The organism is Streptomyces sp. NPDC001219 (genome assembly GCF_053597915.1).
On sequence record NZ_JBSFJF010000045.1, the window covers coordinates 1 to 57,671 of the forward strand.

The 57,671-nt window shown below is 71.1% G+C and carries 36 protein-coding genes (1 of these 36 running past the window's edge); 19 read left to right on the forward strand and 17 right to left on the reverse strand.

The features are described 5' to 3' along the window. On the reverse strand, positions 1-8,390 hold an 8,390-nt coding region (locus tag ACWC9R_RS25515; protein ID WP_450734840.1), incomplete at its 3' end, for an SDR family NAD(P)-dependent oxidoreductase. A gap of 281 nt (positions 8,391-8,671) precedes the next feature. Here ACWC9R_RS25515 and ACWC9R_RS25520 point away from each other — a divergent pair. After that, on the forward strand, positions 8,672-9,082 hold the full coding sequence (locus tag ACWC9R_RS25520) for a YybH family protein (RefSeq protein ID WP_450734842.1): 411 nt from the start codon (positions 8,672-8,674) through the stop codon (positions 9,080-9,082). 91 nt (positions 9,083-9,173) lie between these two features. Here the strand turns inward: ACWC9R_RS25520 and ACWC9R_RS25525 are convergent, their stop codons facing one another. Both ACWC9R_RS25525 and ACWC9R_RS25530 read right to left on the reverse strand, forming a co-directional pair. Then, positions 9,174-9,587, reverse strand: a complete 414-nt coding sequence (locus ACWC9R_RS25525) for a YybH family protein (RefSeq protein WP_450734844.1) — start codon at positions 9,585-9,587, stop codon at positions 9,174-9,176. A gap of 74 nt (positions 9,588-9,661) precedes the next feature. After that, on the reverse strand, positions 9,662-10,210 hold the full coding sequence (locus ACWC9R_RS25530) for a flavin reductase family protein (protein WP_450734846.1): 549 nt from the start codon (positions 10,208-10,210) through the stop codon (positions 9,662-9,664). 181 nt (positions 10,211-10,391) lie between these two features. Here ACWC9R_RS25530 and ACWC9R_RS25535 point away from each other — a divergent pair, with 181 nt between their 5' ends. Further along, on the forward strand, positions 10,392-11,996 hold the full coding sequence (locus ACWC9R_RS25535) for an aspartate aminotransferase family protein (RefSeq protein ID WP_450734848.1): 1,605 nt from the start codon (positions 10,392-10,394) through the stop codon (positions 11,994-11,996). Between the two features lie 215 nt (positions 11,997-12,211). Here ACWC9R_RS25535 and ACWC9R_RS25540 read toward each other — a convergent pair whose 3' ends face one another. After that, entirely contained in the window at positions 12,212-13,093 is an 882-nt protein-coding gene (locus tag ACWC9R_RS25540; RefSeq protein WP_450734849.1) for an NAD(P)-dependent oxidoreductase, read from the reverse strand. 53 nt (positions 13,094-13,146) lie between these two features. Next, positions 13,147-14,325 carry an acyl-CoA dehydrogenase family protein gene (locus ACWC9R_RS25545; RefSeq protein ID WP_450734850.1) on the reverse strand — a complete coding sequence of 393 codons (1,179 nt, stop codon included), beginning with the start codon at positions 14,323-14,325 and terminating at the stop codon, positions 13,147-13,149. A gap of 365 nt (positions 14,326-14,690) precedes the next feature. Between ACWC9R_RS25545 and ACWC9R_RS25550 the strand changes: the two genes are divergently transcribed. Together ACWC9R_RS25550 and ACWC9R_RS25555 are read left to right on the forward strand one after the other, a co-directional pair. Continuing rightward, entirely contained in the window at positions 14,691-16,142 is a 1,452-nt protein-coding gene (locus ACWC9R_RS25550) for a flavin monoamine oxidase family protein (RefSeq protein ID WP_450734851.1), read from the forward strand. A 493-nt stretch (positions 16,143-16,635) separates the two neighbouring features. After that, positions 16,636-18,954, forward strand: coding sequence for a BTAD domain-containing putative transcriptional regulator (locus tag ACWC9R_RS25555; RefSeq protein ID WP_450734852.1), 2,319 nt, complete (start codon positions 16,636-16,638; stop codon positions 18,952-18,954). A gap of 508 nt (positions 18,955-19,462) precedes the next feature. On the opposite strand, the gene ACWC9R_RS25560 is transcribed toward ACWC9R_RS25555, so the two are convergent. Then, positions 19,463-20,992 carry a helix-turn-helix domain-containing protein gene (locus tag ACWC9R_RS25560; protein ID WP_018088849.1) on the reverse strand — a complete coding sequence of 510 codons (1,530 nt, stop codon included), beginning with the start codon at positions 20,990-20,992 and terminating at the stop codon, positions 19,463-19,465. A 100-nt stretch (positions 20,993-21,092) separates the two neighbouring features. Between ACWC9R_RS25560 and ACWC9R_RS25565 the strand changes: the two genes are divergently transcribed. After that, the gene (locus ACWC9R_RS25565; protein WP_450734854.1) at positions 21,093-22,073 is read left to right on the forward strand and encodes a DUF1648 domain-containing protein; all 981 of its coding nucleotides are present in this window, start codon (positions 21,093-21,095) and stop codon (positions 22,071-22,073) included. Position 22,074: 1 nt separating this feature from the next. Continuing rightward, positions 22,075-22,434, forward strand: coding sequence for a GntR family transcriptional regulator (locus tag ACWC9R_RS25570; protein ID WP_450734856.1), 360 nt, complete (start codon positions 22,075-22,077; stop codon positions 22,432-22,434). A gap of 201 nt (positions 22,435-22,635) precedes the next feature. Here the strand turns inward: ACWC9R_RS25570 and ACWC9R_RS25575 are convergent, their stop codons facing one another. Together ACWC9R_RS25575 and ACWC9R_RS25580 are read right to left on the reverse strand one after the other, a co-directional pair. Beyond that, positions 22,636-23,955, reverse strand: a complete 1,320-nt coding sequence (locus ACWC9R_RS25575; protein WP_450734858.1) for an MFS transporter — start codon at positions 23,953-23,955, stop codon at positions 22,636-22,638. Positions 23,956-24,246: 291 nt separating this feature from the next. Next, positions 24,247-24,720, reverse strand: a complete 474-nt coding sequence (locus tag ACWC9R_RS25580) for a carboxymuconolactone decarboxylase family protein (protein ID WP_450734859.1) — start codon at positions 24,718-24,720, stop codon at positions 24,247-24,249. 423 nt (positions 24,721-25,143) lie between these two features. Here ACWC9R_RS25580 and acnA point away from each other — a divergent pair, with 423 nt between their 5' ends. After that, the gene (gene acnA / locus ACWC9R_RS25585; RefSeq protein WP_450734861.1) at positions 25,144-27,888 is read left to right on the forward strand and encodes an aconitate hydratase AcnA; all 2,745 of its coding nucleotides are present in this window, start codon (positions 25,144-25,146) and stop codon (positions 27,886-27,888) included. Between the two features lie 90 nt (positions 27,889-27,978). On the opposite strand, the gene ACWC9R_RS25590 is transcribed toward acnA, so the two are convergent. Then, on the reverse strand, positions 27,979-31,380 hold the full coding sequence (locus tag ACWC9R_RS25590) for a GH92 family glycosyl hydrolase (RefSeq protein ID WP_450734863.1): 3,402 nt from the start codon (positions 31,378-31,380) through the stop codon (positions 27,979-27,981). A gap of 434 nt (positions 31,381-31,814) precedes the next feature. Between ACWC9R_RS25590 and ngcE the strand changes: the two genes are divergently transcribed. From ngcE to ACWC9R_RS25635, 9 genes are all read left to right on the forward strand, one after another. Continuing rightward, on the forward strand, positions 31,815-33,257 hold the full coding sequence (gene ngcE, locus ACWC9R_RS25595; RefSeq protein WP_450734865.1) for an N-acetylglucosamine/diacetylchitobiose ABC transporter substrate-binding protein: 1,443 nt from the start codon (positions 31,815-31,817) through the stop codon (positions 33,255-33,257). A gap of 61 nt (positions 33,258-33,318) precedes the next feature. Next, complete coding sequence (locus tag ACWC9R_RS25600; RefSeq protein ID WP_450734867.1) at positions 33,319-34,242, forward strand: carbohydrate ABC transporter permease; 924 nt, start codon at positions 33,319-33,321, stop codon at positions 34,240-34,242. Beyond that, positions 34,242-35,201, forward strand: coding sequence for a carbohydrate ABC transporter permease (locus ACWC9R_RS25605; RefSeq protein WP_450734869.1), 960 nt, complete (start codon positions 34,242-34,244; stop codon positions 35,199-35,201). Before ACWC9R_RS25600 ends, ACWC9R_RS25605 begins: the two co-directional genes overlap by 1 nt. A 344-nt stretch (positions 35,202-35,545) precedes the next feature. Beyond that, the gene (locus ACWC9R_RS25610; RefSeq protein WP_450734871.1) at positions 35,546-36,745 is read left to right on the forward strand and encodes an ROK family transcriptional regulator; all 1,200 of its coding nucleotides are present in this window, start codon (positions 35,546-35,548) and stop codon (positions 36,743-36,745) included. A 140-nt stretch (positions 36,746-36,885) separates the two neighbouring features. Continuing rightward, a complete protein-coding gene (locus tag ACWC9R_RS25615) occupies positions 36,886-37,980 on the forward strand; it encodes a substrate-binding domain-containing protein (RefSeq protein WP_450734873.1) in 1,095 nt (364 codons plus the stop codon). Between the two features lie 225 nt (positions 37,981-38,205). Further along, a complete protein-coding gene (locus tag ACWC9R_RS25620) occupies positions 38,206-39,006 on the forward strand; it encodes an ATP-binding cassette domain-containing protein (RefSeq protein ID WP_362607225.1) in 801 nt (266 codons plus the stop codon). After that, positions 39,003-40,310 (forward strand): sugar ABC transporter permease, encoded by a 1,308-nt coding sequence (locus tag ACWC9R_RS25625; protein ID WP_450734876.1) that lies wholly within the window; start codon positions 39,003-39,005, stop codon positions 40,308-40,310. The genes ACWC9R_RS25620 and ACWC9R_RS25625 overlap by 4 nt, the downstream gene beginning before the upstream one ends. A gap of 215 nt (positions 40,311-40,525) precedes the next feature. Continuing rightward, complete coding sequence (gene dxs, locus ACWC9R_RS25630) at positions 40,526-42,571, forward strand: 1-deoxy-D-xylulose-5-phosphate synthase (protein ID WP_450734878.1); 2,046 nt, start codon at positions 40,526-40,528, stop codon at positions 42,569-42,571. Between the two features lie 196 nt (positions 42,572-42,767). Continuing rightward, on the forward strand, positions 42,768-44,291 hold the full coding sequence (locus tag ACWC9R_RS25635; protein WP_450734879.1) for an amino acid permease: 1,524 nt from the start codon (positions 42,768-42,770) through the stop codon (positions 44,289-44,291). 75 nt (positions 44,292-44,366) lie between these two features. On the opposite strand, the gene ACWC9R_RS25640 is transcribed toward ACWC9R_RS25635, so the two are convergent. The 3 genes from ACWC9R_RS25640 to ACWC9R_RS25650 form a co-directional block, all read right to left on the reverse strand. Further along, positions 44,367-44,765, reverse strand: a complete 399-nt coding sequence (locus ACWC9R_RS25640; protein WP_450734881.1) for an NTP pyrophosphohydrolase — start codon at positions 44,763-44,765, stop codon at positions 44,367-44,369. Positions 44,766-44,866: 101 nt separating this feature from the next. Next, positions 44,867-47,002 (reverse strand): 3-hydroxyacyl-CoA dehydrogenase NAD-binding domain-containing protein, encoded by a 2,136-nt coding sequence (locus ACWC9R_RS25645; protein ID WP_450734883.1) that lies wholly within the window; start codon positions 47,000-47,002, stop codon positions 44,867-44,869. Beyond that, on the reverse strand, positions 46,999-48,225 hold the full coding sequence (locus tag ACWC9R_RS25650; protein ID WP_450734884.1) for a thiolase family protein: 1,227 nt from the start codon (positions 48,223-48,225) through the stop codon (positions 46,999-47,001). The genes ACWC9R_RS25645 and ACWC9R_RS25650 overlap by 4 nt, the downstream gene beginning before the upstream one ends. 250 nt (positions 48,226-48,475) lie before the next feature. Here ACWC9R_RS25650 and ACWC9R_RS25655 point away from each other — a divergent pair, with 250 nt between their 5' ends. Beyond that, positions 48,476-49,165, forward strand: a complete 690-nt coding sequence (locus ACWC9R_RS25655) for a PepSY domain-containing protein (RefSeq protein ID WP_450734885.1) — start codon at positions 48,476-48,478, stop codon at positions 49,163-49,165. Between the two features lie 96 nt (positions 49,166-49,261). Here ACWC9R_RS25655 and ACWC9R_RS25660 read toward each other — a convergent pair whose 3' ends face one another. The 3 genes from ACWC9R_RS25660 to ACWC9R_RS25670 form a co-directional block, all read right to left on the reverse strand. After that, the gene (locus ACWC9R_RS25660; protein ID WP_450734887.1) at positions 49,262-50,536 is read right to left on the reverse strand and encodes an HRDC domain-containing protein; all 1,275 of its coding nucleotides are present in this window, start codon (positions 50,534-50,536) and stop codon (positions 49,262-49,264) included. Positions 50,537-50,613: 77 nt separating this feature from the next. Beyond that, positions 50,614-51,276, reverse strand: a complete 663-nt coding sequence (locus ACWC9R_RS25665; RefSeq protein ID WP_018536954.1) for a response regulator transcription factor — start codon at positions 51,274-51,276, stop codon at positions 50,614-50,616. Positions 51,277-51,618: 342 nt separating this feature from the next. After that, positions 51,619-52,275, reverse strand: a complete 657-nt coding sequence (locus ACWC9R_RS25670) for a DUF3000 domain-containing protein (protein ID WP_450734889.1) — start codon at positions 52,273-52,275, stop codon at positions 51,619-51,621. 147 nt (positions 52,276-52,422) lie between these two features. Here ACWC9R_RS25670 and hemE point away from each other — a divergent pair, with 147 nt between their 5' ends. After that, a complete protein-coding gene (gene hemE / locus ACWC9R_RS25675; RefSeq protein ID WP_450734890.1) occupies positions 52,423-53,490 on the forward strand; it encodes a uroporphyrinogen decarboxylase in 1,068 nt (355 codons plus the stop codon). Between the two features lie 52 nt (positions 53,491-53,542). Here the strand turns inward: hemE and ACWC9R_RS25680 are convergent, their stop codons facing one another. Further along, the gene (locus ACWC9R_RS25680) at positions 53,543-54,925 is read right to left on the reverse strand and encodes an FAD-dependent oxidoreductase (protein WP_450734892.1); all 1,383 of its coding nucleotides are present in this window, start codon (positions 54,923-54,925) and stop codon (positions 53,543-53,545) included. A 149-nt stretch (positions 54,926-55,074) separates the two neighbouring features. Continuing rightward, entirely contained in the window at positions 55,075-56,271 is a 1,197-nt protein-coding gene (locus ACWC9R_RS25685; RefSeq protein WP_450734894.1) for a thiolase family protein, read from the reverse strand. Between the two features lie 298 nt (positions 56,272-56,569). Here ACWC9R_RS25685 and hemG point away from each other — a divergent pair, with 298 nt between their 5' ends. Then, positions 56,570-57,671, forward strand: partial view of a protoporphyrinogen oxidase gene (hemG, locus tag ACWC9R_RS25690; RefSeq protein WP_450734896.1) — the 5' portion only. Its footprint extends 359 nt past the window's final position; the window shows 1,102 of its 1,461 coding nt (coding positions 1-1,102); its start codon is at positions 56,570-56,572; the stop codon falls past the right edge of the window.

Below are 57,671 nucleotides of genomic sequence, written 5' to 3' on the forward strand. Positions count from 1 at the left end.
GGGTCGTACAGCTTCTCGATGTCCCAGCCGCGGTTGGACGGGAACTCGCTGACGGCATCGACACCGTTGGCGACCAGGTCCCACAGGTCCTCGGGGGAGGACACCCCGCCCGGGTAACGGCACGCCATACCCACGATCGCGATCGGCTCATCGGTGCGGACCCCGGCGCGCTCGCCCCGGTCCGGGTGCTGGTCCCGGGGGGCTTGGGAGGACACCGCCTCGGTCAGCAGGTAGGTGGCGAGCGCGTTCGGTGTCGGGTGGTCGAAGATGGCCGTGGTGGGCAGCCGCAGGCCGGTGGCGGCGGCGAGCCGGTTGCGCAGGTCGACGCCGGCCATCGAGTCGAAACCGAGGTCGTTGAACGCATGGGCCGGCTCCACTGCCGAGGCGCCCGGGTGGCCGAGCACCGAGGCCACGACGGTCCGTACCAAGGTCAGCACGGCCTCACTCCGCTTGGTCTCCGGCAGGCCGGCGATCTGCCGTACCCAGTCGGCGCCTGTGCCGTCGGCCGAGCCGGCCCGCGCGGCGCGACGCGGACGCCCGCGCACCAGGCCGCGGTACAGCGCCGGGACCGGTGCCGCCTCGTCGAGCGGGAGTCCGCCGGGGTCCAGGGCCACCGGTGCCAGCAGCGGCTCGGTGCCGGCCAGCGCCAGATCGAAGAGCGCGCGGCCCTGTTGCGGGGTGAGCGGGGTCATGCCGGCGCGCGCCCAGCGGGCGAGGTCGGCGTCGGTGAGGGACGCCCCCATGCCGTGCGTGGCGTCCCACAAGCCCCAGGCCAGCGAGGTGGCGGGCAGGCCGTGGGCGGCGCGGTGCTGGGCGAGCGCGTCCAGGTAGGTGTTCGCCGCCGCGTAGTTGGCCTGACCCGCGGTGCCGGTGAGGCCGGACACCGACGAGAACAGCACGAAGGCCGTCAGGTCCAGGTCCCGGGTCAGCTCGTGGAGGTGGCGGGCGGCGTCCGCCTTCGGCCGCAGGACGGCGTCCAGCTGTGCCTCGGTCAGCGACTCCAGGGTCGCGTCGTCCAGGACCCCAGCTGTGTGCACGACGGCGGTCAGCGGGTGCGCGGCCGGGATCGAGGCGATCAGGGCCGCGACGGCGTCCCGGTCGCCGACGTCGGCGGCGGTCACGGTCACCTCGGCGCCGTGCGCGGTCAGTTCCTCGGCCAGCTCGGTGGCGCCGGGGGCATCGGGGCCCCGGCGGCTGCTCAGCAGCAGGTGCCGTACGCCGTGCTCGGTCACCAGATGGCGGGCGAACAGAGCGCCGAGTCCGCCGGTTCCGCCGGTGACGAGGACCGTGCCGTCCGTGTCGAAGCGCGGGGTGGGCGCCCCGGTCGCCCGGAGGGTGCGGGCGAGCCGGGGCGCGTGCAGTCGGCCGTCGCGCACGGCCAGCTGCGGCTCCTCGGCGGCGAGCGCGGCAGGCAGCAGGGAGTCCGCCGCCGGGTCGTCGTCGAGGTCGATCAGCACTATTCGGTCGGGATGCTCGGACTGCGCCGAGCGGATCAGGCCCCAGACGGCCGCGCCCGCGAGGTCCACGTCGTCGGTGGGGCGTGTGGCGACGGCGCGTGTCGTCACCAGGGCGAGCCGGGAGTCGGGGAACCGCTCGTCGGCCAGCCACTCCTGGACGAGGCGCAGCACTCGATGGGTCGTGGGTCGCGGGTCGCCCACGCCGTCCGGAGCCCCGGCGGGCACCCGAAGGACGACAATGTCGGCCGGCTCGACGGAGTCGCCGGCCTCGGACCAGGTCAGGGAGGTGTCCGGCGCGGGCGACGGCAGTTCGTTCCACTCCACGGTGAACAGGGAGTCGGCACCGGTGTGCGACGCCGCCGTGAGACGGTCCTTGGGGACGGCACGCAGGGCGACGCCCAGGTCGGCAACGGGGGCGCCGGTGCTGTCGGCGACGGTGATGGTGGCCCGCCCGGGGCCGGCGGGCGAGATCCGAGCGCGCAGTTCGGAGGCGCCCGTCGCGTGCAGGGCGACGTCGTTCCAGGCGAACGGCAGCTGGATGTCCGCCGGAGCCGTGTCGGCGCTCGCGTCGAGTACCAGCGGATGCAGTACGGCGTCGAGCAGCGCGGGGTGCAGTCCGTAGGCGGTCGCGCTGTCGGCCTGTGTGCCGGGCAGGCTCACCTCGGCGAAGACGTCGGTGCCGCGCCGCCAGACGGCACGCAACGCCTGGAAGGCGGGGCCGTAGGCGTAGCCGAGAGCGGTCAGTCGGGCGTAGACGTCGTCGAGGCTCTCGGCGTCCGCGCCGGCCGGGGGCCAGGAGCCAAGGTCCGCGTCCGCGGCGGGCGCCGCGGCGGTCTGGGCGAGCAGGCCGGCGGCGTGCCGGGTCCACGGCAGGGCGCGGTCGGCGGATTCCGGGCGCGCGTGGACGGTGAACGGGCGCTGCCCGTCCCGGTCCGGCGCGCCGACCGCCACCTGGAGGCGGAGGGCTCCGCGCTCGGGCAGCGGCAGCGGCGCCTCCAGCGTCAGCTCCGCCAGGTGCGGGGCGCCGACGTGCCCGCCCGCGGCGACGGCGAGTTCGAGGAAGGCGGTGCCCGGTGCGATGACGGTGCCGGCGATCGCGTGGTCGCCCAGCCAGGGCTGGGCGGCGCGCGAGAGACGGCTGGTGAACAGCGCGTCCTCCCGCTCGGCGAACTCCACGGCGGTGGTCAGCAGCGGGTGCTCGGCCGGGTCGAGGCCGAGACTGCGGGCGTCGGTGCGCGGAGTGGCGTTCAGCCAGAAGCGGGTGCGCCGGAAGGGGTAGACCGGCAGGTCGGTGCGGACCGCGCCGGGGAAGAAGGAGGCGACGTCGAGCGGGGCGCCCTGGGCGTACGCCGTGGCTGTCGCGGTGGCGAAGGTCTCCGCCTCGGGGCGGCCGGCGCGCAGCACCGGCACGGCGGTGACCGCGGCGGCCGGGGTGCCTTCCAGAGTGCGCCGGGCCAGTGCCGTCAGCACGGCGTCCGGGCCGACCTCGACGAGGACGTTGGCACCCTCGGCCGCGAGGCGCTGGGTGGCGGCGGCGAAGCGGACGGTCTCGCGGATCTGCCGCGCCCAGTAGTCGGGCGAGGCGAGCTGCTCGGCGGTGGCGATCTCGCCGGTCACCGTCGAGACGATCGGGATGCGCGGACGGTGGAAGGTGAGCCCGGCCGCGACGGCTCGGAACTCCTCCAGGATGCCGTCCATGTGCGGGGAGTGGAAAGCGTGCGAGACCGTCAGCCGGTGGGCGCGGCGGCCGGCCGACTGCCAGCCGCGGGCCATCTCCGCCACGAGGTCCGCGTCGCCCGAGATGACCACGGAGGACGGGGAGTTGACGGCGGCGACGGACACGCCGGACTCCCGTCCGGCGAGCCCGGCGGCGATCTCTTCCTCGGTGCCCTCGACGGCGATCATCACGCCGCCGTCCGGTGCCGACTGCATCAGCCGCCCGCGCGCGGCGACCAGGATCGCGGCGTCCTCCAGGGAGAGGACTCCGGCGGCGTGGGCGGCGGCGAGTTCGCCGATCGAGTGTCCGGCGAGCAGGTCGGGGGTCAGTCCGTGGTGGGTCAGCAGCCGGAAGAGGGCCACCTCGATGGCGAACAGCGACGGCTGGGTGTACGCGGTGCGGTTGATCAGCCCCTCGCCCGCGTCCTCGCCGAACAGGACGTCGCGCAGGGGCACGTCCAGGAGGCCGTCGAAGGCGGCGCACGCCTCGTCGAGGGCGGCGGCGAACACCGGCTGGGCGGCGTACAGTTCACGGCCCGATCCGGCGCGCTGCGCGCCCTGGCCGGTGAACAGGAACGCGGTGCGGCCCGGGGTGTCCGCGGTGCCGGTGACGGTGTTCGGGGCGCCGCTGCCCGCGGCGAGCCCGGTCAGCCCGGCGAGCAGGTCCTTGGTGCCGGAGGCGAGGACGACGGCGCGGTGCTCGAAGGCGGTGCGGGTCGTGGCGAGCGAGAAGCCGAGGTCGGCGAGACCGGCGCCGGAGTCGCTGACATGCGCGGCCAGGCGGGCGGCCTGCTCGCGCAGCGCATCCGGGGCACGGGCGGTCAGAACGAACGGCGCGGGCTCACCGGCGGGGACGGCGGTGCCGGTCCCGGCCGGGGCGGCGGCCGGCGGCGCCTCCTCGACGATGAGGTGTGCGTTCGTGCCGCTGATGCCGAAGGAGGAGACAGCGGCGCGCCGGGCACGGCCGGTCTCCGGCCACGGGCGATCCTCGGTGAGCAGGGAGATGGTGCCGTCGGACCAGTCGACACGGCTGCTCGGCCGGTCCACGTGAAGCGTTCTCGGAAGCACGCCGTGCTGTATCGCCTGGACCATCTTGATGATGCCGCCGACGCCGGCGGCGGCTTGGGTGTGCCCGATGTTGGACTTCAACGAGCCGAGGTGGAGGGGGCGGTCGCTGTCGTGTCCGAGGCCGTAGACGGCCTTGAGGGCCTCCGCCTCGATGGGGTCGCCGAGGCGGGTTCCGGTGCCGTGGGCCTCGACGGCGTCCACGTCCGCGGCGGCCAGGCCGCAGTCGGCCAGCGCCTGCTGGATGACGCGTTGCTGGGACGGGCCGTTGGGAGCCGTCAGACCGTTGCTGGCCCCGTCCTGGTTGACGGCGGAGCCCCGGAGTACGGCGAGGACGGGGTGGCCGTGCCGCCGCGCGTCGGACAGCCGTTCGAGCAGGAGCAGGCCGACGCCCTCGGACCAGCCCGTGCCGTCGGCGCTGTCGGCGAAGGCCTTGCAGCGGCCGTCGGAGGCCAGTCCGCGCTGGCGGGAGAACTCCACGAACATGCCCGGCGAGGACATGACGGTGGCGCCGCCCGCCAGGGCGAGGTTGGTCTCGCCCTGGCGCAGGGAGCGGATGGCCAGGTGCAGGGCGACCAGGGAGGAGGAGCAGGCCGTGTCGACCGTGAGCGCCGGGCCGGTCAGGCCGAGCTGGTAGGCGATGCGGCCGGACATGACACTGGCGGTGGTGCCGGTCAGCACGCCGCCCTGGACGGACTCGGGGGCGTCGTCCATGCGGGGGCCGTACTCCAGGCCGGTGGCGCCGACGAAGACTCCGGTGCGGGTGCCGCGCAGCCGCGCGGGGTCGATCCCGGCGCGCTCGACGCTCTCCCACGCGGTCTCCAGCAAGAGCCGCTGCTGCGGGTCCATGGCCAGGGCCTCGCGCGGGGAGATCCCGAAGAAGGCGGCGTCGAAGTCGCCCGCGTCGTGGAGGAATCCGCCGTGGCGCACGGAGCTGTGGCCGGGCCGGTCCGGGTCCGGGTCGTGCAGGTCTTCGGGCCAGCCGCGGTCGGCGGGGAACTCGGTGATGGCGTCCCCGCCCTGGGCGACGAGGCGCCACAGGTCCTCGGGCGACGCCACGCCGCCCGGGTAGCGGCAGGCCATGGCGACGACGGCGACTGCCTCGCCGTCGTCGCTCGCCGCCGTCTCGTCCGCGACGGTGGTCTTGCCGGCGAGCTCGGCTCCGAGGAACTCGGCGAGGGCACCCGGCGTCGGGTGGTCGAAGAGCAGGCCGCTGGGCAGCTTCAGGCCGGTGGCCCGGGCGAGCGTGCCGCGCAGTTCGGTGGCCATCAAGGAGCTGAAGCCGAGGTCCCGGAAGGGTGTGTGGCCGGGCGCGCGGTGGCCCGGTTCGGATTCGAGCACCGCGGCGATGTGGGTGTGCAGCAGATCCTCGACGGTGCGCCTGCGTTCCGTCTCGCCGAGCGAGGCCAGGCGGCGGCCCAGTTCACCGTGGGGGGCGGCGGCCTCGGAGGCCGGGGCGGGGTGCGGCGGGCGGGCGGTTCCGCGGACGCCGTCCAGCCAGTAGGGGCGGCGCTGGAAGGCGTACGTCGGAAGCTCGACGTGGCGCGCGGACCGGTCGCCGTACAGGGCGGTCCAGTCGGGCTCGGCGCCCCGGGTGAACGCGGTGGCCAGTGCGGTCTGCGCGGTCAGCGGCTCGGAGCGGCCGGCGCGCAGCAGGGGTACGGCGGCGATGGCGTCGGCGTCCGCGGCGCAGTCCTCGGCGAGGGAGGAGAGGACGCCCTCCGGCCCGAGTTCCAGGCAAGTGCGCACGCCGGCGCTTTCCAGGGCGCGGATGGCGTCGAGGAAGCGCACGGGACGGCGGACCTGTTCGACCCAGTAGTCGGGCGAGGTGAACTGTCCGGCGGTCACAGGCTTCCCGGTGACCGTGGAGACGATCGGAATTACCGGCTCCGAGTAGTCGAGCGAGACCGCGACCGCGCGGAACTCCGCCAGCATCGGGTCCATGTGCGGGGAATGGAAGGCGTGGGAGACGGTCAGGCGTTTCGTGCGGCGGCCTCGGTCGTGCAGCGCGGCGGCGACCTCCACGGCCGCGTCGGCATCACCCGACAGAACGAGGGAGCGGGGGCCGTTGACGGCGGCGACAGCGAGCGTGGTCTCGCGGCCCGCGAGGAGCGGCAGCACCTCGGCCTCGGTGGCCTCCACGGCGATCATCGTGCCGCCCGTGGGCAGCGCCTGCATCAGCCGCGCGCGGGCGGCGACCAGGCGCGCGGCGTCGGCGAGTGAGAGCACGCCCGAGACGTGGGCGGCGGCCAGCTCGCCGATGGAGTGGCCGGCCAGTTGGTCGGGCCGCAGCCCCCAGCTCTCGACGAGGCGGAAGAGGGCGACCTCGACGGCGAACAGGGCGGGCTGGGTGGCGCCGGTCTCGTGCAGCGCCGTGTCGTCGGCGACCAGCTCGGCGAGCGGGCGCGGCAGGAGCGGGTCCAGGTGTGCGGCGACCTCGTCGAAGGCGGTGGCGTACGCCGGGAACGTCGCGTACAGCTCCTGGCCCATGCCGGTGCGCTGGGCGCCCTGGCCGGTGAAGAGAAACGCCAGCCGGTCGCCCTGTACGGCCCCGGAGACGACCGGGGCGGCGGGAGTGGCGGTGGCGAGCGCCTCCAGGCCGGTGAGCAGCGCGTCGCGGCCGTCGGCGACGACGACGGCGCGGTGCCCCAGGAAGGCGCGGGTGGTGGCCAGCGCCCGTCCGATGTCCTCGGCCGACTGCCCGGGGTGTTCGGTGGCGAAGGCGCGCAGCCGCGCGGCCTGGGCGCGCAGCGCGTCCGCGTCATGGCCGGTGATGATCCAGGGCAGCGGGGTGGCGGCCACCGGGGCGTCGGGGTCGGCGGCGGGTTGAGCGGGCGCCTCGGAGACGACGACGTGGGCGTTGGCGCCGCCCATGCCGAAGGAACTGACGCCGGCGATCAGCGTACGGTCCTCGTCCGGCCAGGCCGTGAGCTCGCGTTGTACAGCGATGCCGAGTTCGTCCGGTGCGATCCGCGGGTTGGGGTTCTCGTAGTTCAGGCTGGCCGGCAGCCGTCGGTGGCGGAGGCTCAGCAGTGTCTTGATCAGCCCGGCGATGCCCGCGGCGCCTTCGAGGTGTCCGATGTTGGTCTTCACGGAGCCGACGCGCAGTGCGGTGCGGGCGGTGCGGCCGCGTCCGAGCGCGGCGCCGAGCGCGGCGGCTTCCAGCGGGTCGCCGACGGTGGTGCCGGTGCCGTGCAGTTCGACGTACTGCACCTCGTCGGGGGCGATCCCGGCGCGCTCGTACGCCTCGCGCAGCACCGCCTCCTGGGCGTCCGAGCTCGGCACGGTGAGCCCGTCGGTGGCGCCGTCGTTGTTGACGGCACTGGAGCGGATGACGCCGTAGATCCGGTCCTGGTCGGCCTGCGCCCGGCTCAGCGGCTTGAGGAGGACGACGCCGCCGCCCTCGCCGGGCACGAAGCCGTTGGCGCGGGCATCGAAGGTGTAGGTGGTCCCGTCGGGCGACAGCGCTCCGAAGCGGGACTCGGTGACGACGTTCTCAGCGAGCAGGTTCAGGTTCACACCCGCCACGAGCGCGCTGTCGGCCTCGCCGGTGCGCAGACTCTCACAGGCCAGGTGAACGGCCACCAGGGAGGACGACTGGGCGGAGTCCACGGTCATGCTCGGACCGTGCAGGTCCAGGTGGTACGAGACGCGGTTGGCGATGACACCGCGGTTGACGCCGGTCATGGTGTGCTGGGTGACGGCATCGGCGCCGTGCAGGTACAGCAGGCTGGTGTAGTCGTCGCGCAGGGAGCCGACGAAGACAGCCGTTCTGCTGCCGCGGAGGGCGGCGGGGACGATTCCGGCGTCCTCCAGCGCTTCCCAGGCGAGCTCCAGCACCAGCCGCTGTTGCGGGTCCATGGCCGCCGCCTCACGCGGGGAGATGCCGAAGAACGGCGCGTCGAACGCGTCGACGGCGTCGAGGAAGCCGCCGCGTCCGGCACCGAGGGAGTGCCCCTCCAGGCTCCAACGCCCCTCCGGAGCAGCGGTGATGGCGTCGGTGCTGCCGGTGAGCAGCTCCCAGAACGCCTTGGGGGAGTCGGCTCCCGGAAGCCGGCAGGACATGCCGATGACCGCAATGGGCTCCGCCAGGACCCCGGCCGCGCCGCCCTCCGTGGGTTCTGCGTGGGTGTCGTGCTCGCTGGTCGTCACTGTCGGGTGCCCTTTCCGTACTGCGTGCTGCAACGGTCCAAGACGTCCGCCTGCGCATTCGGAGCCCGGACGGCTCGGCGCGGCCTGCCATCGACGTTAAGTACTGAGGTCTTCCGAAGATCCAACGTGCGATCACAGCTCGGTAATCGGAGCCGGAGCACCGCGTCGCGGCGGGCGGCGTTACTCCTTGGTGAGCCCCGGGTTTCCGGCCTGCGGATAGCTTTTCGGCGTAGTTGTCACCCTCATCGCCCTTTCCATCCTCACTTCTGGAGGACAGAAGAATGCCGAACACCGCCACTGTTATTGCGCTTCCCAAGGAGCTTGAGAGGCACCTTGAGAGCTATCTCGCCGCCTTCAACTCGGGCGACGCGGAGAGCGTCAATGCCCACTACACCGAAGCCGGCATCATCGTGTGGGAGAAGGGCAATCCGGTGAGCGGCACGGACCGCCGGGCCGCCATCACGGAATTCCTCGCCACCATGCGGCCGCACATCGAGACCGATGTGCGGGAGGCGTACGTCACCGGCGACACGGCCCTGCTGGTCGTGGACTGGACCATGGAGGTCAACACGGCGAGCGGCGAAGGCCGCGAACGCCTGCGCGGCGTAGGTCTGGACGTCCTGCGCAAGCAGGCGGACGGCTCGTGGCTGTACGCCGTCGACGACCCGTTCGGCGAGGAGCCGCGCGACTGACCCGACGGACCGCCACCGAGCGGGCACACCGAGAAGAGGCCGGGCTCCTGGGGGAGCCCGGCCTCTTCCGTCGTGCCGGATGCGGTGCGGATCAGACGGTGATGTCGGCGACCGGACGGTCCACGGCCATCAACCACTTGCCGTCTTCGACACGGCGGATGACATCGGTGCAGCTGCCCTTGACCTGGATCAGCTCGCCGTCCTCGCCGGGCAGCCCCAGCTCGAAGTCGACCACGATGAGCGTGACGTCGTCGGCGGTGTAGGAGCGCTTGACGACGGAGTTCAGCGTCGGGCCCTTGGCCAGAAGTTCGATGATGCCCTTGGTGCGGTCCGCACCGCTCAGCGGGCTGCCCGTCAGATTGGAGATGGCGTCGTCGCGGTAGAGGTTGTCGAAGGCGGCTCCGTCCCCGGAGTTGAAGATCTTCAGGAAGACGTCGTTCTGGACCTCCGGGTCATCGGTGAGTTCGAGGCTGTACAGGTCGACGTCGGGGGTCGAGGCGGTCATGGGCGTCTCCTTCGTGTATGTCGCCGTGTCCGGCTGGTGTGTGCAACCGCGCGCCGTCATGGCGTGCGGAGTCGTCAGGCGGCCCGCGGGGCGTGGCCGAACTTCCCGTCGAAGAACGTCAACGCGGCGTCGTCGCGGCCCCGTCGGCAGTCCAGCACCCTGCCGACGAAGAGCGTGTGGTCGCCCGAGGCGTGTGCGTCGACCACGTCGCACTCCAGCCAGGCCAGCGCGCCGGCCAGGAGCGGGGCGCCCGTGTGCTCGCCCGGTGTCCATTCGACGCCGTCGAACTGTGCGAGCCCGAGGGGGCGCTTCTTGTCCGCGAAGTGCCGGGCGAGCGACTGCTGTCCGGCTGCCAGGATGTTCACGCCGAAGTGGCCGGCCGCGGTCAGCTCCTCGAACATGACGGCGCTGTGATCGATGGAGACCAGCACGGTCGGCTGGGCGAGCGACACCGAACTGAAGGCGTTGGCCGTCATGGCGTGGATGTGGTCGCCGCCCACCGACAGCACGGTGACGCCGGTGGCGAACTGGGACATCACATCCCGCAGCGAAGCGGCCTCGACAGACGGGCGCAGCCCCGTGCGCGAGGCTGCGGGTTCGAGCTCTGCGGATGCAGGAGTCATTTCCCCTCTTCGGATTCGGGTTGAGGGTCCCCTACGCAACAAAGGGGTGGGTGGAAAACGTATCCGCTCGGCACTTTAGTGCGTTCAATCGCCAAGTAATCGAAGGCCTTTAACCATGTCGACGAGCCTTGATGACCGAGCTGTTACCGCACACTGGTGCGCATTCGGACATGTTGGCCACATGACCGATCCTTCGAATGCCTCCACCGAACAACCGCAGCTTGCCGAACCCCATCTGGGTGCCGTGCTGGCCTCCGCCGGCCTGGACGCCGAATACGTCCGGGCCGAGGGGAACTTTCTCTACCAGCGGGGCGAGGACGGCCGCGAGGTCACCGTCGTGGACTACGCGGGCGGATACGGCTCGCTCCTGCTGGGCCACAACAATCCCACGATCACCGCGTACGCGGTGGAGGTGTTGCAGAGCGGCATTCCGGTGCACTCGCAGTTCTCCGTGCACCCGGAGGCCGCCGAACTGGCGCTCGCTCTGAACCGGATCGTATGCCGCGAGACCGGCGACGACGAGCCGTTCTTCGCTGTCCTCGCCAACACCGGCGCCGAGGCCAACGAGGCCGCGCTCAAACACGCCGAGATGGACCGGGGTATCCGCCTCGGTGCGCTGCTGGACCTCGTCGGCAGCGGCCTCGACGCGGCGCGCGAAGCCGTGCGGAACGGCTCGGCGACGGTGCCCGCCGAGGTCTTCGCCCGATTCGGCCTGGACGGGGACGTGCCGGGTCCCGCCGCGCTGGACGAGCTGATCGACCGCCTCGCCGCCCACAACGAGGCCCAGGCCGGGCGCCCTCCGGTCTTCCTCACCCCGGAGGGCTCCTTCCACGGAAAGCTGGCCGGCACGGTCCAGCTCACCCACAACGAGGGCTACCGGGCTCCGTTCAGGGCGCTGGCCGCGCAGGCACGGTTCGTCCCGCTCGACCGGCCGGGCGCCCTGCGCAAGATCGTCGACGAGGAGCGCGCCACCCTGTTCGGCCTGGTCCTGGAGAACGGCCAGGTCCGGCTTTCGGAGCACGAGGCGCCCGTCATCTGCGCGTTCGTCCTGGAGCCGATCCAGGGCGAGGGCGGTATCCGCGAGCTGTCGGCGGAGTTCGTCCAGGAGATCCAGGAAGTCTGCGCGGAACTCGGCGCACCGGTCATCGTGGACGAGATACAGAGCGGCATGGGCCGCACGGGTGACTTCCTGGCCAGTACCCGTCTGGGGCTGCGCGGCGACTACTACACCCTCGCCAAGAGCTTGGGCGGCGGCCTCGCCAAGATCTCGGTGCTGCTGGTACGCGCCTCGCGCTACCACGGCGAGTTCGAGCTGATCCACAGCTCGACCTTCGCCAAGGACGGCTTCTCCAGCCGCATCGCCCTGAAGGTCCTGGAGCTCCTGGAGGCCGACGGCGGCGCCGCGTACCGCAAGGCCGCCGAGCTGGGCGACCGGCTGCTGGCCATGCTGGGTTCCATACGGGAGGACTTCCCCGAGGTCGTCAAGGACGTCCGCGGCCGCGGCCTGATCCTCGGTCTGGAGTTCCACGACCAGTCCGAGGCGCAGATCCCCGCGATCTCCGAGGCGGCTCGGGCCGGCCTGTTCGGCTATCTGGTCGCGGGTCACCTGCTGCGCGGCCACCGCCTCCGTACGTTCCCGACCGCGAGCGCCCCCAACACCCTGCGTTTCGAGCCGTCCGTCTTCCTGTCGGAAGACGAGATCGCCTGGCTGGAGTCGGCGCTGCGCGACACCTGCGACATCATCCGGGGCGGCTATCAGCGGCCGCTGGCGCTGCCCGCCGAGTAACGGACGAGACGACCTACGAGCGCCGGTGGCCGGGACACGGATCGTGTCCCGGCCACCGGCGCTCGTCTCTTTCCGGTTCCGCACCGCCTGAGGCAAGCCGGCGGGAGCCGCCCGTACCCGGCACACCGCTGGGCGGGACACGGCACGAAGCTGTGTCCCGCCCAGCGGGTTCCTGCCTCCCGGTCCACGCAGTCTCCCGGCCGGGAGACCGGGGGTCAGCCCTGTTTGAACGCCTCGACCAGGCTGGCCAGGCTGTGGGTGGCGTGGCCCTGCGCGACGCGACGCTCGATGAGCGCCTGGATGGTGGCCGAGAAGTCGCTGTTGATGCCCAGCTGCTTGCTCGTGGCGACCAGGTGCTCGATCGCGGCCTTGTTGACGCCGAGGCTGGAGACCTCGGTCTCGAAGCTCGCCGTGTCGATCTCCTGGGCGCTCTGCGGAATCGCCGGGCTGATGACGTGCTCGATCCAGGTCATGGCGAAAGGCGTGAAGGCCTCCGCCGAGACACCGGCCGAGTTGACGAGGGCTACGGCGTGGAAGTATCCGGCAAGGCTCGACCACAGCAGCGACAGCAGACCGAGGTCGTAGATCATCGGGACACCGGTGTCCGCGCCCAGGTACACGTTCGTGCCGGCGAGCAGCTTCAGCAGCTCCTCGTGCTCGGCGAAGACCTCCTGCGCGCCCGCGTAGAAGATCAGGGCCTGGGGAAGGCCGATCATCTGCGGGACGGCCATGACGGCACCGTCGAGGTAACGCACCCCGTTCTGCTCGGCCCAGACGGCGAGGGCGCGGGCGTCCTCGGGAGTACCCGAGGTGAGGTTGATGACCACCTTGCCCTTGAGTTCGGCGGCGGCACTGGTGAGCAGGTCGTTCAGCACCTCGTACGTGGAGACGCACGCCACGACGACCGGGCTGGCGTCGATCGCCTTCCGGATGTCGGCGGCGAGGACCGCGCCCTGCTCGACGAGCGCGTCCGCCTTGCCGGCGGAACGGTTCCACACGGTGGTCGGATTGCCGTTCTTCACAAAGGCGGTGGCCAGGGCGCTGCCCATCATGCCCAGACCGAGGACGGTCACCGGGCCCTGGTTCGTGTTCGACATGAACTCGTTCCTCAATTCTCTCTTCGGAATCAATACGCCGTGGAAGGCGGGTATTACAGGAAAAGGCTGTCGGGGTCGAGGCCGAGCAGCGTGCGGCCGTACACCTCGAGCCCCATGTTCGGAGCCATCAGACCGTGCCGGGACAGGCCCTGAAGGTCCCGGTAGAAGCGCTGGAAGGGCGCCTTCCGGGAAAGCGAGCCGGCGCCGCTGATGGAGTGGAGTGCCTCAAGAGCCTCCTGGGTGAGCAGGATCGCGGCGCCGGCCTTGCCGCGCACCTCCGCCTTCTCCTCCCAGGTCGGCTGCTCGCCGGCGTCGGCGCGCTCCTGGAGGACGCCGAGGTAGGTCTCGGCGAGCGCCTCGGCGGCCTCGATCTTGCTGTGTGCCAACGCGATCTGGATCTGGGTCAACGGGTGCTGCGCCTGGTCGGTGACATTGCTGTACGCGAGCGGCTTGCCCTTGACCGTGGCGACGAGTTCCTCGTGCGCGGCACGTGCCATGCCGATGTAGACGGCGACGGACTCGGCGACGACAAAGCTGATCAGGCTGTAGTCGCGCCCCTGGGAGCCGGTGACGGCACTGCCGCCGCTGGTGCCGAGGACGGCATCCTCCAGGGTGACGACCCGGTGGTGGGGGACGAAGAGGTCCGTGGCGCTGGACGTCGAGCTGCCGGTGGCGATGGCGGCCGAGACATGCCAGTCGTCGGCGATCGTCAACTCGTCCACCGGGACCATGGCGTAGACCTCTTCGACGTTGCCGTCGGCGTGTTCCAGTTCGGCCGCGAGCAGGTCCCAGTGGGCGCCGCGGACACCGGAGTTGAAGCGCCAGGCGCCGTTGAGGAGGTAACCGCCCTCGGCCGGGACCATCTTCGCGGTCGGGGTGAAGCCGCCGGAGATGCGTACGGAGCCGCCCTGGAAGATCTCCTCCTGTGCCTCCAGCGGGTACAGCGTGGCCATCCAGGCACTGGAGATCCAGGCGACGGCCACCCAGCCGGTGGAGCCACAGCCCCGGGAGATCTCGGTGATGATCTCGACCTGTTCCTTCAGTGAGAGGTCCAGGCCGCCGAAGCGCTTCGGCACGGCGATGCGGAAGACGCCGGCCTTCTCCAGAAGGTCGATGTTCTCCTGGACAATCCAGCGCTGGTCCTCGGACGCCACGCCATTCGCCCGCAGCGTCGGCACGATTTCCCGGACCGCCTTGAGAATGTTTTCCGCTTCAGTGGACCTGACGGCCATCCCGGCTCCTTGGTGGGTTCGGCGGGGGTGAAAGGCATGGGCGCAGGTCAGGCAGCGCCATCGCCAATTCGGGGGCCCGAACAAATTAAGCGAGACCGGACCACCCCCCGGCCACCGGTGAGTAATCGCCCCGTCCCTCTCAAGCTAACCAGAGAGCCTGTCGAGTGCGGCCACCGAGCGCTCATCGGACGGTAACTCGCTGATCTGTGGCTATTTTTAAACCCGCGGAGAAGGGTGATTATCGGTCAATGGGGATTACTGGATCACTTTCAGTCAATCGCAACTAGGGTGGTCGACCGTTCAGGCTTTCACAGCAGCGCTCGATTCCTGGACAACGGACCACGTTGTGTACCGAGGGGGCTGGAATGAAGTTCGAGAAAAAGACATTCTTCGGGGGAGTGCGTACCTCGCGCCGCGCGATACTCAAGGCCGGCGCCGCCGCGGGGGCGCTCGGCACCCTCGGTGTCGCCGCCTCCCACCCCGCCTTCGCGGCCGGCGCGGCCACGCCAGGCCGCAGCTACGACGCGATCGTCATCGGCGGCGGCTTCGCCGGAGTGTCGGCCGCACGGGAACTCAAGGCCAAGGGCAAGCGCACGCTGATACTCGAGGCCCGCGACCGCGTTGGCGGCCGGGCCTGGACGAGCAAGTTCGCGGGACTTCCCATCGAGTTCGGCGCGACCTGGATACACCCCAGCCAGACCCTGATCTGGAACGAGGTCCAGCGCCTGGGCATCGCCAGGGTGGACGACCCGAACCCCGACTTCTCGGTGTTCGCCACGGAGGCCGGCGGGTACGCCAAGCAGGACCTGACCTTCCTCGACCGGCAGGACGCCCTGCTGCGGAAGTTCGTCGAGGGCGCCGAGACGTATCTGCCGCGCGCCTACGACCCCTTCTCCCGCGAGGACCTGCTGGTCGACCTCGACAAGCTGACCCTCGGCGACCGGGCGCGCCAACTGCGTCTGTCGCCGCTGGAGATGAACTGGGTGAGCGCCACCACCGGCGCGTACGGCGGCGGCTTCGAGCGCGGCTCGCTCACGCAACTCGCCCACTGGTGGGCACTGTGCGGCTACAACACGGAGACGTTCCACGGCATCAACGTCACCCGCCCCGTCGGCGGGATGGGTGCCGTCATCTCCAAGATGCTTGCCGAGTCCGGTGCGTCGGTCGTCTGCAACGCGCCCGTCACCAAGGTCGCCGACAGCGGTTCCCGGGTCCAGGTGACGGCGGGCGGCCAGGTGTACGACGCCGCGGCCGTGGTGGTGGCCGTACCGGTGAACACCTGGAACTCCATCAACTTCGCCTCCGGTCTGCCGGCCGAGTTCTCGCGGTTGAGCACCCAGACCGTCGGCGTGCCGACTGCCAAGAAGGTCTTCATCCAGGTCCAGGGCGACATCGGCCGCCCGTTCGTGAGCGGCAAGAGCGGCGCGCTGCTCGACCTGGTCGTCGCACACGCTGACAAGTCCGCCCAGGGCACGGTGCTCATCGCCTTCAGCGTCAACCCGAAACTGGACGTCACCAGCGTGTCGCAGGTGCAGAGCGCCATGAGCGAGGTGCTCCCGGGAGCCAAGGTGCTGTCCGTCAACGGCCACGACTGGGGTAAGGACCCGTTCGCCAAGGGCGGTTGGACTTTCCGGCGCCCCGGTCAGCTGCTCGGTTCTCTGCGCACCGTCCGGCAGCCGCACGGGCGTCTGGTCTTTGCGGGCAGCGACATCGCGACCGGCTGGGGCGGCTATGTGGACGGCGCCATCGAGACCGGCATCCGGGCCGGCGGCCTCGCGGCCGGTCTGGCCACCCCCAAGGCCTCCGCGACGAGCTGAGCCCTGACGGACCCGACCAGCCGCCTCCCGGAGGTACGGGGGCGGTGAGGGGCAACCAGCCGGGCACCGGGATCAGTTGAGGGGAATCCCGGTCGCTCGGCCGGCGCCCTCGGGGGCGGCGGACGGACAGCTCACCAGGACTCCGCTCGGCCGACGGCCAACGCGCGGCACGGCATACCGATCGACGCTCTCGCTGCCATGGGAACCGTCAGTACATGTGGCAGTCATAAATTGTCGTGGTATTGGTCGCATTTTAGTACCCTTGGTCGCGTTCCCGGCGTATCAGGGTGAGCCCTGCGCCGCCCGCCAACCATGCTGAGGGACCATGTGGTTCAGGATGTTAGGCCCGTTAGAAGTCATATCCGGTGGGCAGCCCATCTCTCTGGGGGGCAGCAAGCAGAGGGCGACGCTCGGATACCTCCTCCTCCACCCCAACCAGACGGTCCCCATCAGCGGACTGCTGAAGGCGCTGTGGAGTGTCGAAGAAGCTCCGATGACCGCCCGCAAGATCCTGCAGAACTCGATCTGGAGCCTGCGGCGCAAACTCGTCATCGATGCGGCCGCGGACGTGCCCGTGGCGCTGCGCACCCAGCCCCCCGGCTACTCCCTGGACGTCGCCCTCGACCGCGTGGATCTGCACCTCTTCCATCAGTGGGTGCGCGAGGGGCGTTCCCGGCTGGAGGCGGGGGAACCCGACGGGGCGGCGACGCTGCTCAGCGACGCCCTGGAGCTGTGGCGCGGTCCGGCTCTCGCGGATCTGACCGAAGTGGGTCTGCTGTGGCCTGAGCTGACCATGCTCCAGAGCATGCGGCTGGACGTCCTGGAGGACCTCTTCGAGGCCCAGCTCGTCTGCGGGCGCCACTACGCGGTGCTCGGTGAGCTGGAGTCGCTGGTGGAGAACGAGCCGCTGCGCGAGCGCGCCTGTGGTCAGCTCATGCGCGCCCTCTACCGCTGCGGGCGTCAGTCGGACGCGCTGGGGGTGTTCAGCCGGCTGCGGGCCCGGCTGGTCGAGGAGCTCGGTCTCGAACCCAGCCGTGAACTCCAGCAGCTCCAGCAGGCGATCCTCACCCACGACACCGCCCTACAGCTGGCGCCGGCTCCCGGCGGACCGTACTCCGTGCGGGGCACGGCGGCCCTGTTGCTCGGTGCGGCGGAGACGGCGTCCCAGCCGCACGGCCCGCGGCCCGTCCCCGACAGCCCGGCCCCCGCCTCGCCCCGGCCTCCCCTCCAGAGCCCGGCCTCTCCTCCGCAACACGCCGCCCCGGCGAGTGTCCTGTCCGCTCCTGTTCCGACCCTGACGTTCGCGAAGTCCCCGCTCCAGAGGAACGGCGCCGCACCCAGACCCGACGGCAAGCCTCCCGCTTCGACCCTGCCGCCCGTCCAGGGTTCGGGGCCCGGTCCTCAGCGGCCGGCCCTGAGGGCCGTTCTCCCCGCCCCCGTCACGACGCCGGCTCCCAAGACGCCGTCTCCCGTTGTCGGTTCGGTGCTGCGGAACGACACGGCGACGGTCCATGTCCCCGTTCCGGGTCTGCCGACGGCGGGCGGCGGCGCGCCCACCGCCGCCTCCGCGGTACGCCGTGAGGCCAGCCTCCTGCTGGTGCGGGCCGAACCCGACCCGGCCTCGACCGACGCCGGTGAACTCGACGCCGTGATGGACGGGGTGGGCACTCTGGTCCATCAAGAGATCGAGCGCTGCGGCGGTACGGTCATCTTCTCGCTGCACGCGCTCACCCTCGCCTTGTTCTCGGCGGACCCGGACGACACCGTGTACCCGCTGCGCGCGGCCCGCGCCGCCACCGCGCTGCGCACTGCCCTGACCGCGTCCACCTCACGAACCGCGGGCGCCCCCCTGTCCGCCCGCACGGAGCTGCGCACGGCCATTGCGACGGGGGCACTGCTGGTGAGCCAGTCGCTCGGAGGCGGCCGACCGCCCAGGGTCTACGGCGCCACGGTGAAGGAGTGTGAGGCGCTGCTGGCCCTGGCGACCTCGGACGGCACCCAAGTCTGCGACCGCACGCGAGAGGAGACCAAGGAGCACTTCGCATACGAGGAGATCCCGGGCACGCCCGTCCGCTGGAAGCTGCTGGGGACCGTCGACCCCGAGCCCGCCGCGGACGGCGACGACCACCAACGCGAACTCGACCTGCTCCAGGGTGTGATGACCCACAGCAGTCGCTGGTCGCAGCCACACCTGATCAGCGTCCTGAGCAGCGAGGAAGGCCTCCGTCGTCGGATGCTCGGCAAGTTGGAGCACTTCGCCGCCTCGGGCCTGGACGGGGCCCAGGTGCTGACCTGGAACTGCCAGGACGCCGCCGAGTCGGGCCCCTTCGGCCTCCACCGGAGGATCATCTCCAGGTTCGCGGGACTGTCGAGGTCCGATCCGCCCTGGGCGGTCCGTCGAAAGGTCAGCGCCGCCGTCCAGCGCCTGGACGCCGGCAAGAGCTGCATCAACTGGCTCGTGGCCCGCTGCACTTCGGTTCTCGAAACGTCGAACCGCTCTCCCGAGCGGTTCGACGCCGACGAGTGGCGGGACGTCTGGCGGTACTTCCTGGAAGCCGTCGCCCATGACGGCCCGATCGTCCTGATCATCGACAATCTGCACCTTGAGGACTCGGCGACCAGAGAGCTCGTCGGCCTCCTCGCCCGGCTCCCCGGCCGTATCCCCCTCACCGTCGTAGCGGGCGCCGAGCCGGACATCCTGCGCCACGCCGACTGGTCCTCCGACAGGCGCTTCGCCACCACGGTGCTGCTCGACAAGCCGTCCGACGACGAACTCGACTGCTCGGACGAATCCTGTCTGCCCATCCAGTGAGGCATCCCACCACACTCGGGGCCACTGTCGACACCCTTGACAAGCGCCGTCGGGCACATCCGGGCCCGACGGCGCTGCTGATGGAGCGCGTCGTCATGGGCTGCCTGCCGCCGACCTCGGGTCTGAGGGGCGGGACCAGGGACCGTGATCTTCCGTGGGATGGGCAAGGCCTGGGGAGCAGCGGCGATCGTCCACGTCCGCGGTGGGCGCTGGAGGAGGGCAACGCCACCGGCGCTCGTGTGTGGGAGCCGTCTCGGGAGCACGGCTGCACGCCCTGCACCACTTCTACGCCTCCGAGGAACCTGGAGGTCGGCGCATCGATCGTCTCCCTGGCCCGCCGGCTCGGGCACTCCGACCCCGGGTTCACGCTGCGGAAGTACTCCCACTTCCTGCCCCGGGCGGGCGCACGGGCAGGGCCGCCGTCGATGCGACCTTCGCCACGGATGCCGCCGCACCCTGCCTGACCCGCTTCACCGCAGGTCAGGCCGGGCGCGGCGGCATTCAGCGGTCAGATATCCCGGAAGATCTCGATCTGCGCCCCGATCGAGTTGAGGCGTTCCGCCAGGTCCTCGTAGCCGCGGTTGATGACGTAGACGTTGCGCAGTACGGAGGTGCCTTCGGCGGCCATCATGGCCAGGAGGACGACTACGGCGGGGCGGAGGGCCGGGGGGCACATCATTTCCGCTGAGCGCCAGCGGGTGGTGCCGTCGACCAGGACGCGGTGCGGGTCGAGGAGTTTGACCTGGGCGCCGAGGCGGTTGAGGTCGGTCAGGTAGATCGCGCGGTTGTCGTAGACCCAGTCGTGGATGAGGGTCTGTCCCTGGGCGCTGGCCGCGATGGCGGCGAAGAAGGGGACGTTGTCGATGTTGAGGCCCGGGAAGGGCATCGGGTGGATCTTGTCCAGTGGAGCCTGGAGCTTGGAGGGGCGAACTGTCAGGTCGATGAGGCGGGTGCGGCCGTTGTCGGCGGCGTACTCGGTGCTGCGCTCGTGGTCCAGGCCCATCTCCTCCAGGACGGCGAGTTCGATCTCCAGGAACTCGACCGGGACCCGGCGGATCGTCAGCTCCGACTCGGTGACAACGGCCGCTGCCAGCAGGCTCATTGCCTCGACCGGGTCCTCGGACGGTGCGAAGTCCACATCGCGTTCGATGTGTGCGGCGCCGTGGACGGTGAGCGTGGTGGTGCCGATGCCGTCGACCCGGACGCCCAGCTCCTCCAGGAAGAAGCAGAGGTCCTGGACCATGTAGTTGGAGGAGGCGTTGCGGATGACCGTGACGCCGTCGTGCCGGGCGGCGGCGAGCAGGGCGTTCTCGGTGACGGTGTCGCCGCGTTCGGTCAGCACGATGGCGCGCTTGGGGGCGACACTGCGGTCCACCTCGGCGATGTAGGTGCCGTCGGTCGCGGTGATCTCCAGGCCGAAGTGGCGCAGCGCCGTCATGTGCGGGGTGACGGTGCGGGTGCCGAGGTCGCAGCCGCCCGCGTACGGCAGCTTGAAGTGGTCCATCCGGTGCAGCAGCGGGCCGAGGAACATGATGACGCTGCGGGTGCGGCGTGCCGCCTCGGTGTCCATCGAGTCGAGGTCGAGTTCCGCGGGCGGGACGATCTCCAGGTCGTTGCCGTCGTTGATCCACCGGGTCCGTACGCCGATGCTGCCCAGCACTTCGAGGATGCGGTAGACCTCCTCAATGCGGGCCACCCGGCGCAGAGTTGTGCGGCCGGCGTTCAGCAGCGTGGCGCACAGCAGCGCGACACAGGCGTTCTTGCTCGTCTTCACGTCGATACTGCCGGAGAGCCGGCGTCCGCCGACCACCCGCAGATGCATCGGCCCGGCGTAACCGAGCGAGACGATTTCGCTGTCGAGGGCCTCGCCGATGCGGGCGATCATCTCAAGACTGATGTTCTGATTCCCGCGTTCGATGCGGTTGACGGCACTCTGGCTGGTGCCCAGAGCCTCCGCAAGCTGCGTCTGTGTCCAGCCACGGTGCTGCCGGGCGTCACGGATGAGCCTGCCGATGCGTACGAGGTAGTCGTCTGCCATGGGGTGACCGTATCTCAGATATGAGATGGATTCCCCATAGCGGCACGCCGAGTAGTTCTACTACTATGCGAACAATTGGGGGGTGGTCATGAAGAGTGTCATGCGTTCCGCCGCGACCTGGGGCGGCTCGGTGCGGGTCTGGATGGGGGTTGCTCCCTTCCTTGTCGTGGTCATGGTGTTCGCGGGGATCTACGGGGGAGTGGCCGACCGGCTGCCCGATCCGCTGGCCACCCACTTCCGCGACGGAGAAGCCGACGGCTTCTCCTCGGCCCAGGGCTTTCTGGCCGTCGGCCTCGCCGTGCCACTCGTCCTCGGCTGCGTCCTCGGCGCGCTCGTGCAGCTGCGGGTGTCCGCCCCCGACGTGCCGTGGCTGATCGCCGGTTGCTACGCCTCCGCCGCCGCGCTCGGCTACGCCCTCTGCGGGACGCTGCTCGCCAACGCCGGTGTCAGCGACGCCTCGGGCGCCCGGCTGACGGAGGGGCAGGCGGGCGTGGGCACCGTTGTGGCGCTGCTCGCCGGCGGCGCGCTCGGGCGGCTGCTGGCCGGGGCGGTGCCTCCGCAGCCGCGGCGGACGCCCGGCGCGACGCCCCGGCTCGACCTCCCCGCCGGTACGGCGGCCGGCTGGTCACGCACCATCAGCTCAACCCCGCTGATCGCGCTGGGTGTCCTGCTGCTCGGTGCCGGGCTCGTCGTGGGCGCCCTCGCCGACTGGCTCGCCGCCGCCGGACTGCTGGTCGGCGGTGCCCTGGTACTGCCGCCGGCCTCCGTACGGGTGACCGTGGACCGCCGCGGGCTGGTCCTCTCGCCGACGCTGCTGCCCGGTCGCCTCCGGCTGCGCCGCATCCCTCTGGACCGCGTCGCCGAGGCCGGGAGCCGCCGGATCGCCTGCTTCGCCGAGTTCGGCGGTTGGGGCTATCGCGTCCGGGCCGGCGCCAGCGGCCTCGTCCTGCGCTCGGGTGAGGGCCTCGTGGTGCGGCTCACCAGCGGCCGGGAGTTCGCGGTGACGGTCGATGACGCGGCGACGGCCGCCGCCCTGCTCAACACGTATGCGGACCGCGCGCGGGCGCGGCAGGGAGGCTGAGGTGCTCTTCCGGGTCGACCCCGGGTCGTCCGTCCCGCTCGGCGACCAGATCGCGGCCTCGGTCCGCGGCGCCATCGCCGACGGCACGGTGGACACCGGGGAGCGGCTGCCGGCCGCCCGTGAACTCGCCGCGTCCCTCGGCGTGAACGTCCACACCGTGCTGCGCGGCTATCAGCGCCTCAAGGAGGAGGGGCTGATCGAACTCCGCCGCGGCCGCGGCGCGGTGGTCATCGGGGCCGCCGCCCCCGCCCGCGCCCGCCTCGGGGAGACCGCCGAGCGGCTGATCGCCGAGGCCCGCCATCTGGGGCTCTCCGACGAGGAGATCGTGACGGTGGTGCGGTTGGGGCTCGCGGGGCGGTAGGAGAGGCGGGGGCCTGGCTTTCCACGGTCGAGGTTCGGGCGTGCCATGTCGTCCCATGGCCGCACTGTTGCACCACCCTCGCGCCGCTCCGGGTACGCGCCGAACATGCCAAGAGACCCAGTAGCCCTGCTGCCGCTGCGGCGGCATGCTCGATCGCGCCGTCCCCCAGGCCCCTTCGGGGCAACCGTTCCGCACCCGGCGTCAGCGTGGCAGCCCGGATTCGTGTGCCGTCCCGGTCTCGTCCGTCGGTGACGGGCCCGGTGCGTGGAGGCGGCGTACCTGGGGGGAGAGCAGGGCGGCGGTCGAGGCGAGGGTGATCAGGGCGGCGCAGCCGGCCAGGGCGGCGGCGACGCCGGTTCGTGCCGCGACCGGCCCGGCGATGAGCAGGCCGAGCGGCGCGAAGGCCAGTGAGCCGAACCAGTCGTACGAGCTGACCCGGGACAGCGCCGCCTCCGGTACCTCCCGCTGGAGGGTGGTCGCCCACAGGACACCGAAGATGTCGGCGGCGATGCCCGAGCCGAACATGGCGAGCGCGATCCACGGCACCGGCGCCCGCACGGCGAGCAGCGCGATCGGGAGTGCCAGCGGGAAGGTGGCCAGTACGGCGGTCAGCACCGGCCGGCGCACCCGGATGCGGGCGGCCAGCCCGGCACCCGTAATGGTGCCCAGCGCCTGGGCGGCGACGATCAGCGACCAGGACCGTGCTCCGCCCAGCCCGTCCTCGGCCGCCAGCGGCCCCAGCACACCGGCATGGGCGTTCAGCGCGGCGACGACGACCGAGTACTGCGCGACGACCACCCACAGCCACTGCCGCCCGGCGAACTCCCGCCAGCCGTCCCGCAGATGGGCCCACCCCGACGCTCCCGTGCGGGCCCGCGCGGGAAGCCGGAGCCCCCGGATCAGCAGCGCACTCACCACGAACGACGCGGCGTTGAGCGCCAGCGCCCAGCCCGCGCCGACGACGGCGACGGCCACACCGGACAGCGCGAGCCCCAGCAGCATCGAGCTGTTCATGCCGACCCGCAGCAGCCCGTTCGCCCGCTGCAGCCGCTCGGCGGGCACCAGCAGCGGAATGACACCGTCCATCGCGGGGGCGAACAGCGCGGTGGCCGTACCCGCCAGCGCGGCCAGCGCGCAGAGCGTCATCAGGGGGGCGTGTCCCGTCAGGACCATGGCGGCGAGACCGGCGTACGCGGCGGCGCCGACGAGATCGGTGACGATCATCAGCCGGGAGCGCGACATCCGGTCCGCGAGCACCCCGCCGGCGAGGACGAACACCAGCTGGGGCACCGCCTGACAGGCCAGCACCAGCGACAGCTGCCCGGGTCCCGCGCCGGGCAGCGCCAGCACCGCGAAGGACAGCGCCACCCGGGCGAAGCCGTTGCCGAGGACCGAGATGGTGCGGGCGGAGGCCAGCAGAACGAACCGCTGGTCGCGCCACAGGGGCGGGCCGGCAGGCGGCGGTGCGGTGGCGGTCGGCGGGGGCGGACTGGGACGCGTGGGTTCCGGAGTGGCCGTCACGGCGTCAGCGTAGGAGCCGGACAGGCCTGCGTGTGCGGGTTTGCCGGAGGTTCGGATCGTTGCCCAACGGGGCGTCCGCGCATGGCTGTTGGGGATACGCGATGACTGGGGGAGGAGGTATTCGTGGGTGGCCGGTGGCCGGTGGCCGGTGGCCGGTGGCCGGTGGCCGGTCCGGTGCCCCGGTGGCGCAGGCTCGGCCGGGCCGCCGTGCGCGCCCACGGCAACGCCGGGCCCCGGTGCGGGGCCCGGCGTGTGTGATGCTGCGGCCGGTGGAACGGCCGGGTGGTCCGGTCAGGCGAACTGGCCGGGGCGGTAGTCGCCGGCGGGCTGCTGGACCATGACGTTCGCCCGGTTGAAGGCGTTGATCAGGGCGATCTCGCACACCAGGGCGGCCAGCTGCTCCTCGTCGTAGTGCTTGGCGGCGTTCGCCCAGGCCTCGTCCGTGACCCCGCCGGCCGCGTCCGCGATACGGGTGCCCTGCTCCGTCAGCTCCAGCGCGGCCCGCTCGGCCTCGGTGAAGACGGTGGCCTCGCGCCACGCCGCGACCAGGTGGAGGCGTACGGAGGTCTCACCGGCCGCCGCCGCGTCCTTGCTGTGCATGTCGGTGCAGAAGCCGCACCCGTTGATCTGGCTGGCGCGGAGCCGCACCAGCTCCTGCGTCGCGGTCGGCAGCGTCGAGTTCTCGAGCACCTTGCCTGCCGCGATCACGTGCTGGAAGACCTTGCCCATGGTCGGGCTGCCGAAGAGGTCCAAACGGGCACTCATGATGTTCTCCTTTGCCGATCGGTGTTTGCACACGTACGACGGCGCAGCTCGGCAGGATGTGACATGAGCGTTTGACCTGCGTTTTTTCCTCCTGCGCCGGAGCGAGGGGCGCGACGGGGCCGTGCCGCTGCCGGGAGGCCACTCCTGGGGCCCGAACCCGGACATCCGCGTCACTCCACGTCCGGCGGGACGAACCCGGTGGTCGCGGCCTTCCGTGACCACGATCGCGGGCTGCGGGCACAGCGCACCCCGGTCGGGGCATGACCAGGGCGCGGCGATGTATTAGAGTTATCTCGACATCGAGATATTTGCCGAGAGGCGTACCGCTGCCGCGCCAGTAAGGGATACCTAACTTAGGCTCACCTTAGCGGATGGGGCAAGGACGGTGACGGCAGCATTGCGGTGGTACGCGCGAATTCATGCATGAAGGAGACTGTCGTGTCGGCGAACAGCTTCGACGCCCGCAGCACGCTGCAGGTGGGCGACGAGTCGTACGAGATCTTCCGGCTGGACAAGGTCGAAGGCGCCGCGCGTCTTCCCTACAGCCTGAAGGTGCTGCTGGAGAACCTGCTCCGCACCGAGGACGGCGCGAACATCACCGCCGACCACATCCGGGCGCTCGGAGGCTGGGACTCGCAGGCCCAGCCCAGCCAGGAGATCCAGTTCACGCCGGCCCGCGTGATCATGCAGGACTTCACCGGTGTGCCCTGCGTCGTGGACCTCGCCACCATGCGTGAGGCCGTGAAGGAGCTCGGCGGCGACGCCGACAAGATCAACCCGCTGGCGCCGGCCGAGCTGGTCATCGACCACTCCGTCATCGCCGACAAGTTCGGCACGAAGGACGCCTTCGGCCAGAACGTGGAGCTGGAGTACGGCCGCAACAAGGAGCGCTACCAGTTCCTGCGCTGGGGCCAGACCGCCTTCGACGAGTTCAAGGTCGTCCCGCCGGGCACCGGCATCGTCCACCAGGTGAACATCGAGCACCTGGCCCGTACGGTCATGGTCCGCAACGGCCAGGCCTACCCCGACACCCTCGTCGGCACCGACTCGCACACCACCATGGTCAACGGCCTCGGTGTGCTGGGCTGGGGCGTCGGCGGCATCGAGGCCGAGGCCGCGATGCTCGGCCAGCCGGTCTCGATGCTCATCCCGCGCGTCGTCGGCTTCAAGCTGACCGGTGAGCTCAAGCCCGGCACCACCGCCACCGACCTGGTGCTGACCATCACCGAGATGCTGCGCAAGCACGGCGTCGTCGGCAAGTTCGTCGAGTTCTACGGCGAGGGCGTCGCCGCCACCTCGCTGGCCAACCGCGCCACCATCGGCAACATGTCGCCGGAGTTCGGCTCCACCGCCGCGATCTTCCCGATCGACGACGAGACCCTGAAGTACCTGCGCCTGACCGGCCGCGACGAGCAGCAGGTCGCGCTCGTCGAGGCGTACGCCAAGGAGCAGGGCCTCTGGCTCGACCCGGCCGCCGAGCCCGACTTCTCCGAGAAGCTGGAGCTGGACCTGGCGACGGTCGTCCCGTCGATCGCCGGCCCGAAGCGTCCGCAGGACCGCATCGTCCTCGCCAACGCCGCCGAGCAGTTCGCGCAGGACGTGCGCAACTACGTCGAGGACGACGACGAGGCGGGCAAGGAGTCCTTCCCGGCCTCCGACGCCCCGGCCGCCACCAACGGTGTGCCGACCCGTCCGACCACGGTCACCGCCCCCGACGGCTCGACCTACGAGATCGACCACGGTGCGGTGACGGTCGCGGCCATCACCTCCTGCACCAACACCTCGAACCCGTACGTCATGGTCGCCGCCGCGCTGGTCGCGAAGAAGGCCGTGGAGAAGGGCCTGACCCGCAAGCCGTGGGTCAAGACCACCCTCGCCCCGGGCTCCAAGGTCGTCACCGACTACTTCGACAAGGCGGGCCTGACCCCGTACCTCGACAAGGTCGGCTTCAACCTCGTCGGCTACGGCTGCACCACCTGCATCGGCAACTCCGGCCCGCTGCCGGAGGAGGTCTCCAAGGCCGTCAACGAGCACGACCTGGCCGTGACCTCGGTGCTCTCCGGCAACCGTAACTTCGAGGGCCGGATCAACCCCGACGTCAAGATGAACTACCTGGCGTCCCCGCCGCTGGTCGTCGCGTACGCCCTCGCGGGTTCCATGAAGGTGAACATCACCAAGGACGCGCTGGGCACCGACACCGAGGGCAACCCGGTCTTCCTGAAGGACATCTGGCCGACCGAGGCCGAGGTCAACGACGTCGTGGCGAACGCCATCGGCGAGGACATGTTCAACAAGTCCTACCAGGACGTCTTCGCGGGCGACGCCCAGTGGCAGGCGCTGCCGATCCCCACCGGCAACACCTTCGAGTGGGACCCGCAGTCCACTTACGTGCGCAAGCCCCCGTACTTCGAGGGCATGACGATGGAGACCACCCCGGTCTCCGACATCTCCGGCGCGCGGGTGCTCGCCAAGCTGGGCGACTCGGTCACCACCGACCACATCTCCCCGGCCGGTGCGATCAAGGCCGACACCCCGGCCGGTCAGTACCTCACGGAGCACGGCGTCGAGCGTCGTGACTTCAACTCCTACGGCTCGCGCCGTGGTAACCACGAGGTCATGATCCGCGGCACGTTCGCCAACATCCGCCTGCGCAACCAGATCGCGCCGGGCACCGAGGGCGGCTACACCCGCGACTTCACCCGGGCCGCCGAAGGTGACGGGGAAGCTCCGGTGTCGTTCATCTACGACGCCTCGCAGAACTACCAGGCGGCCGGCACCCCGCTGGTCATCCTGGCCGGCAAGGAGTACGGCTCCGGTTCGTCCCGCGACTGGGCGGCCAAGGGCACCGCGCTGCTCGGCGTCAAGGCCGTCGTCGCCGAGTCCTACGAGCGCATCCACCGCTCGAACCTCATCGGCATGGGAGTCCTGCCGCTGCAGTTCCCGGAGGGCGCCTCCGCCGAGTCCCTCGGCCTGACCGGCGAGGAGACCTTCTCCGTCACCGGTGTGACCGAGCTGAACGACGGCACCACCCCGCGCACCGTCAAGGTGGCCACGGACAGCGGCGTCGAGTTCGACGCGGTCGTCCGCATCGACACCCCCGGTGAGGCGGACTACTACCGCAACGGCGGCATCATGCAGTACGTGCTGCGCTCGCTGATCCGGAAGTAAACGCAGCCGTAAGTAAGTCCCCCGCAGCAGCAGGACGGGCCGCATCCCCTCGACCGAGGGGGTGCGGCCCTTCCGTTTGCCGTACCACGGTTACCCGAGCAGCTCGATCTCGGCGAGGGTGCCGGTGCCGTCGGGCACCAGCCGGTAGTGCCGGTAGCTGTCCGGCCGGCCGATGCCGAAGACGCGGGTCTGGCGGTCCCAGGTGAAGGACTCACCGCCGCGGTGGTCCAGCCGGGTCCACCGCTTCCCGTCGGCGGAGCCCTCCAGCGTCCAGCCCTTCGGTGCCGCGGCCCGGTCCGCCGAGGTGAGGGTGTACGAGGTGACCCGTGCGGGGCGGGTGAGGTCCACGGGGGCGCCGGTGAGGGCGGCCGTGGTGCCGGAGGTGTTGTCGAAGAGCGGACCGCCGTCGGGGCCGGTCACGTCCTGGGGCGGGGCGGGGACCCGGTCGTCCTTGGTGATCGACGTCGGGGCGGCGTGCGCTCCGGTGCCCCAGTCGGACGGGCGGTCGCCCATGGCGAAGTCCAGGGTGCCGCCGCGGGCGAGGAGCCGGTGCGGCAGTGCGGTGGAGTTCCAGGGCTCGCCGTTCACCCGGAGGCCCTGGACATAGACATGGCGCGCGTTGTTCCGCGGGGCGTTGACGGTGAGATCGCGCCCGTTCTCCAGATGGACCGTGGCCTTGGTGAAGAGGGGGGAACCCACCGCGTATTCGCCCTGGCCCATCACCAGCGGGTAGAAGCCGAGGGCGCTGAAGACGTACCACGCGGACATCTCGCCGTTGTCCTCGTCGCCCGGGTATCCCTGGCCGATCTCGCTGCCGAGATAGAGCCGGGACATCGCCTCCCGGACCTTTTCCTGGGTCTTCCAGGGCTGCCCCGCCGCGTCATAGACGTAGGCGATGTGGTGGGAGGGCTGATTGCTGTGCCCGTACATGCCCATGCGGGTGTCGCGGGCCTCGGTCATCTCATGGATCACCTGGCCGTAGGAGCCCGCGAACTCCTTGGACGCGGTCTCCGGGGTGGCGAAGTAGGCGTCCAGTTTCCTGGCCAGGGCGGCGCGGCCGCCGTAGAGGTTGGCCAGCCCCCGGGTGTCCTGCGGTGCGGTGAAGGCGAAGGTCCAGGCGTTGGTCTCGGTGTAGTCGTGGCCCCAGACACGGGGGTCGAAGGTGCCCGGCGGCAGCCGCCAGCCGCCCCGGGCGTCCTTGCCCTGGAAGAAGCCGACCTTGTGGTCGAAGAGCTTGACGTAATTCTGGGCGCGGCCCAGGAAATAGGCCGATTCCTCCTTGTAGCGGGGCTTCCTGGTCTTCTCGTACAGCGCCTTGCCCATACGGGCGATACCGAAGTCGTTGAGGTAGCCCTCCAGCGCCCAGGACATGCCCTCGCGGGTGTCGGTGCTCGTATAGCCGAGGAAGGGGGAGGTGGTCATGCCCTTGCGGCCGACCCCGGGGTTCGGCGGGGCGACGGTGGCGTTCTTCACGGCCGCGGCATAGGCCGCCTCGGCGTCGAATTCCACCCCCTTGGCGTAGGCGTCGGCGAACGCCACATCGGAACTCGTCCCGGTCATCAGGTCCGCATAGCCGGGTGAGGACCAGCGGGAGATCCAGCCGCCGTCCTTGTACTGCTGGACGAAGCCGTCGACCATTCTCCCCGCGCGTTCCGGGGTGAGCAGCGAATAGGCCGGCCAGGTGGTCCGGTAGGTATCCCAGAAGCCGTTGTTGACGTGGACCTCACCGTCGACGATCTTCGAGCCGGTGTGGGTCGGGGTGTCCTGGCCGGTCTGCGGCGAGAACGGGCTGGCGTAGCGGCTGCGCGAACCGACCTTCTCGAAGCCGGAGTTGGGGTAGAGGTAGAGACGGTAGAGGTTGGAGTAGAGGGTGGTGAGCTGATCGCGGCTCGCGCCCTCGACCTCGACCCGGCCCAGCAGGTCGTCCCACTGCGCCCGCGCCCGGTCCCTGACCTCGTCGAAGGCCGCGCCGTCGGGGATCTCCCGGGTCAGGTTCGCCTTCGCCTGGTCCACGCTGATGAGTGAGGTCGCGATCCGCATGGTCACCGTGCGGTCCGCGCCGGGCCGGAAGCGGAGATAACCGGTGACGTCCTTGCCCCCTCCGCCCTCCAGCCTGCCGCCGCCGGTGACCGGGGCGTCGAAGACCCCGTAGACGAACAGCCGGGTGGCGCCGACGGACAGCCCGCTCCTGACGTCCGAGAAGCCGGTGACGACGCCGCGCCCGGTGTCCAGGCTCAGCCCGCCCTTGTTGTTGACGTTGTCGAAGATGAGGCTCGCCCGGTCCCCGGGGAAGGTGAAGCGCATCAGCGCGGCGTGATCGGTCGGGGTGATCTCCGTCTTGAGGCCGTTGTCGAAGGTCACGCCGTAGTAGTGCGGCTTCGCGGTCTCGCGGGAGTGGTGGAAGGGCAGCGCCCGGCCGGTGCGCGAGGCGTCCGGGGTGCCGGCCGCGACGGACGGCATGACCTGGAAGGTCTGCCGGTCGCCCATCCACGGGCTCGGCTCATGGCTGGCGCTGAACGCCTGGAGGGTGGGGAGGTTGTCGGCGTTGTTCTTCCGCGCGTACTCGTAGAGCCAGTCGGAGGAGCCCGCGTTGGTGACCGGGGTCCAGAAGTTGAAGCCGTTGGGGACCGCGGTGGCGGGGAAGGTGTTGCCGCGCGAGAAGCTGCCGCTGGACAGCGTGCCGCGGGTGGTGACGGCGTAGTCGGAGAGGTGCGCGAGCGGCCGGTCGGGGGCCTTGGGGGCGAGGGTGAGGTCATCGATCCAGCCGCGGAAGGCCGGGGCGGTCCGCGGTGCCGACGGCGCGTCGTAGCCGACCAGGACGCGGTCGACGGTCTTGCCCGCGGCGACCGTGCCGATCCGCGCCTCCCGGTTGTTCCACTGGTTGACGGAGAGCGTCTTGGCGGCGGCCTGGCCGCGGGGCGTCAGCGGCGTGCCGTGCTGGTCGACGGCGGACAGGTCGCTGAGGTAGGTCCCGTCGGTGAAGGCCAGATCGACGGCGGCATGGGTCGCCGGGTAGTCCGGATCGCTCTTCGCCATCTCGGGGAAGATCTTGTACGAGAGCGAGGTGGCCGCGGTGACCGGGACGTCGACATCGAAGACCTTGTCGTACGCGTAGCCGTGGCCCCGGGCGGTGTGGGTGCCGGCGTAACGCAGTGCGTGCCCGCCGGTGAAGCCGGCGTGCGCCTTGGCGGTGGGGGAGTCGGCGGGGCCGGTGTCGGTCCCGGTGGTCATGCCGGGTGCCCCCGGGGTGGTCTCCGGGTCGACACCGGAGGTGCGGGGTTTTCCGTCGGGGCCGGTCTCCACGGTGTCGGTCCAGTCCGGCCGCGGTTCGCCGGGCTCGAACGAGGAGCTGAACTCCGTGGCGTCCCGGGGTGGTTGGGGTGGTGCTGCCTGGGCCGGGCCGGGCGCGGTGGCGAGGAGCAGAGCGGCCACCACGAGGGCGACGGGGCGGGCGGTTCCCCGCAATGGACTGTGCCGGTTTCTGAGCCGCACGCGAGCCCTCTCAACGGGATTGACATCGTTGTCAGTTACATGGCGCCGAGGCAAACAGAGATAAGTAAGGTGCGTGGGGCCTTTGGTGTCAAGGGTGGCGCGGGGATCGGTGCGCCGGTCGTGTCGTCCGGCGGCTCCGGCTGCGGTCCCCTGGACGAAATCCCCGCATACCGGGGAGGTCTCAACTAGGGAAAGACTGCCGTCCAACGCCGCATCCGATCTTCCCCTGCGGCCGGAAGTGGACTATACCTGTCGGCGTCCGACGGCCCCACGGCCGAGGCCGCGAATCCGGGGGGAAGGCGGGAACGCATGACTGCCCCGCACTTCTCTGGCGTGCCCGGTGCACATCCCGTACAACTCAGCTTCATCTGACCCGCGGTGCCGGGGTGGCTCCGGTACACCGCCTGAGTCCTGAAGAAGGCGAGGACTTGAGCATGGGATTCACCTCTCCATTCAACCGTCGTGATCTGGTCAAGCGGGCCGCGGCCCTGGGAATCGTCGCCGTGCCGGCCATGGGAATGCTGTCGGCGTGCGCGAGCGGCGGCAGCGACGACAGTGACAACAAGGTCGACAAGGGAAAGAAGTCGGACCGGAATCCGCTCGCGGTCAATGAGTCGGCCGGGCTCGATGTCGTCATCTTCGACGGCGGATTCGGCGACAAGTACGCCAAGGACGCGCAGAGCGAGTATGTGAAGGCCTTTCCGAAGGCCGACGGCAAGGTGAAACTCTCCTCCACCCAGAAAATCCAGTCCACGCTGCAACCGCGTTTCAACGGCGGCAATCCCCCGGACCTCGTCGACAACTCCGGTGCGGAACAGATGGACTTCGGCACACTGGTCGCCAAGGACCAGCTGACCGACCTCTCGCCGCTCCTCGACGCCCCCTCGATCGACGACCCGGGAAAGAAGGTGCGGGACACCCTGCGCCCCGGCGTCGTCGAAATGGGTCAGTTCGGCGGCAAGGAGACCTGGCTTCTCTACTACGCGTACACGGTCTACGGCGTCTGGTACTCCAGGAGCAATCTCCGGAAGCTGGACGCGGAGTATCCGGAGACCTGGGACGACATGCTGGCCCTGTGCGCGAAGGCCAAGAAGAAGGGCGTCGCGGGCTGGACGTACCCGGGCAAGTACCCCTACTACCTTCCGTTCAGCCTCTACCCGTTCATCGCCAAGATCGGTGGTGCGGAGGTCCTGCGGAAGATCGACAATCTGGAGCCCGACGCCTGGAAGGACCCGGCGGTCAAGGCGGCCTTCGACGCCTATTACGAGCTGTACAAGAAGGGCTATGTCCTCAAGGGTTCGCCCGGACTGGACCACCTCCAGTCGCAGAAGGCGTGGGCCGAGGGCAAGGCGCTGTTCATTCCGAACGGTTCCTGGGTGGAGAACGAGTCGGCCCAGCAGATCGAGAAGAACCCGCACTTCGAGCTCGCGGTCGGCGCCCCTTCCAGCCTGTCGGACTCCGACAAGATGCCCTTCGGCACCCTCTGGGCCTCGGGCGGCGAGCCCTACATCGTGCCGCGGAAGGCCCGTAACGCCGAGGGCGCCATGGAGCTGCTGCGCATCATGCTCAGCAAGAAGTCCTCGCAGAACTTCATCCGGCAGGTCTCCTCGCTCACCTCGCTCAACGGCGGCACCGAGGGGCTGAAGCTCCCGCCGGGCCTGGCCTCGGCGCAGGCGGCGCTGCAGAAGGCCGGCGAGAACATCGTCAATCCACGGCTGCAGGACTGGTATGTGGCGCTCCAGAAGGAGCGGATCGGGGTCGGCGCGGTGGGCGAGATGATGGCCGGCCGGCTGACTCCCGACGAGGCCATCAAGAAGATCCAGAAGTACGCGGACGACACCCGCGACGACTCCAGCGTGAAGAAGTACCGGCGCTGACCGAGACGTTCGATGCGGCACCGGTGGCGGCACACGCAGGCAGAGAACGGGATCGGTAGTCATGAAACACGGTAAGTACCGTTTCATCGCGGGGTTCTTGGTCCTCCCGCTGGCGATTTACGCGATCTTCGTGATCTCGCCCTTCGTGCAGGCCATCTACTACTCCTTCACGGACTGGACCGGGCTGAGTCCGGACATGAGGATGGTCGGCTTCGACAACTATGCGCGCCTGTTCCAGGACGGTGTCTTCTGGTCCGCCGTGGCCAACAGCGTCACGTTGTTGCTGCTCCTGCCGGTGGTGACGCTCTCCCTCGGGCTCTTCTTCGCCTTTATGCTCAACGTCGGTGGCCGCCGCAGGAGGAAGGCGGTCATCGGCGGGGTGCGCGGTTCGGGCACCTACAAAATCCTCTACTTCTTCCCGCAGGTGCTGTCGGTCCCGATCGTCGCGCTGCTCTTCCAGTTCGCGTACAACCCGGAGAGCGGCGCGCTCAACGCCTTCTTCGACGCGGTCGGGCTGGACGGGGTGCAGCCGGACTGGCTGGGCGATCCGCAGCTCGCGCTGTGGTGTGTGATGGCCGCGATGGTGTGGGCCAATGTCGGCTTCTATGTCGTGCTGTTCTCCGCCGGTATGAGCTCGATTCCGAAGGACTTCTACGAGGCCGCGCTGCTGGACGGCGCGAACCGTTTCCACACCTTCTTCCGGATCACCCTGCCGCTGCTGTGGGACACCGTCCAGACCGGCTGGATCTATATGGGCATCCTCGCCCTGGACGTCTCGGCGTTCGCCTTCGTGCAGATCATGAGCGTCGGTCCGGGCGGTCCCGACTACGCGACCGAGGTCCTTCCGCTGTACGTGTACCAGAAGACCTTCCGGGACGGTCAGGCCGGATATGCGACCGCCATCGGCGTTTCCCTGCTGATCGTGACCCTCGTCTTCTCGGCCGTCGTCATGCGGCTGGGGCGGCGCGAGCGACTGGAGTTCTGATGAGTGCGCAGACAGACCCCGCGGACCTCCCGGGGGTGACGAAGGAGCACACCTCGGGCACCTCGCGGCTGCCGGGCCAACGGGGCGGGCAGGGGCGGACGGACGGCGCCGGCTCCGGCGGGGAGCGCGGTGAGGGCAGGGTCCTCAACGTCTTCTCGCACGGCGTCCTGGTGATCTGGGGACTGCTGGTCACCATGCCGCTGCTGTGGGCGGTGGTCAGCTCCTTCAAGGACGACTCGGAGATCTTCGGCTCGCCGTGGGGGCTGCCGTCGGCCCTGCACTTCGACAACTGGTCACGCGCCTGGGACAAGGCGAACATGGGCCAGTACTTCCTCAACTCGCTGATCGTGGTGGGTGGTTCGCTGATCGGCACGATGCTGCTGGGCGCGATGGCGGCGTATGTCCTGGCCCGCTTCGACTTCCCCGGCAACCGCTTCCTGTACTTCCTGTTCGTGGGCGGGATGGGCTTCCCGGTCATCCTGGCGCTGGTCCCGCTGTTCTTCGTCATGAAGAACATGGCGCTGCTGGACACCTACCACGGGCTGATCCTGGTCTACATCGCCTACTCGCTGCCGTTCACCGTCTTCTTCCTCAGCGGGTTCTTCCGGACGCTGCCGACGTCGGTGGCCGAGGCGGCGCTCATCGACGGCGCCTCCCACACCCGTACCTTCTTCCAGGTGATGCTGCCGATGGCCAAGCCCGGCCTGATCAGCGTCGGCATCTTCAACTTCCTCGGGCAGTGGAACCAGTACCTGCTGCCGACGGTGCTCAACGTCGGTGACCCGGACAAGAAGATGCTGACGCAGGGGCTGGTGGCCCTGGCGGTGAGTCAGGGCTACAAGGGGGACTGGTCCGGTCTGTTCGCCGGGCTGACGATCGCGATGCTGCCGGTGCTCGCCGCGTACATCGTCTTCCAGCGGCAGGTGGTCGCCGGTCTGACGGCCGGTGCCCTGAAGTAGGGCGGTGGGCCGGGCGCCGCCGGCGGGTGTTCCCGGGGTCCGGCGGTTCGGCGACCGCCGGTCCGGCGAAAGATTTGCGCCACCTTCGTGTGCCGCTCCGTTGCGCGTCCCGGGGCGGCACACGGCGTCGATACGCGCCTCCGGCCGGGACCGGAGCAGCCGCTTCCTGATCATGCCGGGCTCAACGCCTTGACGAGACTTCCCGACGGGCGTTCTGCTTAGAGTTCACATGTTGAATCGATGGCCGCCCCCCGAGGACGTGGGTGCGGTCGGCGGGCGGTGGTCGTGCCTCCCCGGCTTCGGCTGGTGGGCGTCCCCGGCCCCAGACGGGAGTGGATGAGTCGATGGAGACTCCGGGCTCGCAGTCCTCGCTGCACCGGGCCAATCTGGAGCGGGTCGTACGCGCGGTGCGTATGGCGGGCTCACTCACGCAGGCGGAGATCGCCCGGAGCACGGGGCTGTCCGCGGCCACCGTCTCCAACATCGTTCGCGAGTTGAAGGACGGCGGGACCGTTGAGGTGACCCCGACCTCGGCGGGCGGGCGGCGGGCGCGCAGCGTCTCGCTCTCCGGTGACGCGGGCATCGTCGTGGGGGTCGATTTCGGGCATTCCCATCTGCGGGTGGCGGTCGGCAACCTCGCCCACCAGGTGCTCGCCGAGGAGGCCGAGCCGATCGATGTGGACGCCTCCGCCGCCGAGGGCTTCGACCGGGCGGAACAGCTGGTCAACCGGCTGATCGCGGCCACCGGGATCGACGCGGGCAAGGTCGTCGGCGTCGGTCTGGGCGTGCCGGGTCCCATCGACGTGGAGTCCGGGACGCTCGGCTCCACGGCCATCCTGCCGGGCTGGACGGGGACGAACCCCGGCCGGGAGCTGTCGGGGCGCCTCGGGGTGCCGGTGCACGTCGACAACGACGCCAACCTCGGCGCGCTGGGCGAGCTGGTCTGGGGCGGTGGCCGCGGGGCCGCCGACCTGGCGTACATCAAGGTCGCCAGCGGTGTCGGCGCCGGGCTGGTGATCAGCGGGCAGATCTACCGCGGGCCGGGCGGCACGGCGGGCGAGATCGGGCACATCACGCTGGACGAGGCCGGTCCGGTGTGCCGCTGCGGCAACCGCGGCTGCCTGGAGACCTTCACCGCGGCCCGGTACGTCCTCCCGCTGCTGCAGCCGAGCCACGGGCCCGACCTGACCATGGCGCGGGTGGTCCAGCTGGCCCGCGAGGGCGACCCGGGCTGCCGCCGGGTCATCGCGGACGTCGGGCGCCATATCGGCAGTGGTGTGGCGAATCTGTGCAATCTGCTCAATCCCAGCCGGGTGGTGCTCGGCGGGGATCTCGCCGAGGCCGGTGAGCTGGTGCTCGCGCCGATTCGTGAGTCGGTCTCCCGGTACGCGATCCCCAGCGCGGCCCGGCAGTTGGGCATCGTTCCGGGCACCCTCGGGGGCCGGGCGGAGGTGCTCGGCGCGCTGGCGCTGGTGCTGAGCGAGATGGGTGACGCGACCCTGCTCGACGGCGGTCTGCCGGCGGACGCTCCCGCACTGGCCTGAGCGCGCTGAGTTCACGCAGCTAACGCATGGCACCGTTGTCATCTCGTTAAGGATTTACTCCTTGACGGTCGGCTGGCGGCCGAGTTGACTTCCAGCCACCTCGGCCGCAACGACGCGGCCACGTCAGGGAGGCAACCTCAATGAACGTTTGGACGCGTCGCGTCGTCATAGGCACTGCCGCCGTCTCGATGGCGCTCTCCGTGGCCGCCTGCGGTAAGGCCGGCGACGGCGACAAGGCGGGCGGCGGCGACAACAAGACGATCGGCCTGCTGCTGCCGGAGAACAAGACCACCCGCTACGAGACCTTCGACCGCCCGCTCATCGAGTCGAAGATCGGGGCGCTCTGCAGCGACTGCAAGGTGCGGTACAACAACGCCTCGCAGGACACCGAGAACCAGAAGAAGCAGTTCGACGCGCTGATCACCCAGGGCGTGAAGGTGATCATTCTGGACGCGGTCGACTACAAGGCGACCAAGTCCTGGGTGAACCAGGCCGCCAAGAAGGGCGTGAAGGTCGTCGCCTACGACCGGCTCGCCGAGGGCGACATTTCAGCCTATGTGTCCTACGACAACGAGAAGATCGGCCGCCTCCAGGGCGAGGCGCTGGTCAAGGCGCTCGGCGACAAGGCCAAGGACAGCGAAGTCGTCATGATCAACGGCTCGCCGACCGACCCGAACATGCCGTTCTTCAAGAAGGGCGCCCACAGCGTCCTCGACAAGCAGGTCAAGAAGATCGCGTACGAGCAGGACATCCCCGACTGGTCGCCGGACGAGGCCAACCGGAAGATGGGTGCCGCCCTCGACTCGCTCGGCAAGGACGGCTTCCAGGGCGTCTACTCCGGCAACGACGGCATGGCCGGCGGCATCGTCACCGCGCTCAAGCAGAAGGGCGTCAAGGTCCCGGTCGGCGGCCAGGACGCCGAGCTGGCGGGGCTGCAGCGGATACTCAAGGGCGACCAGGCGTTCACGATCTACAAGCAGATCAAGCCGCAGGCCGACTCCACCGCCGAGATCGCCGTCAAGCTGCTCAAGGGCGAGAAGATCGACTCCCTGACGGACACCAAGGTCGACAGCCTGAGCGGCGAGGCCAAGGACATCCCGGCCAAGCTGTACGACGCGCAGATCGTGACCAAGGACAACATCGCCTCCACGATCATCAAGGACAAGGTCTACAAGGCGAGCCAGATCTGCGCCGGCGACGCCAAGAAGGCCTGCGAGGCGGCCGGCATCAAGTAGGGCCCCGGGCCCTCCGGCGCCGCCCCGGCCCCGGCGTCCCGGCCCCCGGCCCGTTCCCCGTCCGGCGGGGCCGCGCGGCACCGTCCCGCGGCCCCCGCCCCGGCCCTGTCCCCGGTCCCCACCGCTCCGCGCCGCCCCTCCCCGGGCGCGGACGCCGGACCGCCCCTCGCAAGCCCCCCCGCTCCACGTACCACCATCCCCGCCGTTGTGACGGCGGCGAAGGAGATGATTCACGTGTCCGCTTCGCCTGTGCTGGCGTTGCGCGGAATCTCCAAGCGGTTCGGCGCCGTCCAGGCACTCACGGACGTCACCCTGGAGATCCACCCCGGTGAGGTGGTCGCCCTCGTCGGCGACAACGGCGCCGGCAAGTCCACCCTCGTCAAGACCATCTCGGGCGTCCACCCGGTCGACGACGGCGCCCTTGAATGGCAGGGCGAGACGGTCCGCATCAGCAAGCCGCACGACGCCCAGGAACTCGGCGTCGCCACCGTCTACCAGGACCTCGCGCTCTGCGACAACCTCGACGTCGTCGCCAACCTCTTCCTCGGCAACGAGATCCGCACCGCCGGTGTCCTCGACGAGATCGCGATGGAGAAGCGCGCCAAGGAGCTGCTGGACACCCTGTCCATCCGCATCCCCAGCGTCCGCATCCCGGTCGCCGCGCTCTCCGGCGGCCAGCGGCAGGTCGTCGCCATCGCCCGCGCGCTGATCGGCGACCCCAAGGTCGTCATCCTGGACGAGCCCACCGCCGCGCTCGGTGTCGAGCAGACCGCGCAGGTCCTCGACCTCGTCGAGCGGCTGCGGGAGCGCGGCCTGGGCGTCATCCTCATCAGCCACAACATGGCCGATGTGCAGGCCGTCGCGGACCGGGTCGCGGTGCTGCGGCTGGGCCGCAACAACGGTGTCTTCGACGTCGAGGGCACCTCCCACGAAGAGGTCATCGCCGCCATCACCGGCGCCTCGGACAACGCCGTCACCCGCCGCAAGGCGCGCACGGACCAGGTGAAGAAGGAGGCCGGGGCATGACTGACCTCACCAAGGAGCCCGTGACGGGCGAGGACGCGGCGGCCCCGGCCGCCCCGGCGGCGGACGCCGCCCAGGCCGCCGCCGTCGACCCCCGGCTGCTCGTCCGCGAGCAGGGCTTCGCCGGCTACCTCAGCGACTTCAGGCGCCGGGTGCGCGGGGGCGAGCTGGGCTCGCTGCCGGTCGTCATCGGCCTGTTCGTCATCGCGGTCGTCTTCCAGCTCAAGAACAGCAGCTTCCTGTCCGCGGACAGCCTCGCCAACATCGGCGTCTACACCTCCGGCCTCGGCATCATGGCGGTCGGCATCGTCTTCGTGCTGCTGCTCGGCGAGATCGACCTGTCCGTCGGCTCGGTGGCGGGCGTCGGCGCGGCCGTGTGGGCCGTGCTCAGCGTCACCAACGGCGTCAACGACTGGCTCGCGGTGCTGATCGCCATCGCGACCGGTGTCGTCATCGGCGCCCTGCACGGGTTCTTTTTCGCCAAGATCGGCGTGCCGGCCTTCGTCGTCACGCTGGCCGGTTTCCTCGGCTGGAGCGGCCTGCAGATCTGGATGATGGGCAAGGAAGGCTCCATCAACACGCCGAGCGGCAGTGTCGTGGAGAACCTCACCGGCTACTACTTCGAGGACAAGGCCGCGGCCTACGGTCTCGCGCTGGTCGCGGTCCTCGCCTACGCCGGATCGCTGCTGCTGGACAGCAGGCGCCGCAAGGCCGCCGCGCTGCCGTCCCGGCCGCTCAGCGAGATCCTGCTGCGCACCGGCGTGGTCGCGGTGCTCGCCTTCGTCGTCGCCTACGTCCTGAACGAGCCGGCCGGCGCCCGCGGCCTGCCGCTGGCCCTGGTCCTGTTCCTCGCGGTCCTGGTCCTCGCCGACTTCGTGGTGCGCCGCACCACGTACGGCCGGCAGATCTTCGCGGTCGGCGGCAACGCCGAGGCGGCCCGCCGCGCCGGTATCAATGTGAACAAGATCCGGATCAGTGTCTTCGCGGTCTCCGGCATGCTCGCCGCTTTCGGCGGACTGTTCATCGCCAGCCTCTCCGGCGGCGCCACCAAGAACCTCGGGGCCGGCAACACCCTGATGAACGTCATCGCGGCGGCCGTCATCGGTGGGACCAGCCTCTTCGGCGGCCGTGGCAAGATCTGGTCCGCGCTGCTGGGCATGCTGGTCATTCAGTCGATCCAGCAGGGCCTGAATCTGCTCGGTATGGCGAGCGAGATCCAGTACATGATCACCGGTGCGGTGCTGCTCGCCGCGGTGGTCATCGACTCGGTCTCCCGCCGGACACAGAAAACGGCCGGACGCACCTGATCGCGGCAGCCGTCCGACGGCGCCGGCCCCCACCGGGCATCATCCGGTGGGGGCCGGTCCGTGTGCGGCGCCGTACGCCGGGCGGCGTGCCGGGCCCCCGTGTTCACCCGAGTGACATACATCGCAAGGCCCGGGCGTCGCCACAGCGGACGCAACATTAGACTCGTCTGATCGGCAAGCTCGATCCACGGCAGCAAAGCAGCAAGGAGGCAGGGGTGCAGGAGGTGCCGCGCGAAGCGCGTCCGGCCGGGGCGGTGGCGGGCGACGGGAGGTCGTTGCTTTCCCGTATCAGGGGACCGCGCGATCTGGACCGACTGAGCCCGGAGCAGCTCGGGCAGCTGGCGGGGGAGATCCGTACCTTCCTTGTCGATGCGGTGTCCAAGACCGGCGGGCACCTCGGCCCGAACCTCGGCGTGGTCGAGCTGACCATCGCCCTGCACCGGGTCTTCGACTCGCCGAAGGACAAGGTGCTCTTCGACACCGGGCACCAGTCCTACGTCCACAAGCTGCTCACCGGCCGTCAGGACTTCTCCAAGCTCAAGGCGAAGGGCGGCCTGTCCGGTTACCCCTCGCGCGCCGAGTCCGAGCACGACGTCATCGAGAACAGCCACGCCTCCACGGTGCTGGGCTGGGCCGAGGGCATCGCCAAGGCCAACGAGGTGCGCGGTTCGGACAACCGGGTCGCCGCGGTCATCGGCGACGGTGCGCTGACCGGCGGCATGGCCTGGGAGGCGCTGAACAACATCGCCGACGCCAAGGACCGCCCGCTCGTCATCGTCGTCAACGACAACGAGCGCTCCTACGCGCCGACCATCGGCGGCCTCGCCAACCACCTGGCGACCCTGCGCACCACGGACGGCTACGAGCGCTTCCTGGCCCGCGGCAAGGACCTGCTGGAGCGCACGCCCGTCGTCGGCAAGCCGCTCTACGAGACCCTGCACGGCGCCAAGAAGGGCCTCAAGGACTTCATCGCCCCCCAGGGCATGTTCGAGGACCTGGGCCTCAAGTACGTCGGCCCGATCGACGGTCATGACATCGAGGCGCTGGAGTCCGCCCTGACGCGCGCCAAGCGCTTCGGCGGCCCGGTCATCGTCCACTGCCTGACCGAGAAGGGCCGCGGCTACCAGCCCGCCCTCCAGGACGAGGCGGACCGCTTCCACGCCGTCGGCAAGATCCACCCCGACACGGGCCTGCCCCTCTCCTCGGGCGGCAAGGACTGGACCTCCGTCTTCGGCGACGAGATGGTCGAGCTGGGCAAGGAGCGCGAGGACATCGTCGCCATCACGGCGGCCATGCTGCAGCCCGTCGGCCTGGACAAGTTCGCCAAGGCCTTCCCCGACCGCGTCTTCGACGTCGGCATCGCCGAACAGCACGGCGCGGTCTCCGCCGCGGGCATGGCCACCGGCGGTCTGCACCCGGTCTTCGCCGTCTACGCCACCTTCCTCAACCGCGCCTTCGACCAGGTGCTGATGGACGTGGCGCTGCACAAGTGCGGTGTCACCTTCGTGCTGGACCGGGCCGGCGTCACCGGTACCGACGGCGCCTCCCACAACGGCATGTGGGACATGTCGATCCTCCAGGTCGTACCGGGGCTGCGGATCGCCGCGCCGCGCGACGCCGACCAGGTCCGCGCCCAGCTGCGCGAGGCCGTCGAGGTCGACGACGCGCCCACCGTGGTGCGCTACTCCAAGGGCGCCGTCGGCCCCGCCGTCGAGGCCGTCGGACGGGTCGGCGGCATGGACGTGCTGCGCGAGCCCGCCGAGGGCGTCACCCGGCCCGACGTCCTCCTGGTGTCCGTCGGTGCGCTCGCCCCGATGTGCCTGGAGATCGCCGACCTCCTGGACAAGCAGGGCATCTCCGCCACCGTCGTCGACCCCCGCTGGGTCAAGCCGGTCGACGCGGCGCTGCCGGGGCTGGCCGCCAAGCACCGGGTCGTGGTCACCGTCGAGGACAACGTCCGCTCCGGCGGTGTCGGTTCGGCCGTCGCCCAGGCGCTGCGCGACGCCGGGGTGGACCTGCCGCTGCGTGACTTCGGCATCCCCGAGCAGTTCCTCGACCACGCCTCCCGCAAGGAGGTCATGGCGGAGATCGGGCTCACCGCGCCGGACATCGCCCGCCAGGTGACCGGCCTGGTCTCCAAGATCGACGGCCTGTCCCAGTCGCTCCGCCCGGTCGGCGGGGACGACACGGACACCGCGGAGGCCTCCGGGGCCGCCCGCGTCAAGGGCGCGGCCGAGCCCGCCGAGGCCACCCGCGACTGATCCCGCAGACGGCACGATGGGCCGGGCCGGTCATCCGTACGGATGTTCCGCCCGGCCCATCGGCATGCGTACGGCCGCACCCCATCGGGTGAATCCCCGACGCCCGGAGGCCCGCCGAAGCTGACTGTTTCCCGACATTGCGGAGACTCGGTCAGTTCAGGAGAGTTGCGAGGGTCGTCCAGGCGGAGGTTCGCCCATGAGCACACAGCACGGCACACCACACGATTCACGCCGCAGTCGCGGTCTGTTCCGGACGAAGACTGTGGAGCAGTCGATCCTGGATACCGAGGAACCGGAGCACGCGCTCAAGAAATCGCTGTCCGCGCTCGATCTGACCGTCTTCGGTGTCGGTGTCGTCATCGGCACCGGCATTTTCGTTCTCACCGGAAAAATCGCCAAGGAGCAGGCCGGCCCCGCCGTCGCCCTGTCCTTCGTCGTCGCGGGCGTGGTCTGCGCGCTGGCGGCGCTGTGTTACGCCGAGTTCGCCTCCACCGTCCCGGTCGCCGGGTCGGCCTACACCTTCGCGTACGCCTCGCTGGGCGAGCTGCCCGCCTGGATCATCGGCTGGGACCTGATCCTGGAACTCGCCCTGGGCTGTGCGGTGGTGGCGGTCGGCTGGTCCGGCTATGTGCGCTCCCTGCTGGACTCCGCCGGGCTGCATCTGCCCGCCGGGCTGTCCGGCACCCATGAGGGGCAGTTCGGCTTCGACCTGCTCGCCTTCGTGCTCGTCCTGGTGCTGACCGGCATCCTGGTGCTCGGGATGAAGCTGTCCTCGCGGGTGACGGCGGTGGTCGTCGGGATCAAGGTCACCGTCGTCCTGCTGGTCATCGTCGCCGGTGCCTTCTTCATCAACGGCGCCAACTACACACCGTTCATCCCGCCCAGCGAGCCCAGTGAGACCGGCGGCGGGCTGAATGCGCCGCTGGCCCAGCTGATGTTCGGCTTCACCCCCGGCAACTTCGGGACCATGGGCATCTTCGCCGCGGCGGCCGTGGTCTTCTTCGCCTTCATCGGCTTCGACATCGTGGCCACCGCCGCCGAGGAGACCCGCCACCCGCAGCGCGACGTACCGCGCGGCATCCTCGGCTCCCTGGCCATCTGCACGCTGCTCTACGTGGCCGTGTCGATCGTCGTGACCGGGATGCAGAAGTACAGCAAGCTCTCCACCGACGCCCCGCTCGCCGACGCCTTCAAGGACCTCGGACACCCCTTCTACGCGGGCGTGATCAGCTTCGGCGCCGCCGTCGGCCTGACCTCCGTCTGTCTGATCCTGCTGCTCGGCCAGAGCCGGGTGTTCTTCGCGATGAGCCGGGACGGGCTGCTGCCGCGGATCTTCTCGCGGTCCCATCCCCGGTTCGGCACCCCCTACCGGTCGACCGTCGTGCTGGGCGTCGTCGTCGCCGTCGTCGCCGGTTTCACCTCGATCGACGAACTCGCCGAACTGGTCAACATCGGCACCCTGTTCGCGTTCGTCGTGGTCGCCGTCGGCGTCGTCCTGCTCCGCCGCTCCCGGCCCGATCTGCCCCGCTCCTTCCGCACCCCGCTGGTGCCGCTGGTGCCGGTGCTCTCGGTGGCGGCCTCGGTGTGGCTGATGCTCAATCTGCCCGCCGAGACCTGGGTCCGGTTCGGGATCTGGATGGTGGCCGGCTTCGCCATCTACTTCCTCTACGGGCGCGGGCACAGCCGCCTCGGCCTCCGCAGCCGCCCGTCCCGGGACTGACCCGCCACGGCCCTCCCGGACCCTCCGGCCGGCCCCGTACGCCGCTCCCGCTGCGGTGTGCGGGGCCGTGCCGCGCTACCCGCGGTCCCCGCCGCGCCCCCGGCCCCACACCGCCCGCGGCCCCGTCACCCGGGCGCCCAGCGCCTGGACCCGCTCCCGCAGCCCGCGGTCCGCGGTGACCACCAGACAGTCCCGCCCGTCGCCCTCGTCCGCCACCAGCCGCACGATCCGGTCGTCGCCGCTGCCGTCCGCCGGCACCACCCGGACGCCCTCGACGGACGCGACGCCGCGCGCCGCGCCCTCCACCACCAGAACCATCTCCAGAGGCGGCGCCATGAGCCCCGGCAGCCCCCCGGCGACGTAGCCGGGCAGCGCGTCGCGCAGCCGCTCCGCAGCCCCGTGCCGGTCCCGCCACCAGCCGTCGGGCACCGAGCCGACGACGTTCGCGGCATCGACGATCACCAAGGAATCCATGGCGCCAGCCTCCCATGCCGGGCCGCCGCCGGCCGGACACACGGAAGCGCGGGCCGGCTCCGCCGAGCCGGCCCGCGCTTCCCGCTGTCAGCTGTGCACCCTTAGGCGGGCACGCTCGCGACACCCGGGGCCAGGAACTTCTTGCCGGTCGCCCGCTCGGAGACACCCGCGCGGTCCAGGTACGGCGTGATGCCGCCCAGGTGGAAGGGCCAGCCGGCGCCGGTGATCAGGCACAGGTCGATGTCCTGCGCCTCGGCGACCACGCCCTCGTCCAGCATCAGGCGGATCTCCTGCGCCACCGCGTCCAGGACGCGCTCGCGGACCTGCTCCTCCGTCAGGACGACCTCGCCCTGCTTGAGGAGCGCGGCGACCTCGGGGTCCAGCACCGGCGCGCCGGAGTCGTAGACGTAGAAGCCGCGCTTGCCGGCCTCGACGACGGCCTTGAGGTTCGGGGACACCTTGAAGCGGTCCGGGAAGGAGCGGTTGAGCGTCTCGGAGACGTGCAGACCGATCGCCGGGCCGACCAGCTCCAGCAGCACCAGCGGCGACATCGGCAGACCGAGCGGCTCGATGGCCTTCTCCGCGGTCTCGACCGGGGTGCCCTCGTCGATGACGTTCTGGATCTCGCCCATGAAGCGGGTCAGGATGCGGTTGACCACGAACGCCGGGGCGTCCTTGGTGAGCACCGCGGTCTTCTTCAGCTTCTTGGCGACACCGAACGCGGTGGCCAGCGAGGCGTCATCGGTCTTCTCGCCGCGCACGATCTCCAGCAGCGGGAGGATCGCGACCGGGTTGAAGAAGTGGAAGCCGACGACCCGCTCGGGGTGCTTCAGCTTCGACGCCATCTCGGTGACCGACAGCGAGGAGGTGTTGGTGGCGAGGATGGCGTGCGCCGGGGCGACGGCCTCGACCTCGGCGAACACCGTCTGCTTGACGCCGATCTCCTCGAAGACCGCCTCGATGATGAAGTCGGCGTCGGAGAAGCCCTCGGCCTTGTCGAGGACACCGGAGACCAGGGCCTTGAGGCGGTTGGCCTTGTCCTGGTTGATCCGGCCCTTGCCGAGCAGCTTGTCGATCTCGGCGTGGACATAGCCCACACCCTTGTCGACGCGCTCCTGGTCGATGTCGGTCAGCACGACCGGCACCTCCAGGCGGCGCAGGAACAGCAGGGCCAGCTGCGAGGCCATCAGACCGGCGCCGACGACACCGACCTTGCTGACCGGACGCGCCAGGTTCTTGTCCGGCGCACCCGCGGGCCGCTTGGCACGCTTCTGCACCAGGTTGAACGAGTAGATGCCGGCGCGGAGCTCGCCGCCCATGATCAGGTCCGCCAGGGCCTGGTCCTCGGCGTCGAAACCGGCCTGCAGGTCGCCGTCCTTGGCGGCGGCGATGATGTCCAGCGCCCGGTAGGCGGCCGGAGCGGCGCCGTGCACCTTGCCGTCGGCGATGAACCGGCCCTTGGCGACGGCCTGGTCCCAGCCCTCACCGCGGTCGATCTCGGGGCGCTCGACGGTGACGTCGCCCTTGAGGACGTTCGCCGTCCAGATCAGCGACTGCTCCAGGAAGTCCGCGCCCTCGAAGATCGCGTCCGCGATGCCGAGGTCGAAGACCTGCTGGCCCTTGAGCTGCTTGTTCTGGTTCAGGGAGTTCTCGATGATGACCGAGACGGCCTTGTCCGCGCCGATGAGGTTCGGCAGCAGCGCGCAGCCGCCCCAGCCCGGGACGAGACCGAGGAAGACCTCGGGCAGCGAGAAGGCCGGGAGGGCCTTGGAGACCGTGCGGTACGAGCAGTGCAGACCGGCCTCGACACCGCCGCCCATCGCCGCACCGTTGTAGTAAGCGAAGGTCGGCACGGCCAGCCCGGCCAGCCGCTTGAAGACCTCGTGGCCGCCCTTGCCGATGGCCAGCGCGTCCTCGTGCTTCTTCAGCAGCTCGACGCCCTTGAGGTCGGCGCCGACGGCGAAGATGAACGGCTTGCCGGTGAGGCCGACGCCGACGATGTCGCCGTCCGCGGCCTCCTTCTCGACCTGGTCGAGCGCGGCGTTGAGGTTCGCCAGCGAGCCGGGGCCGAAGGTGGTCGGCTTGGTGTGGTCGAAGCCGTTGTCGAGCGTGATCAGCGCGAACCTGCCCGCGCCGTACGGCAGATCGAGGTGGCGGACGTGTGCCGACGTGACGACCTCGTCGGGGAACAGCTCGGCCGCGCCCTTCAGGAGTTCGGCGGTGGTGGTGGTGCTCACTTGTCGCCTCCGGCGTCCTTGTGGTTCGGGTTCTCCCAGATGACCGTCGCGCCCATGCCGAAGCCGACGCACATGGTGGTCAGGCCGTAGCGGACCTCCGGCTGCTCCTCGAACTGCCGGGCCAGCTGCGTCATCAGCCGCACGCCGGAGGAGGCCAGCGGGTGGCCGAAGGCGATGGCGCCGCCGTACTGGTTGACGCGCGCGTCGTCGTCGGCGATGCCGTAGTGGTCGAGGAAGGCGAGCACCTGCACGGCGAACGCCTCGTTGATCTCGAAGAGGTTGATGTCCTCGATGCCCAGGCCCGCCTTGGCGAGCGCCTTCTCGGTGGCCGGGATCGGGCCATAGCCCATGACCTCGGGCTCGACGCCGACGAAGGCGTAGGAGACCAGGCGCATCTTCACCGGGAGGTCGTTCTCCCGGGCGAAGTCCTCGGAGGCGATGATCGAGGCGGTGGCACCGTCGTTGAGACCGGCGGCGTTACCGGCGGTGACGCGGCCGTGCGTACGGAACGGCGTCTTCAGGCCCGAGAGGTTCTCCAGGGTCGTCCCCGGACGCATCGGCTCGTCGGCGGTGACCAGGCCCCAGCCCGTCTCGCCGACCTCCGCGTTGGTGTTGCGCACCGAGACCGGCACCAGATCCTGCTGGATCTTCCCGTTCGCGTACGCCTTCGCCGCCTTCTCCTGCGAGCGCACCGCGTACTCGTCGGCCCGCTGCTTGGTGATGTGCGGGTAGCGGTCGTGGAGGTTCTCCGCCGTCATGCCCATGAACAGGGCCGACTGGTCGACGAGCTTCTCGCTCACGAACCGCGGGTTGGGGTCCACGCCCTCACCCATGGGGTGGCGGCCCATGTGCTCGACACCACCGGCGATGACGGCGTCGTACGCGCCGAAGGCGATGGAGCCGGCGGTCGCCGTGACGGCGGTCAGCGCACCGGCGCACATGCGGTCGATGGAGTAGCCGGGGACGGACTGCGGGAGGCCCGCGAGGATGCCGGCCGTGCGGCCGATGGTCAGGCCCTGGTCACCGATCTGGGTGGTGGCGGCGATGGCGACCTCGTCGATCTTCGCGGGGTCCAGGTCCGGGTTGCGGCGCAGCAGCTCCCGGATGGCCTTCACGACGAGATCGTCGGCGCGGGTCTCGTGGTAGATGCCCTTCGGGCCCGCCTTGCCGAACGGGGTGCGGACGCCGTCGACGAAGACGACGTCCCTAGCGGTACGAGGCACGTTGGCTCTCCTCCAGGTGCGGGGTGGCACTGCTGCTGCGGGGCGCCCCGCGGGGCGCTTCCCACCGACATGCTACTTACGGGTAACCAAGCTGCACACCCCCACCGCCCGGAGCGTTGAAGGTCACACCCGGCGGATGCCCCGGCTACGGGGTGAGTGCGCCGCAACCGGCGGAAACCGGTGATCGAAAACGACGGAACACCGTCGGGTCTTGGGGCAATTCATCCCATCACACACCTAAAGTGCCCGTATGGATACGAACAGGAGTGGTGTCGTGGTCCGGCGCGGACGTCCGGCAGGGCCGCGCACGATCGGACTGGTCTGTGCCGTCGCCGCCGCGGGCGCGCTGCTGTCGGGCTGCGGGAACAGCGACGACACGGGAAGTCCCCGGAAGAGCGCGGGCTCGGCGGCGGTGCCCGCCACCGCCGCCGCCTCCCCGAGCGGTTCGCTCAGCTCGGACCAGGCCCAGCGCAAGGCCCTGGTCCCCAAGGCCAAGGTGGACTACGGCCAGGCGCTGAAGGCGGCGATCGCGGCCGTCCCGTCCTCGGAGGCGATCGCCGCGGAGCTCAAGGGGACGCCCGACAGCCCGTATTGGGACACCGCGGTCGCGACGAGCGACGGGACGGCGTACGCCGTGCGCGTCGACGCGGTCTCCGGCAAGGCCCAGAAGCCGCAGCCCCAGTCGGACGACCCCGACGACAAGCAGGAGCTGGCCGGCCGGCTGTCCAAGGCCACGGTCACCGCCCAGCAGGCCGCGGAGACGGCGACCGAGAAGACGAAGGGCACCGTCACCACCATCGAGCTGGGCGACGCCGACCACGGCAACGACACCGTGGCGTGGACGGTCGGCGTGGTGACCCCCGACGACTGGAACGAGACGACCTACGAGATCGACGCGACCAACCGCAAGGTCCTGTGGATGAACGTCGACCAGGACTGAGCGACCAGGACCGACTGACCGGTACCGAGCGACCGGTACCGAGTGACCGTACGCACTGCCCCGGGCCGGCACCTTCCGCCGCCCGGGGCAGTCGCGTCAGCCGGCGTCCGTCAGCAGCGCCTCGGTGAGCAGCGGCGCGACCTGCTCGATCTGCCAGGGGCGGGCGCCGTGGCCGGACAGCACCTCGGCAACCGCCTCCCGGGTCGGCTCGGCCGGCGGCTCCCAGCACAGCCGGCGCACCGTGTCCGGAGTGATCAGGTTCTCCTGCGGGAGGTTCAGCTCCTCGGCGAGCGCGGTGACCCCCGCGCGGGCGGCCGACAGCCGGGCCGCGGCGGCCGGGTCCTTGTCGGCCCAGGAGCGGGGCGGCGGCGGGCCGTTGAGCGGCTGGCCGGGCTGCGGCAGCTCGCTCTCGGGCAGCGCACGGGCGCGGTCCACGGCGGCCTGCCACTGCTCCAGCTGACGGCGGCCCATCCGGTGTCCAAAGCCGGGCAGCCCCGCCAGCGCGTGACTGTTCGGCGGCAGGCTCAGCGCCGCCTCCACGATCGCGGCGTCCCCGAGCACCTTGCCCGGCGAGACATCGCGCCGCTGGGCGACCTGGTCACGGGCCGTCCACAGCTCCCGTACGACCGCCATCTGGCGGCGCCGGCGGACCTTGTGCATGCCGGAGGTCCGGCGCCAGGGGTCCTTGCGGGGTGGCGGCGGGGGAGCGGCCGCGATCGCCGCGAACTCCTGCCGGGCCCACTCCAGCTTCCCCTGCTGCGTCAGCTCCTCCTCCAGCGCGTCCCGCAGGTCCACCAGCAGCTCGACGTCGAGCGCGGCATAGCGCAGCCAGGGCTCGGGCAGCGGGCGGGTGGACCAGTCGACGGCGGAGTGGCCCTTCTCCAGGGCGAAGCCGAGCACGTTCTCGACCATCGCGCCCAGGCCGACCCGGGCGAAGCCGGCCAGCCGTCCGGCGAGCTCGGTGTCGAACAGCCGGGTGGGGACCATCCCTATGTCACGCAGACACGGCAGGTCCTGGGTGGCGGCGTGCAGCACCCACTCGGCGTCGCCGATCGCCTCCCCCAGCGCCGACAGGTCGGGGCAGCCGACCGGGTCGACCAGCACGCTGCCGGCGCCCTCGCGGCGGAGCTGTACGAGGTAGGCGCGCTGGCCGTAGCGGTAGCCGGAGGCCCGCTCGGCGTCGACGGCCACCGGGCCCGTACCGGCCGCGAAGGCGGCCACGACCTCGGCGAGCGCCTCGTCGGTGGCGGTCACCGGGGGGACGCCCTCGCGGGGCTCCAGGAGAGGGACCGGCGCCGGTCGGGTATCCGGAGGAGAGTCTCCGGTCGCTCGCAGTGTCGTGTCTGCTGCGGTCTTTTGGGCGTCGGTCACCAGTCAAGGGTATCTGTGTATGCACGTCGCCCGTCGAGGGAACGTTCCCTCGACGGGCGAGCCGGTCGTCCGGTGGGTCAGTGGATGATGCCGGTACGCAGTGCGACCGCCACCATTCCGGCCCGGTCGCCGGTGCCGAGCTTGCGGGCGATACGGGCGAGATGGCTCTTGACGGTCAGTGCCGACAGCCCCATCGAGACACCGATGGCCTTGTTGGACTGGCCCTCCGCCACCAGCCGCAACACCTCGACCTCACGCCCCGACAGCTCCCGGTAGCCGCCCGGGTGACCGGGGGCGCCCGGGGGGCGCCGCTGCATGCGGGCGGCGTTGGCGCCGATGGGCGAGGTGCCGGGACGGCCGGGAAGGCCCAGGTTGGTACGGGTACCGGTGACGACATAGCCCTTGACGCCGCCGGCCAGGGCGTTGCGTACGGCGCCGATGTCGTCGGCCGCGGACAGCGCGAGGCCGTTGGGCCACCCCGCCGCCCGGGTCTCGGACAGAAGCGTGAGGCCGGAGCCGTCGGGAAGGTGGACGTCGGCAACGCAGATGTCGCGCGGATTGCCGACGCGGGGACGGGCCTCCGCGATCGACGACGCCTCGATCACGTCGCGCACTCCGAGGGCCCACAGGTGGCGGGTGACGGTGGAGCGCACACGAGGGTCGGCCACGACGACCATGGCCGTCGGCTTGTTCGGGCGGTAGGCGACCAGGCTCGAAGGTTGCTCGAGGAGAACAGACACCGGGCCTCCTGGGGGGAGTGGCGGGGGACGGAAGCCGGCTGGGGGGAGCCGGAATGATCCGTGTTTGAAGGGTCACTGACCTCTTCGGCAGCAATCCGGCGGGACTTTAGACTTTGATCACGATTTAGTTAGGGGCAATTCGGGCAAATCGGATGGGTGAGCGATCAGGGTGTGTGCCCAGAACGCTCCGAGGTGATCAGAGCCGTACGCGATCCCGCCCGTACCGCGTCACCGGACCTCACCGGGTGGAGACGGCAGCGCCGGGCGTGGCGCGGCCGGGCAGGGGGGAACGGCAAGGGGCAGGCAGCGGCAGTGCGGCAGGGCCGCGGGGAAACGCCGAGGTCAGCGCGGGTGCGCGCCGCGGCGCTGGGGCAGCGGGACGATCCCGCCGCGGGTCGTCATGTCGAGCGGGGCCGGCGGCAGGCCCGCCACCTGGCACAGCAGATCGCACCACGACGCCAGATGCGCCGCCAGATCCGGCACCCCGCCGGGGCCCTCAGCCGGCGTCCAGGACGCCCGGATCTCGATCTGGGTCGCGGGTTCACGCGCCGCGAGCCCGCCGAAGTAGTGCGAGCCGGCACGGGTGACCGTGCCGCTCGGCGCGCCGTAGTGCACCCCGCGCGCGTCCAGCGCCCCCGTGAGCCACGACCAGGACACCTCCGGCAGCAGCGGATCGGCGCCCATCTCCGGTTCCAGCTCCGCCCGTGCCAGCGTCACCACCCGGAACGTGCCGTGCCAGGCCTCGTCCCCGGCCGGGTTGTGCAGCACCACCAGCCGCCCGTCCGCCAGGTCCCGGTCCTCGCCGTCCGGACCCGCGCCGCGCTCGACGACCGCGGCCTCCAGCGCGTACGCGAACGGGGCGAGCCGTTTCGGGGCGGGCGTCGGATCGATCTCGATCTCCGGCCGCAGTCGTGCCGCGCGGAGCGCCTCGACCGCCTGACGGAAGGGGATCGGGGCCTCGTCCGCGCTGTCCGCGAGGTGTTCGTGAGCCGCAGCCATGCCCGGAAGATTAGGCGGAACCGGGCCCGCATACGGGGAGGACACCCGGTGCGCGCGTCGCCCATTCGGAGGTGCCCCCGGGCGCATGCGGAGATAACGGCCACCTGCCCCGATCGGCGGGTGGCCCGTCGTGCGAAGATTTGGGGCGTGAGCGCCAATCCCAGCCCCGCGGGCCAGCAGCAGACCGGTACCCAAGACTCGGCCTTCCTCAAGGCGTGCCGCCGTGAGCCGGTGCCGCACACCCCGGTGTGGTTCATGCGGCAGGCCGGACGCTCGCTCCCCGAATACCGCAAGGTCCGCGAGGGCATCGCGATGCTCGACTCGTGCATGCGGCCCGATCTGGTCACCGAGATCACGCTCCAGCCGGTGCGCCGCCACAACGTCGACGCCGCCATCTACTTCAGCGACATCGTCGTGCCCCTCAAGGCCATCGGCATCGACCTCGACATCAAGCCCGGCGTCGGCCCGGTCGTCGAGAACCCGATCCGCACCCGCGCCGACCTGGAGCAGCTGCGCCGCCTGGAGCCCGGCGACGTCCCCTACGTCACCGAGGCCATCGGCATGCTCGTCCGCGAGCTGGGCGGCACCCCGCTGATCGGCTTCGCCGGCGCCCCCTTCACGCTCGCCAGCTACCTCGTCGAGGGCGGCCCGTCGCGCAACCACGAGCGCACCAAGGCCCTCATGTACGGCGACCCGCAGCTGTGGGCCGACCTCCTGGACCGGCTCGCCGACATCACCGCCACCTTCCTGGAGGTCCAGATCGCGGCCGGGGCGAGCGCGGTGCAGCTCTTCGACTCCTGGGTCGGCGCGCTCTCGCCCGCCGACTACCGCCGCTCCGTGATGCCGGCCTCCGCCAAGGTCTTCCGCGCCGTCGAGGGCCGGGGCGTCCCGCGCATCCACTTCGGCGTCGGCACCGGTGAACTCCTCGGCCTGATGGGCGAGGCGGGCGCGGACGTCGTCGGCGTCGACTGGCGGGTGCCGCTGGACGAGGCGGCCCGCCGCGTCGGCCCCGGCAAGGCGCTCCAGGGCAACATCGACCCGGCCGTGCTCTTCGCCCCCCGCGAGGCCGTCGAGACCAAGGCCCGTGAGGTCCTCGACGCGGCCGCCGGCCTGGAGGGCCACGTCTTCAACCTCGGCCACGGCGTCCTGCCCACCACCGACCCGGACGCGCTGACCCGCCTCGTCGAGTACGTGCACACCCAGACGGCGCGCTGAACGACGGCGCCCCCGGGACGGCCGTGCCGGGGGCCGGCGCCGTGCCGCGGCGTCAGACGCCCGCGGCCCGTACGGCGCTCACCGTCTTGCGGGCCGCCACCAGGACGGGGTCCCAGACCGGGGAGAACGGCGGGGCGTAGCCGAGGTCGAGGGCGGTCATCTGCTCCACCGTCATCCCGGCCGTGAGCGCGACCGCCGCGATGTCCACCCGCTTCCCGGCGCCCTCGCGGCCGACGATCTGCACCCCCAGCAGGCGGCCCGTACGGCGCTCGGCGAGCATCTTGACGTGCATCGGGCGGGCGCCGGGGTAGTAGCCGGCGCGGTTGGTGGCCTCCACGGTCGCCGTGACGAAGCGCAGTCCGGCGGCGTGCGCCTGGCGCTCCAGCAGGCCCGTCCGGGCGATCTCCAGATCGCAGACCTTGCTGACGGCGGTGCCGACGACACCGGGGAAGGTGGCGTAGCCGCCGCCCACATTGGCGCCGATGACCTGCCCGTGCTTGTTGGCGTGGGTGCCCAGCGCGATGTGCCGGGTATGCCCGGAGACCAGGTCCAGGACCTCCACACAGTCGCCGCCGGCCCAGATGTGGTCCTGGCCGCGGACCCGCATCGCGAGATCGGTCAGCAGTCCGCCGGACTCGCCCAGCGGCAGCCCGGCCGCGGCGGCGAGCGAGGTCTCGGGCCGCACCCCCATGCCCAGCACGACCACGTCCGCCGGGTACTCCGCGTCCTCGGTGGTGACCGCGCGGGCCCGCCCCGCCGCATCCGTCAGCACACCGGTGACGGTCGTCCCGCACACCGTCTCGATGCCCATCCCGCACATCGCCTCATGGACCAGCACGCCCATGTCCGGGTCCAGCGTGGACATCGGCTGGGCGCTCTGCTCCAGGACGGTGACCTGGTAGCCGCGACGGATCAGTGCCTCGGCCATCTCCACCCCGATGTAGCCCGCGCCCACGACGACCGCCCGCCGGCCGGACGACGCGTCGAGGGTGTCCAGCAGGGCCTGGCCGTCGTCGAGGGTCTGCACCCCGTGCACCCCCGGCGCGTCGATCCCCGGCAGGCCGGGGCGGCGCGGCCGGGCACCGGTGGCGATCACCAGCTTGTCGAAGCCGGTCCACGACTCCCGGCCACCGTTCTCCAGCTCCCGGGTGCGCACCCGGCCGCGGTCCAGGTCGAGTTCGGTGACCTCGGTACGCATCCGCAGATCGATCTCGCGGGCCCGGTGCTCCTCGGCTGTACGGGCGATCAACGCGTCCGGGCCGTCGACGTCGCCGCCCACCCAGTACGGGATGCCGCACGCCGAGTACGAGGTGAAGTGGCCGCGCTCGAAGGCGGTGATCGCCAGCTCGCCGGGCTTCCGCAGCCGGCGTGCCTGCGAGGCCGCGGCCATCCCCGCCGCATCGCCCCCGATGACCACCAGCCGCTCCGCCGCCATACCGTGTGCCCCTTCGCCGTGGTGCCGCCTCGTGCGGGTGTCCCGGTGCCACCGTCGCCTGGACGGGCCGCCGGTCCGGGTACGTCACGTTACGGCCCGCACGGCGTCCGCGCGGGACGGCCGGGGCCGGCGCCGCGCGGAGCCGGGCCTCAGCGCTCCAGGACCAGCGCGAGGCCCTGGCCGACGCCGATGCACAGCGCGGCGAGCCCGGTACCCGAGCCCAGCGCGGCGAGTTGGTGCGCCACCGAGCCCGCGAGACGGGCGCCGGACGCACCCAGCGGATGGCCGATGGCGATGGCGCCGCCGCGCTGATTGACCACCGCGGGGTCCAGTTCCGGCCACTGCCCGATACAGCCCAACGCCTGCGCCGCGAACGCCTCGTTGAGCTCGAAGGCCGCCACCTCGCCGAAGCCGCGCCCGGACCGCTCCAGCGCGCGCCGTACCGCCTCCACCGGGCCCAGGCCGAACAGCTGCGGCTCGATGCCGGTCACCGCGCTCGCACGGATACGGGCCAGCGGCTCCCGCCCGGTCGCCCGCAGCCCCTCCTCGTCGACCAGCAGCAGCGCCGCCGCACCGTCGTTGAGCGGGGAGGAGTTCCCGGCCGTGACCGTGCCGCCGGCCGGGCGGAACACCGGCTTCAGCTTCGACAGCGACTCCAGGGACGACGCCTCCCGGATCGTCTCGTCACGCAGCAGGTCCACGTCCGGCAGCGGCACGACCTCGGCGTCGTAGGCGCCCTCCTGCCAGGCACGCACCGCCTTCTGGTGGCTGGCCAGCGCGAACACGTCCTGCTGTTCGCGGGTGATGCCGTGCTGGTCGGCGATCAGCTCGGCGCCCTCGCCCAGCGCGACCGTCCACTCCGGCTGCATCCGCGGATTGACCATCCGCCAGCCCAGCGTCGAGGAGAACATCTCCTGATGGCCCGCGGGAAAGGCCCGTTCGGGCTTGCGCAGCACATAGGGCGCACGGCTCATCGACTCCACGCCGCCCGCCACCGCGATGTGCGCGTCGCCGTGCGCGATGGCGCGGGACGCCTGGATGACCGCCTCCAGACCGGACCCGCACAGGCGGTTCACGGTCACGCCCGGGACGGTCACCGGCAGCCCGGCGAGCAGCACCGCCATCCGCGCCACGTTGCGGTTGTCCTCGCCCGCGCCGTTGGCGTCGCCGAAGCAGACGTCGTCGATCCGCGCCGGGTCGAGGCCGGGAGTGCGGTCCACCAGGGCCTTGACCACATGGGCGGCGAGGTCGTCGGGCCGCACCCCGGCCAGCGCGCCGCCGTACTTGCCGACGGGGGTCCGTACGGCATCGACGATGTACACATCCCGTACGCGTGGGTCGGTCATCAGGCGCTGTCCTCGCTGTCCCGGCTCGACGTCGGTTCGGCGGTACGAAGATCGCCGCCCGCCGACCACGAGTCTTTGCCCGCCGCTGCCCGCTGTCAACGGGGCTCTCGGTCAGCCTTCCCGGCCGTGGTGGACGCTCCGGCCGGACCGGCGGCCCCGGGCGCCTCAGCGGGACCGGCCGCCCCCGCGAAGTGGCCCGCCACCGCCCGTCCTTCGGGGGACAGCGACCGGGCGGGGCGCCGTCCGTGCGCCGTGATCCGGTCACGGCCGTGTCAGTGGGCTCTGAGAGAGTGGAGGCATGAGCGCAGCGCACACCCGTACGGGCCCGGGGCCCGGTCATGCCGTCGTCATCGGGGGAGGCATCTCCGGGCTGGCGGCCGCGCACCGCCTGCTCGAAGGCGGCGCCCGGGTGACCGTCCTGGAGGCCTCCGGCCGGCTCGGCGGCAAGCTGCGCGCCGGCGCCCTCGCGGGCGTCCCGGTCGATCTCGGCGCCGAATCGATGCTGGCCAGGCGCCCCGAGGCGGTGGACCTCGCGCGCGCCGTCGGGATCGGCGACCGGCTCCAGCCGCCCGCCACGGCCGGCGCGTCGCTGTGGACCCGCGGCGCGCTGCGCCCGATGCCCAAGGGGCATGTCATGGGCGTCCCCGGGGACCTCGGACCGCTCGCCGCCTCCGGGGTGATCTCGCCGGACGGGATGGCGCGGATCGCCGAGGACGAGACGCTGGCGCGGACCGAGGCCGGCGAGGACGTCGCGGTCGGCGCGTACGTCGCCGCCCGGCTCGGCCGGGAGGTCGTCGACCGGCTCGTCGAGCCGCTGCTCGGCGGCGTCTACGCGGGCGACGCCTACCGCATCTCGATGCGCGCCGCCGTCCCGCAGCTCTACGAGGCCGCCCGGTCACAGCGCTCCCTGATCGAGGGCGTACGGGCCCTCCAGGCGCGCACCGCCGCCGGCGCCCCACCGGGCGGGCCGGACCGGACCCCTCCGGTCTTCATGGGCATCGACGGCGGGATCGGGACGCTGCCGGCCGCCGTCGCCGAGGCCGTACGCCGGGCCGGCGGCGAGATCCACCTCGGCACCCCCGTCCAGGCCCTCCACTGGTCCGCGCAGGAAGGCTGGCAGGTCCGCCTCGGGGACCGGACGCTCACGGCCGACGCGGTCGTCATGGCCGCGCCCGCGGGCGCCGCGGCCGGCCTGCTGCGCGACGGGTGCCCGGACGCGGCCGCCGCGCTGGACACCGTCGACTACGCCTCGATGGCGCTGGTCACCATGGCCTTCCGCCGCGCCGACCTGGACCGGGTGCCCGGCGGCAGCGGCTTCCTCGTGCCGCCCGTCGACGGCCGCCGCATCAAGGCCTCGACCTTCGCCAGCAGCAAATGGGGCTGGATCGGCGCCGCCGACC

Coding starts and splice junctions, on each gene's coding strand:
- ACWC9R_RS25600 (WP_450734867.1), top strand. CDS start 33,319: ATGAAACACGGTAAGTACCGTTTCATCGCGGGGTTCTTGGTCCTCCCG.
- ACWC9R_RS25540 (WP_450734849.1), bottom strand. CDS start 13,093: ATGTCGAACACGAACCAGGGCCCGGTGACCGTCCTCGGTCTGGGCATG.
- ngcE (WP_450734865.1), top strand. CDS start 31,815: ATGGGATTCACCTCTCCATTCAACCGTCGTGATCTGGTCAAGCGGGCC.
- ACWC9R_RS25640 (WP_450734881.1), bottom strand. CDS start 44,765: ATGGATTCCTTGGTGATCGTCGATGCCGCGAACGTCGTCGGCTCGGTG.
- ACWC9R_RS25655 (WP_450734885.1), top strand. CDS start 48,476: ATGGATACGAACAGGAGTGGTGTCGTGGTCCGGCGCGGACGTCCGGCA.
- ACWC9R_RS25670 (WP_450734889.1), bottom strand. CDS start 52,275: ATGGCTGCGGCTCACGAACACCTCGCGGACAGCGCGGACGAGGCCCCG.
- ACWC9R_RS25625 (WP_450734876.1), top strand. CDS start 39,003: ATGACTGACCTCACCAAGGAGCCCGTGACGGGCGAGGACGCGGCGGCC.
- ACWC9R_RS25565 (WP_450734854.1), top strand. CDS start 21,093: ATGCGTTCCGCCGCGACCTGGGGCGGCTCGGTGCGGGTCTGGATGGGG.
- ACWC9R_RS25615 (WP_450734873.1), top strand. CDS start 36,886: ATGAACGTTTGGACGCGTCGCGTCGTCATAGGCACTGCCGCCGTCTCG.
- ACWC9R_RS25620 (WP_362607225.1), top strand. CDS start 38,206: ATGATTCACGTGTCCGCTTCGCCTGTGCTGGCGTTGCGCGGAATCTCC.
- ACWC9R_RS25520 (WP_450734842.1), top strand. CDS start 8,672: ATGCCGAACACCGCCACTGTTATTGCGCTTCCCAAGGAGCTTGAGAGG.
- ACWC9R_RS25580 (WP_450734859.1), bottom strand. CDS start 24,720: ATGAGTGCCCGTTTGGACCTCTTCGGCAGCCCGACCATGGGCAAGGTC.
- ACWC9R_RS25545 (WP_450734850.1), bottom strand. CDS start 14,325: ATGGCCGTCAGGTCCACTGAAGCGGAAAACATTCTCAAGGCGGTCCGG.
- ACWC9R_RS25635 (WP_450734879.1), top strand. CDS start 42,768: ATGAGCACACAGCACGGCACACCACACGATTCACGCCGCAGTCGCGGT.
- ACWC9R_RS25680 (WP_450734892.1), bottom strand. CDS start 54,925: ATGGCGGCGGAGCGGCTGGTGGTCATCGGGGGCGATGCGGCGGGGATG.
- ACWC9R_RS25535 (WP_450734848.1), top strand. CDS start 10,392: ATGACCGATCCTTCGAATGCCTCCACCGAACAACCGCAGCTTGCCGAA.
- acnA (WP_450734861.1), top strand. CDS start 25,144: ATGAAGGAGACTGTCGTGTCGGCGAACAGCTTCGACGCCCGCAGCACG.
- ACWC9R_RS25560 (WP_018088849.1), bottom strand. CDS start 20,992: ATGGCAGACGACTACCTCGTACGCATCGGCAGGCTCATCCGTGACGCC.
- ACWC9R_RS25685 (WP_450734894.1), bottom strand. CDS start 56,271: ATGACCGACCCACGCGTACGGGATGTGTACATCGTCGATGCCGTACGG.
- ACWC9R_RS25550 (WP_450734851.1), top strand. CDS start 14,691: ATGAAGTTCGAGAAAAAGACATTCTTCGGGGGAGTGCGTACCTCGCGC.
- ACWC9R_RS25605 (WP_450734869.1), top strand. CDS start 34,242: ATGAGTGCGCAGACAGACCCCGCGGACCTCCCGGGGGTGACGAAGGAG.
- ACWC9R_RS25530 (WP_450734846.1), bottom strand. CDS start 10,210: ATGACTCCTGCATCCGCAGAGCTCGAACCCGCAGCCTCGCGCACGGGG.
- ACWC9R_RS25525 (WP_450734844.1), bottom strand. CDS start 9,587: ATGACCGCCTCGACCCCCGACGTCGACCTGTACAGCCTCGAACTCACC.
- ACWC9R_RS25555 (WP_450734852.1), top strand. CDS start 16,636: ATGACCGCCCGCAAGATCCTGCAGAACTCGATCTGGAGCCTGCGGCGC.
- ACWC9R_RS25610 (WP_450734871.1), top strand. CDS start 35,546: ATGGAGACTCCGGGCTCGCAGTCCTCGCTGCACCGGGCCAATCTGGAG.